Below are 50700 nucleotides of genomic sequence, written 5' to 3'. Positions count from 1 at the left end.
GTCGGTGGCCCGGAACAGCCATGCGTGCCACACCTGATTGCGGTGCAGCAGACCGACTACCGGCCCCGTCACGAGCGAGCCGCCCTTGCGCGCACGGCCACGGGCGGCTCAGCCCGGGACCACGCTCTCGAAGACGTGCAGATAGGCGTTGACGGGACGGATGTCGCCGATGACCAGGCCGGCGTCCGTCATCCGGCTGGTCATGCTCTCCTGCGTGTGCTTGGCCCCACCGACGTTGAGCAGCAGCATCAGGTCCATCGAGGTGGTGAACTTCATCGACGGCGTGTCGTCGACGATGTTCTCGATGACGGCCACCCGGGCTCCCGGGCGGGCCGCCGCGACGACGTTGCCCAGGGTGCGGCGGGTGCTCTCGTCGTCCCACTCCAGGATGTTCTTGATGATGTACAGGTCCGCCTCGACCGGCATGGTCTGCCGGCAGTCGCCGGGGACGATGCTGACCCGGTCGGCGAGCGTGCCGCCCTCGAGCAGCCGGGGATCGGCGGCGGCGACGACGCGGGGCAGGTCGAGCAGCGTCCCGGTGACTCCGGGGTGCTTCTCCAGCAGGCTCGCCAGCACATGCCCCTGACCGCCGCCGATGTCCGCGACGGTCTTGACCCCTTCCAGGTCGAGCAGTTCGGCGACGTCCCGCGCCGACTGCATGCTGGAGGTGGTCATGGCCCGGTTGAAGACATGGGCCGACTCGTGGGCGTCCTCGTGCAGGTAGTCGAAGAACTCCTTGCCGTACAGGCCGCCGAAGACACTGCGGCCGGTCCTGACCGCGTCGTCGAGGAGCGGCCAGGCGTCCCAGGTCCAGGGCTCGGTGCACCACAGGGCGATGTACTTGAGGCTGTGCGGGTCGTCCTCTCGCAGCATCCGGGACATGTCGGTGTGGACGAACCTGCCGTCCTCCTCGGCGAAGATCCCGTAGCAGGTCAGCGCGCGCAGCATCCGCCGCAACGCCCTCGGGTTGGCCTTCAGTTGTGCCGCGAGCTCCTCCGCGGTCGCCGGTGCGTCGCCGAGGGCGTCCGCGACGCCCAGCCGGGCCGCCGCGCGTACGGCCGCGGCACAGGCGGCACCGAAGACGAGCTCCCTCAGCCGCATGGCGGTCTGAGGTGTTGCGCTTGCAGTGGTCATGCGGTCTCAGTCTTTCGTGAGTGGGCAGGGCCGGTGGCCTCCGTCCGGTCGGTCAGCACAGGCCCGCGGGCTCGGAGGCCCGGCACATGTTCTCGGCGAAGATGTTTCCGGTGCCCTTGGTGTCCCTGTTGGCCAGGTCCGCCTTGCTGTTGCCCGTCACCAGGTTGTGCCGGATGACGTTGTCGGTGCCGGCGGCGCCCACGATGCTCTTGAACAGGACGATGCCGCCGGACATCGGTGCCGAGCCCACGTGGTCACGGACCAGGTTCGCTTCGACCAGGGTGTCCTCCGTGCCGGTGAGGACGATTCCCGTGCCCTGGATCTCGGGCAGCCGTGCGGTGGCGTCGCAGTGCTTGTTGTTCTTGTAGATGTGGTTGAAACGGACCGTCAGCGCGCCCGCGCGGGGCACCGTCTCGTCGCCGACGAGGAATGCGCCGGCGCAGTTCCGGGTGATCTCGTTGCCCTGCAGCGTCAGGTTCCGCACGCGGCGGACGGTCGCGCCGATCCGGTTGCCGCTCATGATGTTGCCGCTGACGACCGTTCCCTTGGTGTCGGTGGCACCTGCCTCCTCGCTGACGGTGTTCGCCACGAAGATGCCTGCGTCTCCGTTGCGGCGGACGACGTTCTGCTGCAGCTCCGAACGGGTGGACCGCTCCTGCGCGATGCCCCAGGTCCCGTTGTCCTCCGAGGTGACGTGGCGCACCGTCAGCCGGTCGGTCCAGGCGGCCCAGATGCCGTTCTTGGCGAAGCCGCTGAGCCGCAGCGAGCGGATCCTGACCTTTTCGAGCGGCTGCACCTTGGTGCCGAGGACGCAGATCCCGTTGCCGGCCGCAGCGCAGGAGTCGGTCTTGGCGGGCTTGGCCGCCGGCTTGATCACCGTCCGTGCGCCCGCCCCCTGGAGGGTCAGACGGGGCTTGGTAATGCGGACGCTTTCCTTGTAGGTGCCGGCGGCGATGTTGATCGTGTCGCCGGGCTGTGCGGCGTTCACGGCAGCCTGGATCGACTGGCCGGGCCGTACCTGGTGTGTGACGGAGGCATGGGCGGGGGCGGAGGCGCCGAGGCCGGACACGACGAGCAGAGCCGTGCAGCCGAGGACGGTCGTTTGTCGCTTTGTCATAACCCGAAGCTATGCGGCAGAACGCCCAAAATGGCGCAAACCACGCCTGGGCGAGCTTGTGTCGCCCCGCCCAGACGTGGTCCGCCGGCGGTCAGGACTCTTCGAAGTAGGCGTCGAGGACCGCGTCGAGCTCCGCCGTCCACTCACTCAGACGGCTCCTGGCGGGCGCTTCGACGTCGGCGTTGAACCAGCGGTTGGCCGCGACATGGACGGTGACCGTGAACCGGCGTCCGAAGCGGGCCGGCTTCACCTCGACGGCGCCGATCTCGTCCCAGTGGAAGTCCGCCTCCTGGTCGTCCAGGGTGAAGCGGATGCCGCTGCGGTCGGCGGTGATCGACCCGCGGCGGTCGCGGACCTCGAAGACGGGCCCGTCGGCGGCGTCGTCACCGGCGGGCTCGGCGTCCGACTCCTCGGCGGGCGTCCCGCCGACCGCCGCCAGGGGCTCGTCACCCTCGGCGTCGGTCCCGGTCTCGGCCTCGGCCTCGGACGCGGTCTCGTCTTCGGGCGCGGTCTCCTCGGCCCTCTTCTTCCCCTCCTCCCCGCCCTTGGCGGCAGGCGCGGGCGCCGTGAGTCCCGGGATGTACGCCGGATCCGTCCCCACGCCGATTTCGATCTTCGTCTTCGGATCTATCTGCTGCTCCACGGCGGGCAGTATGGACGACGAACCTGTACGAGACCAATGCGGTCGACCGATCGACCTCCGCGCCCGCGCCACCCTCTGGCGATAACTGGATCACCGAGTGCGCCACGCCCCTGGAGTGTGACCTCGCGGCCGGGCGCGGACCGCGGTGCCGGCCGCGCGGCAGCGTTCGACCAGTGGCGGGGTGCCGGCGGATCCGGGCGTGTACTCAGACCGTCCGGTCCTCATACTCATCCCGTGCTCGCAGCCGGTCGGCCAACTGCCGGTCACACGGCGGACGATCGCTGTAGCCTCCGGCCATGACCACCGACACGGAGTGCCTGGTACTCACTCAGCAGCTGCGCCGCCGGGGGGCCGTGGTTCTCGCGGTGTTCGCCCTGGTGTGGGCCTGCGCGGCCGGTTCCGGGCTCGCATCGACGACTGTTTCCGTCGCCGTCGGCGGTGTGGGCGCCGCGCTGACCGTCGCGGCCGTTGTTGTTGCGTTCCGGGGCGCCGCGGGACCCGCGCGCCGCACGGTGCGGCTGCCGGAGAAGTGGAACCGCGGGGTCGGCCTCGTGAACGCCGTCGAGGTCGTCGCGATCTTCGCGGTGATCGCCGCTTCGAACGCGACGGGCCACGCCGAGCTGATCCCGCCGGGGATCTGCCTCGTGGTGGGTCTGCACTTCTTTCCGCTGGCGCGTCTCTTCGATCAGTGGCAGTACACGTGGACGGCCGTTCTGCTGACGGTCGTCGCGGTCGTCGGCACCGCGGTCGCCCTGGCCGGGTCGACGGATGAGAGCGTGCGTGTTGTGGTGGGGGCAGGGGCGGCCGTGGTGTTGTGGCTGTCCTCGTTCCATGTGGCCGTGCGGGGCTGAGCGCCGGGCACGGCCAAGGGCCGGAGACCGGGGCGCCGCCGGACGCCCCGGGCTCCGGCCCGGCGATGAGATGCTGCGGCCTGTCGGCCGTCGCAACGGTCCCGTCAGTAGGGGCCGTTCACGTTGTCGATGGAACCGTAGCGGTCGGCGGCGTAGTTGCACGCGGCCGTGATGTTGGCGACCGGGTCGTACAGGTCGTTGGCCGTGCCGGGGACGTGGTAGGCGTCGAAGGTCGGCTGGATGACCTGCAGCAGGCCCTTCGAGGGCGTGCCGTTGATGGCGTTGATGTCCCAGTTGTTGATGGCCTGCGGGTTGCCGGAGGACTCACGCATGATGTTGCGGTGAATTCCCTCGTAGCTTCCCGGAATGCCGTGCTGGGCCATGATGGCGAGCGATTCCTTGATCCAGCCGTCGAGGTTGTTCGCGTAGGTGGCGGGCTTGGCAGCCGGCGCGCTCTTCCGCTCCGAGCGGTCCGCGCGGTCGGTCGCGGCGGTCCGGTCGGCCTTCTTGGGCGCGGCCTTTTCCTTGGCCGGGGACTTTGCGCCGATCGTGAGCTCGAGACCGGGGTGAATCAGCGCCGGATCGTGGCCGATGGCCCTCCGGTTGTCGTTGAAGAGCTCCTTCCAGCCACCGCTCAGAGAATACTTGGCGGCGATCTTGGAAAGGGAGTCACCCGCGACCACGGAATAGGTGGTGACCTTGGACTTCTGGGCGGCGGCGGCCACGGTGGCCGGCGCGACGGTCTTCTCCGCGGCCGCGGGCAGCGCGGCCGGTGCCGCCTGAGCAGCGGTGGTGCCCATGAGCGGGAGGGCGAGTGCGGCGCCGCCCGTGCCCGCTGCGACGAATCCGCGGGTGAGTGAACGGGACTTGGGACGACGGTGCTTACCCTTTGCGGGCATGGCGGATTCCTCTCCGTCGCCTGCGAGGTGAGCTGTCGGGTTCGGGCTGGAGATGCCCGGTCGCATCTGTGGCGACTTCACCCCGAGCCGTTCCGGTATTCCGGATCGGCGGCTTACCTGGTTCCCCCGCTCCTGCCGTACGTGAGTGGGTGCGGTGTACCGGACGGCGGCAGGATTCGGCGGTCCATCCGGATTGACGGTGACGTTAAGCGAGAGGATCCCGGCGGAACAAGTCCCGAATTTCACATCACAAAGCGGACGTCTCTCCCTGATGGGTAATTCACGTTGTCAGTGCCGCGTCAAATGGCTCAAATTCCTTCTCGCGGAAGGGAACTGACCCGTACGGCGTTATCCGCACAGAGCGGACCAGGTGACCGACATCACGGGGGATCGGGGCAACCCCCGAGGTTCCCCCAAAACCCACAAACAGCTTCAACTAGCGAGAATGCATGGCAATTCGACTTACAGCGCAGCGCAGGAGAAAGTCTCCATACCAGACATAAATGCACATTGCCGGGCGGATCACTCCGCCCCCATACGGGCGAGCAAGGAGCACTCAGTCCACGGGCCAGGTGTGCGCCGGCGCGTTCAGATGCATGTAGTCGATGTACTGCTGCGTCATGAGCCGAAGCGCCTCATGGTGGTCGACGCGGCTCGTGGCGTCGATGTGGTGGTACATCTCCGCCTGCCAGACCGCGCCGTTGCGCCCGGTGACACAGCGCTGTTCGATGATCCCCAGCAGCGGCTCCCGCCACGCCGCGTCCATGCCGGAGAGCTCGAGACCGCGATGGGCCATGGGCAGCAGACGCCTCAGTACGAGCTCGGCCACCGGCACCTCGCCCATACCCGGCCAGTACAGGCCCGCGTCGATACCGTGCCGCGCCGCGGCGTGCAGATTGTCCTCGGCGGCCTGGAACGACATCCGGGACCAGATCGGCCGCTCCTCGTCGACCAGTGCGCGGGTCAGCCCGTAGTAGAAGGCGCCGTTCGCGAGGGTGTCGGCGACGGTCGGGCCGGCGGGGAGGACGCGGTTCTCGACCCGCAGGTGCGGTCTGCCATGGGAGACGGCATAGACGGGGCGGTTCCACCGGTAGATGGTGCCGTTGTGCAAAGTCAGCTCGGCCAGTTCCGGGGTGTCCCCGCCGTCGAGCTTCTCCCGCGGGTTCTCGTCGTCGCACAGGGGCAGCAGGGCGGGGAAGTAGCGGACGTTCTCCTCGAAGAGATCAAAGACGCTTGTGATCCACCGCTCGCCGAACCACACGCGCGGCCGCACCCCCTGCACCTTGATCTCCTCGGGACGGGTGTCGGTCGCCTGCTCGAACAGAGGGATCCGGGTCTCGCGCCACAGCTCCTTGCCGAAGAGGAACGGCGAATTCGCTGCCAGCGCGACCTGGATCCCGGCGATCGCCTGCGCGGCGTTCCAGTAGGCGGGGAACTCGCTCGGCGAGACCTGCAGGTGGAACTGCGTACTGGTGCAGGCGGCCTCGGGGGTGATCGTGTCGGCGTAGGTACGCAGCTTTTCCACCCCGTCCACGGCGATCCGCAGATCCTCGCCGCGGGCCGCGAAGACCTGCTCGTTGAGCAGCCGATAGCGCGGGTTCTCCGAAAGCGCGGCCTCGCCCACGTCCCGCTGCCGCAGGGTCGGCAGAATGCCGATCATGGCCAGATGGGCCCCGACGTCACGGGCCCGCTGCTCGGCGTGGTTCAGGGCGTCCCGGATCTCCTGCTCCCAGGCGTCGGGGCCGCCGGCGGTCAGTGTCCGCGGCGGGATGTTGATCTCCAGGTTGAACCGGCCCAGCTCGCTGTCCCACGCGGGGTCCGCGATGGCTTCGAGCACATCGGTGTTCTTCATCGCCGGCTCCCCGGCGGCGTCCACCAGGTTGATTTCGATCTCGAGACCCACCTGTGGCCGCTCCGACTCGAAACGCGCCTCGCTCAGCATCGTCGCGAACGTGTCGAGGCACGTCTGCATCTTGTCCCGGTACCGGCGGCGATCGTCACGGGTGAAGACGAGCGCCGGGACATCACGCCCCATCGGGTCCTCCCGCGTTCCGTCGGGCAGACACCTTCCCCCACAGCGTCCCACTCACCGGCCGCCCGGACCAGCGGTGACCGGGACGTCGGACGGCACGAGGCGCCGCCACGGAGCCTCGCCCGGGAGCGCGCTCGGTCCGCGGCGCCGGCCGGTCCCCGCTCACCTCTTGAGCCTTTCGACCGCGCGACTTAACCCAGGCCCTGAATTAAGCCGTGATGGCATTCGGCTGAAGCCGCCGCCCGTCGGCCCCTGCCTTCTGCAAACCCGCTCCTGAAGGAAAGAGCGCGACGGTCGGCGGTTCGGCAGCGGGGACGGCCCGGACGGGACACGCCGAGCCGGAGAGGCTGTGGGACCTCGGGAACGTGACGAGTCATCCTGCCCTTGATCAAGCTCGCGAGCGAGCCCACCGCGACCGCACCCCCTACGGCGAAGGGAACCGACCCATGCGCGGCATCCGAGAAACCGCCACGAGCCGCACCGGGAAGTACGGAAGACGGCGGTTGCCGGTCTGCGGGGTGTCGCTGCTGGTGTGCACCGCACTGGCACTGGGCTCGGGAGCCGCGTCCGCCGGTCCGGCTGGTTCGCCCCCACCCGCAGGTTCGCCCCCGCCCGCAGGTTCGTTCTTGTCCGCCGAGGACCGGCCGGGCGTGACGTGGGACGTGGACCTCGGCGGCGACACCGCCGACGACTCCAACGTCAGCCATCACCCGGACGGGACGCTACGCATCCGCGACAGCGACCTCGAACCCGCCTCCGCGGGCACCGGACGCGCCCAGGCGTCGGCCGTACTGGCAGTGCGCGAGCTGGACCACGGCGTCAACCGCGTCGCGGCGGACGTCGAGGCCGAGCTGCCCACGGGAACGTGGGTGGCCGTCGACGTCCGCGGCCGTACCGGCAGCGGCCCCTGGACCGAATGGCGGGAGGCCGGCTCCGGCGCACCGGCCGAACTCCCGCGCACGGTCACCTCCGTGCAGGCACGGCTCGTCCTCCAGGGCGGTCCGGGCGGCGCGAACCCCACTGTGCTGGGCCTGCGCCTCACCGCGTACTCCGAGGCGACGGCCACGCCCGACACGGCGGCCGCCGCACCGTACACGGCACGCGTCTACGCGACCCGCGAGGGACTGGTCGGCCACACCACCGCCAACGGGCATGTGATCCGGCCGGACGACCACTTCGTCGCCCTGCCCTCCCGCCGCGGGCTGTCCCCCAAGGGCAGCGACGAGTACTCGGTACGCGTCTGCGGCCCCGCGCGGTGCGAGACGGCGCCGGTGTGGGACGTGGGACCGTGGAACACCCACGACGACCATTGGAACCCGCCCTCCGTACGGGAGACCTTCAAGGACCTCCCCCGCGGCAGGCCGGAGGCGCAGGCCGCGTACGAGGACGGTTACAACGGCGGACACGACGAGTTCGGCCGCGAAGTCCGCAACCCGGCGGGCATCGATCTCGCCGACGGCACCTTCTACAACGTCGGCCTGGACGACAACGGCTGGGTGACCGTCACCTATCTGTGGACCGGCGACACCCTCGGCACCACCTCGTTCCGCCGGCCCCTGTGTGTACTCACCTGCTGATCGGCTCGGGCATCGAGTCGGGGCTGCAGCGACCGGCACGCGGCGGTGATCCTTCCCGGTGACATCGAAAGAAGCGGATCGGGCCCGCCCCGTATGGGCCGGCTCGGTGGTCGCGCCCAGCCGATCTCCGCCCACAGGCGCGGTGTTCGCCCGGAGCGGCGAGGGCGACAGAAATCCGTGATCCGTTGTTCCGCGACGTACGCGCCCGCGGCCTTACTCGTGTGTCCCGGCAAGCCGGATGGATTCCCGTCGGCTTAACCTGCAACTGTGATCTTCCGCCCGCTCGGCATTCCGCCGCGGTGCGCCACCGACTGCACCCCTCGTGAACGAAGGCGTCATGGAAACTGGCCGTTCGCACGAAGGACGTCCGCACGATCTCCGGGACCCCCGAGCCGAAGCCTCACCGTCGCGGGTGCGCCTCGAGCTGCTCGGCGGATTCTCCCTGCTGATCGGTGGCACACTGGTGGCCGTGCCACCGGCCTCGGAGCGTCTCCTGGCTTTCGTGGCAACGTACTGCCGGGGAGCGGTTCCCCGGGCTCTGGTCGCCGCGAGGCTCTGGCCCGACGCCCCTGAACGCTGTGCCTACGCGAATCTGCGCTCGACACTGTCCCGAATGTGCAGCATCGGCCGTACCGCCCTGGATGTCACTTCTTATACCGTCTGTCTGGCGCAGGATGCGAGCGTGGATCTCCGGCGGTCCCGAGCGCTGGCAGCTCTTGTCCTTGCCCCTGGCAGCTCGACCCGCGATCGTGGATTCGGCGTTGAAACCGTGACGGAGCTGTCCGCAGATCTGCTCCCGGGCTGGTACGAGGACTGGGCCGTGCAGGAGGCCGAGGCATGGCGGTACCTGAGGACGCACGCGCTCGGAACTCTGGCGGAAGACTTCATCGCGTCGCGACGGTACGCCGAGGCGGTCATCGCCGCCCATGCGGCCGTACGTGCCGATCCCCTCAGGGAGAGCAGCTGCGCGACACTGATCCGGGCGCACCTGGCGGAAGGCAACGCCGCGCAGGCTCTTCGTGAATTCGATCGCTATGTGCGGCGCCTGCGCGCCGAGATGGGCCTTGAACCTCCGCCTCGGCTGTGTCGGCTCATAGCCGGGGTGCGTCCTTCGGATGTTCGCTCTGACCCCCGGAACGTGCCTGGACGTGCGGACCGCAGCCGGCCGGGCGACGAGCGGTCGCCCTCGGTCACGGGCAACACGGGTCACGGATGCGGCGCCCCTCCCCGGGTGGTGTAAGACGTCCATGGCGGTCGGCCGTCGATAGACCCGGCGCGGTTGTCGCGTCGTCAGGCGCGCGCATGCATGAGGGTGCCGGGGCTTCTGCAGGCCACACAGTGGTTCCTGTCAGCGCGCGTTGAGGTAGACGAGGGGGGACCACGCGGTGCACCAGAGGGGTGCAGCATTCCGCCCCGCACCCCAGGGGAACAACTGCCCCAGGCTCTCCCCACCGCATGCCTTCACCATGAAATTCCAGTCGCCGCGGAAGGCATCGAAAGTCGCCACCCGTGCGGCACCTACGGTGAGCCGCGCTTCATGCCAGTTGAAGTCGTTCGGTGTGCTGTACCTCAGGATGTAGTGGCTGTAGGCGGCGATGTTGCCGAAAAGACCGCCGCGCGCCGGGTAGCCGCCGTAGTAGACCTTCACGGTGCCGGCACACCGGTTGTAGCGCGCCCCGAGGTAGGGACTGTTACCCCACTTGAATCGCACTGGCGAGCGCCCGGTTGGGGTCCCGCCGCCCCTGGGCGGAAAGCCGTCCGTGAAGCACGGCGCAGTCGGAGCGGACGGGACGGGGTGCGCCTGACCGACGTCGGGCGTCATCAGCAGGGCAGCCAGTAGTGCTGCCGTGCACGTTGCCGTCACCGGAAGGCGACCGTGAAGAAGGGTCATGAGCCGCTCCACTCCCCTGGTCAGGAATCGGTGGACGAGGCAAGCGTCGCGCGGTCGGCGTGACGACGACGTGACGACGGTGTGACACATCCGCGCAGCACGGGCCGTCGGTTCGCCGCTACCTCGTTCAGGGCTGCACCCAACTCACTACTTGGATTCCGGAACGACTGAAATTGCGCTACGCCCAATCACCGGTTCACCACAGAGAGTTGACTCAGCCGGATTTGGCCGGGTGCAGCCGGAAATCTTGAAAGAGGAAACGTTTTTTCATCAACTGCTCTATTTTCAAATATTTTTGTTGCATCGTCAACTATTTGCTGTTGCGGTCAATGGGGGGCGAATATAGCGTCGAAGTGCCCTAAAAAGGGATGAAATGACGTGCCCTGTATCGGCTCAGTGGCACAGAGAGAGGACGGAAACCATGACGACTCCCAACGGTGGCCAGGCCACCGCCGCCAGGGCCTTCGGCGATGCGCTGGGGCAGGGGATGCCCTTCACCACCCAGAGCGCGGGACAGACCTCGCCCCCACCCTCGTCGCCCCAACCGCAGCAGATCGACCCGCAGTTCATTCCTGTGCTCGCTGCTCTTGCGCCGGTGATAGCCAGCGCCGCTCAAAGCATCATCAGTAGCCTGGGTGCGCAGCAGGGTCAGCCGCAGGGCATGGGGGCGGCGCAGCCGCAGAGTGTGAGCCCGCAGTTCTTCCCCGGATTCCCGGGTATGGCACTGCCGTTCGTGCCGAAGCCGGAGAACGTGATCAGCGGCATCGGCAAGATCTTCGGGCTGAGCGCACCCGAGGGACAGCCGCAGGCGGCCCCCACCGCCGGCCAGCAGCAGATCGACCCGCAGTTCATTCCTGTGCTCGCTGCTCTTGCGCCGGTGATAGCCAGCGCCGCTCAAAGCATCATCAGTAGCCTGGGTGCGCAGCAGGGTCAGCCGCAGGGCATGGGGGCGGCGCAGCCGCAGAGTGTGAGCCCGCAGTTCTTCCCCGGATTCCCGGGTATGGCACTGCCGTTCGTGCCGAAGCCGGAGAACGTGATCAGCGGCATCGGCAAGATCTTCGGGCTGAGCGCACCCGAGGGACAGCCGCAGGCGGCCCCCACCGCCGGCCAGCAGCAGATCGACCCGCAGTTCCTCGAGCTCGTCAAGTTTCTGCCGGGCCTGGTGGAGATCGTCGGCGACGCCGTCAAGAACCTGAGCGCGCCCCAAGGGCAGCCGTCCTACGCGCAGCCGCAGAGTGTCAGCCCGCAGTTCTACTCGGGCATGGCGCATGACGCGCTCGCCCTCCTCCGTCAGATGAACGCCGGGAGGTAGGTGTGAGCACCGCAAGCCTCACCGGGGCGGGCCCTGTGCTCTCGCCCGTATCCCGGGATGTGGTGCAAGGCATGTGTGCGGGAGTACTCCGCCGGATCCATCTCTGGCTGCAGCGCGCCGTCCTGGACGCACCGCAGCTCGCGGAGGTCGTACCCACGCTCAGGCAGGCAGCCACGCTGTACGGCGAGGGGAAGTACGAGGAGTGCCTCTCCCAGGTAATGGCTGTGGGGCGGAAGCTCGAGGAATCGCGTGCCGCCCACCCGACGCTGTCGCCGTTGTGAGCCCTCAGGTGGAGCTCGGGTCGGCCGGCGGCCGGCCCGAGCAGTCCCGCCTCCCCCACATCATCGGCTCCGGCGACCCTGCGGTACTGCACAGCCTCGCGGCCGAACTGGCCTGTGATCCGGAGGTGACCGTCCGCGGACACCACGGCTCCGCCGAGGAACCGACCCTTCTCCTCATCGACATGACAGCCGCTCACGCGGAGCTGCTACGCCGGGCCCATCCTGCGGTGACGATCGAGGTCGATGCGCCGCTGGAACCGTACTCATAACCCTTCCAACCGGGGGCCAGTGGTGGAGCGCCTCGACACGGCGACGCTGTGCCCCCGGCTCCCCCTCGACTTCGCACCAGGAAAGTGGAGACACCCATGAGCGAGTTCAGCCCCGACACATCGGAACAGGAAGTGCAGGAGCGCCCCCTGCGCTGGCTGGTGGCACCACTGCCGGGTGCAATACTGCCGCAGGGCGTGAGCCCCATACCTCCGGAATCGGTCTTCGACCGGCTTGCGGCCGAAACGGACGTCCAGTTGTGCGGACGCATCGTGCCCAGTGCGCGGCTCCAGACACTCTCGGAGGGCAACGCGTTCCCGGAAGTCGGGATCTTCACGATGACCGAGGAGCGGGCCCGCCAACTCAACCAGGACGTCGAGATCCATGTGGAGCGCGACCGCCGACTTATCTACGGAATCCCCGTGGGCTCCTCGGACGACGCCCAGGTGATGCAACCCGCGGCAGTGCCACCTCTGGCAAGCACGCTCAGCCTGGCCTTCTCGGTCCGGGGCAGTGACGGCACTCCGCTGCCGAAGGCGATGGTGTCGCTGAGAGGCTCTGCATGGCCCGCTCAGGGTGTCACGGGACCGGACGGGCGCGTTGTCATTTCCCTCAACGGGGAAACCCCGGGTTCGATCAACGCCGTCTACGTCAAGGCCGAGCAAGGTCACTGGGACCGCTGGCTGATGCGGCCCCAACTGGTCACCGACGGGGACAACGTGGTCGCCTTGGCGCGACTGGACCAGACCGTACCGGACTTTCCCGGCCGCCAGATGTTCGGCTGGGGGCAGCGGGCGATGCACCTCGATCGCATCCCGCCCTCCTACCGCGCCCATGGAATCAAGGTTGCGGTCATCGACTCAGGCATCGCGACATCCCACCCCGACCTCGCCGGCCGCGTGGTCGGCGGTGTGGACGCGGCAGAAGGCGGCGAGTGGAGCGTCGACGTCATTGGTCACGGAACGCACTGCGCGGGCACGATCGCAGGTGCAGACACCGGTACGGGAATCATCGGCTCCGCTACGGAAGCCGAAATTCATGCGTGCAGGATTTTCCCGGGCGGACGCATCAGCGCCTTGCTCGCCTCACTGGACTACTGCATCGAACACGACATCGATGTGGTCAACCTCAGCCTCGGCACCGGGGAGCACTCGCCGCTCGTCGCACAGAAGATCGCGGCGGGCCGTAGCATCGGCATGGCCTGCATCGCCGCCTCCGGGAACAACGGCACGGACCAGGTCCTCTTCCCGGGATCCCTCGACACCGTGCTGACCGTCGCCGCCATGGGCAAGGTGGGCGAATGTCCGGAGGACAGCTCCCACGCCTTCCAGGTGTTCGGCGAACCCACCTCCGAGGGCTACTTCTCAGGGAAGTTCAGCTCCCACGGACCGGCGGTTGATGTCTGCGCTCCAGGAGTGGCGGTCATCTCCTCGGTTCCGCCGGAAGGGTACGCCGCCCAGGACGGGACATCCATGGCCGCCCCCCATGTCGCGAGCCTTGCCGCCCTGACACTGGCGCATCACCCCGATTTCCAGGAACAGTTCGCCACCCGTAACGAGGCTCGGGTGGAGCGCCTGTTCCAGATCCTGCGGGACAGCTGCGACCGGCTCGACTTCGGTGACCCGCGCCGCTCCGGCGCCGGAATGCCCAACGCGGTACGTGCCCTCGGACTGGAGTCCGGCACGCTGCTCGGCGCGGCGGCCGCACCGGAGGGCGGGAGCTTCACCCGTTCCGCCGCCGCGGCGGCGGTGGAGGAACTCGGGCAGGACCTTGCGCGCATCGGCATCTCCTGATGACTTCCCGGCTCTGACGACCGGGCCGAGTGCACGGACACGAGGAGGACAGCATGGACGGGACGGGCGACCAGACGGAGAGCAGGATCCAGAAGATCCGGGCATGGGCCGGCCTGCTCGTCGTAGGAGTGGGAGACCTGGCCATTGCAGCGGCCGCGATCTGGGGCGTCACCCATGTGGCCGGTTCCGAAGCCGTTGCGGTCCTCACCAGCGCGTTCACGGCAATCAGTGCCATGACGACCGCATACTTCGGAATCCGTGCCGCGACGAACGCGGCCCAGGCCGGCGGGGTTCAGCCCTTGGCTCCGTTGGGCCCTTTGTCGGCGCCGCCAGCCGCCCCTCCGCCGCCCGGCCGTGCGACGACGACCGGTCCGTGACCCGCGAGAGGCCCGAAGCAGACCACACCGCTGTTACTCGAGGAAGGTGTTTCCCATGTCATGGAGAGTCGCGCGCAGCCTGGATGTGCTGCTGCGTCAGATTGACGGGAGATTCCCACACCGCGACAGAACGAGCGACGGGGCGATCGGGGACGCGGACCACCAGAAACGCGACAGCGACCACAACCCCTGGTACGGGCCGGGCATCGTCACCGCAAGGGACTTCACACACGACCTGGTTAACGGCGTCGACATCGGCCCCTTCACCCGTGAGCTGGCCGACACACGGGACCGGAGGATCAAGTACATCATCGCCAACGGACTGATCCTGGACTCGCGGTCCTGGCAGTGGAACCCGTACAACGGAAACAACCCGCACACCCGGCACTTCCACCTGTCCGTCATGGCTGATCCGGTCTGCGATGACATCAGCCCGTGGGCCGTACCGACGCTCGGTGAGGTGCCGAGCGAGGGGGACGACGACGCGAGCCGGGTGCTGTTCACGACCTGGGGCACGTCGGTGAACGTCCGTGCAGAACCACGTCTCGACGCTGCTGTCGTCACGATCCTTCCGGGGCCCACGCGGGTCCAGGTCCGTTGCCAGACGCATGGCGACCTCGTTCATGCGGCGGGCCTCACCAATGACGCCTGGTCCTTCGTCCCGGACCTGGGTGGTTACGTGTCCAACATCTTCGTGGACCATCCCGACGCCTGGCTGCCGGGCGTCGACGAATGCTGAGTCCAGCCGTTCCATGGGAGGGCGCTGAGAGGAGCCCGCGATGCACCAGAGTGTGAGAGATGCGTTCATGCCGTTCAGCAAGCCGCTCGAGGGCCGCCTCGATTTCATGTACCTGGACGTGAAGGGCCTCGTGTCCACCGGCGTCGGCAATCTTCTGGATGCCGACAACCCGTCAGCCCCCAGCAGCAACCCGACCCCACTGCCCGACATCTTCACCTTGGACTGGTTCGACAAGGACACCCGCGTACCGGCGGACCGCGCCGAGATCGAGGAGGAGTACAGAAAGGTCAAGTTCAGTGGCACGGCCCTGGCCACGACAGATCAAAAGGTGGCCGTGACACGGCTGCGGATCTCTCAACAGGCAATCGACGCGCTCGTGACGCGCAAGCTGGACTCATTCGAGAACTCCCTGCGGGGACGCGAGATGTTCGCCGGGTACGACGGATGGCCGGCCGACGGACAGCTCGGCCTCCTCAGCATGGCCTGGGCCATGGGCCCGCTCTTCCGCTTTCCGAAGTTCCAGGCCGCTGCCACGTCCGGGGACTGGCTGACCATGGCGCAGGAGTGCAGGATGACGGAGGCCGGGAACCCGGGGGTCATCCCCCGCAACGTGCGAAATGGTCTGCTCTTCACCCTCGCGGGCTGGGTGACGACCCTCTCGGACGGTGATTTCGGCAGGCTCGTGTTCGACCCCATGCGCCGGCTCGACGACGGCATGCGCTCAGGGGATCATCCCGTTCCGCTCAACCTGACGATCGGACTGCAGACGGCATTGGAGACACTCGGCTCCGATCCCAAAGGGCTCGACGGAATCGTGGGGAAGGGGACCCGCGCTGCCCTCACGCAGTTTCAGGCAGCACAGGGGCTCACGCAGACGGCTGGGGTGTCCGACATCACCGACGTCCCGCAGGAAACCGTGATCGCACTGCGAGCCGGACTCGAGGCCAGAGGAGTCGCCTGCTTCCCCTGAACCACGCGGGCGAGTCGCGCCTCGGACTGCTGGTCACGCTCCAGGGGCATCGCGAATCAGCGCTGCAGCACGGTGACCGGGGCGGCGCCGGAGCGCGTCCACCCCAGCGTCTCCCGCCCCGGCCCGAGGGCGGCTTCGCCGCAGAGAGCGGCGCGGCGATCACCGGCCTACGGGGGGCGGGACGGCCCCGTCCCCCGTAGGCGGGGCCGTCCCTGGTTCTACGCCGGCGTCCCGCCGGACACCGATGCCGGCGCGTAGCCGTCGGCGCGGGTCGTGAAGGTTCCACGGCCCTGGGTGCGGCTGCGCAGCCTGGAGGCGTAGCCGAACAGCTCGGCCAGCGGCACCGTCGCGGTGACAACCGCCGTGCCGGACCGCGCCGTCTGGTCCGACACCCGGCCGCGCCGCGCCGCCAGGTCGCCGAGCACCGCGCCAACGGCGTCGTCGGGCACGGTGACCGTGACCTCGACCACCGGTTCGAGCAGAGCCATCACGCTCGCGCGCAGTGCCTCGCGCAGCCCGAACCGGCCCGCCGTCCTGAACGCCATCTCCGACGAGTCCTTGGAGTGTGTGGCCCCGTCGGTCAGGGTCACTCGCAGCCCGGTCACCGGGTGGCCGCCGAGGGGGCCCTCTGCGAGGGCGTCCCGGCACCCGGCCTCCACCGCGCGGATGTACTCCTGCGGCACCCGCCCACCGGTGACGGTCGACCGGAACACGAAGCCCTCCGTGCCCGTCTCCAGTGGTTCGACGTCGAGCACGACATGGGCGAACTGGCCGGCGCCGCCGTCCTGCTTGACGTGCCGGTACACCAGCCCGGACACGCCGCGGACCACGGTCTCGCGGTACGCCACCTGCGGCCGGCCGACGCCGACGTCCAGCCCCTGGGCGCGGCGGATCTTCTCCACCGCGACCTCGAGGTGCAGCTCGCCCATGCCCGACAGCACCGTCTGCCCGGTCTCGGGATCGGTGCGGACCGTGAGGGACGGATCCTCCTCCACCAGCCGGGTCAGCGCGGAGGCCAGCCGATCGGTGTCGAGGCGCCGACGAGCCTCCACCGCGACGGAGACGACCGGATCCGCCGCCGTGGGTGGTTCGAGCAGCAGCGGCGCGGCCGGCGCGCACAGCGTCGCACCGGAACGGGCGGCCTTCAGCCCGATCACGGCGACGATGTCCCCGGCCACCGCCCGGTCCATCTCCGCATGCCGGTCGGCCTGGACGCGCAGGATGCGGCCGATCCGTTCCGAGCGGCGGGCGCCCACGTCCAGCACGGCGTCCCCTTTCTCGATCGTTCCCGCGTACACGCGCACGTACGTCAGCCGCCCGGTGCTGGTGGAGTTCACCTTGAACACCAGCCCCACGAACGCCGCGGCCTCGTCGGCCTCCCGCTCCTGCTCCGCGCCGCCGTGGGTGCCGCGTACCGGCGGCACCTCCAGGGGCGAGGGCAGGTAGGCCACCACGGCTTCCAGCAGCGGCTCGATCCCGCAGTTGCGGTACGCGGAGCCGCACAGCACCACGACGCCTTCGCCGCTGTGCGTCAGCTCGCGCAGCGCTCCGGTAAGCGTCCGTGCGGAGAGTGTCGAACGTTCACAGAACTCCTCCAGCGCGGTCGGGTGCAGCTCCGCCACCGTCTCCTCCAGCAGACGCCGGCGGCGCTCCGCCTCTTCGCGCAGGGCCTCCGGCACCGGACCTTCCTCGTACGTGTCACCGCCGGCACGCCAGGTCAGCGCACGCATACGCAGCAGATCCACCACTCCAATGAATTCGTCCTCCTGCCCGATCGGCAGCTGGACGACCAACGGGACCGTGTGCAGGCGTTCCCTGATCGACGAGACCGCCGCATCGAGGTCTGCTCCGGCACGGTCCAGCTTGTTGACGAACGCGATTCGGGGCACCGCGTGCCGGTCGGCCTGCCGCCAGACCGCCTCGCTCTGCGGTTCGACTCCCGCGACGGCGTCGAACACCGCGATCGCACCGTCGAGTACCCGCAGTGATCGCTCCACCTCGTCGGAGAAGTCCACGTGGCCGGGTGTGTCGATCAGGTTGATCCGGTGACCGTCCCAGACACAACTCACCGCCGCGGCGAAGATGGTGATGCCACGATCGCGCTCCTGGGAGTCGAAGTCGGTGACGGTCGTCCCGTCGTGGACTTCACCGCGTTTGTGGGTGGCGCCGGTGAGATAAAGGATCCGTTCGGTGACGGTGGTCTTGCCCGCGTCGACGTGGGCGAGGATGCCCAGGTTTCGGACGCGGGTCAGCTGACTGGCGGAACGGTGTCGGAGGTCGGTAGTACGCACGGCCCATGGCCTTTCGGGTGTTGGGGAGCAGGGCGGCGCAATTCCCGGACGAAACAGCTCGGTTGTGCGCCTGCGGTACCCGTGCCGTGGCCGTGGACGCAGCAGGGCGTTCGGGGTTCGGCGACGCGTCGGTCGCCGGCCCGGGCAGGCAGGCAGGCAGAAAGCAGGCGGAGCAGGTTCAGGCGTTCGTCACGGACGTCCGGTGGCGGCCGCGCAGCCGGCACCGGAAGGACGAAGACACCAGGATCACGTCGTAGCGTGACCGGGGAGCAACGGCGGCATGGCGACAACACATGGCCGGGCTCCCCTCTGTATTCGATGCGCGTTCATCGACACACAGGCGTCGATAGGCGTTGCGATGCCGTGTGCACCGCGCGAGCCGAGTCTAGGGAGACGGCACGGCTCAACGACACCGATTTTCGCAGGCCTTGCCGGCTTACAGGTCGAGTTCGGCTCGCACCGTTCACCCCACGGGCACGCGGCCGAGCACGCACCACCGGTCCGGCCGGCGCCTCGACGAGCAGCAGACCGCGTCCGGAGTCCTCCGCCGGGTCGGGTACGGCCAAGGCCCGGGGCGGGCGGTCGCCGCTCGCCCCGCGGGTCCGGACACCTCGATGCGAAGGATCATGCTCCAGATGCGGTATGCCGGGATGCCGCCTCGTGGAGGAGCTTCGTCGCGTGCGCCGCCCAGTCCCGACCTCGCAGGTGAGCGCCCCGGGCCGGTTCGGATCAGACTCCCGGAAACTCAGACAATTCACCCCTTTTCACTCGGGGCGCAAAGGACTATCCTGGTAGATGGCCTACGGGGCGAGCGAGGGAGTTCAACCGGAGTAGCCGACTTGGGCGGATGGGTTTTATACCGCCGAGGCCGACGTCGACGGTCGGGCTGAGAGGTCTGAAGGTCGAAAGACCGGAAGACGACCCCCATCACCTGATCCGGACAATACCGGCGCAGGGAGCCCGTCTCGTAGGTTTTTGCGCGTCCGATTCAGAGCCCGAGCCAGGCCCGGAGCGGCCGCCCGCCACGCGATCGCCGAAGGCGGATTCGGGCCGGCGCCGGCGCCACCCGGGGGCTTACTTGCTGTGCACGATCTGGATCAGATTGCCGCAGGTGTCGTCCAGAACGGCGGTGGTGACCGGACCCATCTCCAGCGGCTCCTGGGTGAAGCGCACGCCGCGTTCCCGCAGCCGATCGAACTCCGCCTGCACGTCGTCCACGGCGAAGGAGGTGGCCGGGATGCCGTCCTCCACGAGCGCCGTCTTGTACGGCGCCACCGCGGGATGCCCGGAGGGCTCAAGCAGCAGTTCGGTCCCCTCGGGATCTTCCGGCGAGACCACGGTCAGCCACCGGTCCGCGCCCATCGGGACATCGTGCTTCTTCACGAAGCCCAGCACATCGGTGTAGAAGCGCAGCGCCTTTTCCTGGTCGTCGACGAAGACGCTGGACAGGTGGATCTTCATGGGGTGTCCTCCGGCGTATCGGGCCTGAGCCATCGGGTCAGGACGCGCTCAAGGGGTTCGGTGTTGAGGTCGTGGAACTTGTAGCGGCCCTGGCGCCGCGAAACGACCAGACCCGCGGATTCCAGTACAGCCAGGTGCTGGCTGATCGCCTGGCGGGACAGCCCCAGACCGTGCTTGGTCACCAGCCGCGTGCATATCTCGAACAGGGTCTGACCGTCCCGTTCCACCAGCTCATCGAGGATCCGCCGTCGAGTGGGGTCGGCCAGTGCCTTGAAGACATCTTCCGCCATGACCCCCACCATAGGCAAGTGACGACTTGCCTATCAAGCCCGGACGGCTTGCCCGTCAGCCGCCCAGCCCGCCGAACGCGTCTTCGACGTTGACGCCAGAGGTGGCGGTCGGCGGCGCATTTCCCACCGAACAACGGCCCGCGCCGACCGCCCGGGCACCGCCTACCGGGCGGCGAGTTCGACGTTCGCCCTGGCGGTGACATGGGCGAGCGCGCGGGCGGCGATCTCGCGTTCGGCCGCCGGAAGGTCGCCGTACAGCCGCTCGGTCAACCCGGCCACGGCGTCCGTGAAGCCCCGGTGGACTCTCTCGCCTCTGTCGGTGAGGGTCGACCGGGCACCGTCGAGCAGCCCGGCATCGGTGAGTTCGTCGAGCAGGGTGCGCGCCTCCGGATCGCCGATCTTGAGCGTCGCGGTGATGCGGTCGACGACACCGGCGCGGTCGAGCCCGTCGGCGACGGCCTGGAGCACGACGGACTGATGGAAGGTCAGGCCCGAGGCGGCGAGGAGCCGATCCCGGACGGCGGCGATCGCGTGGTACGCGATGCCGATCATCCGGCCGTTGAGGAGCGGGGTGGAGGTGGCGGCAGTCATGGCGTGAATCTCCTTGCGAGTAGGTCCTGCTGGCGCTTTGACCATCAAACGGAGAGTTCTCCGCTTGGCATGACGCAACCCTAAGCGGAGGCATCTCCGATTTTCAAGAGGTAACCGGAGAAGTCTCCGGTACGTCCGCTACGCTGCTTCGCATGACCGCCCCCACCGAGCGCGCCGACGCCGCCCGCAACCGCCTCCGCATCCTCGACGCCGCTCGGCGCCTGCTCACGGCGGAGGGCTTCGCCGATCTGTCCCTGGACGCGGTGGCCAAGGAGGCCGGGGTCGGGGTCGGCACGGTCTACCGGCGCTTCCACAACCGGGCGGGGCTCGTCTACGCGCTGATCGAGGACAACGAGACCCGCTTCCAGGAGGCGTTCACCCGGCACTGCGAGGACGGCGCCCCGCCCGCACACGACCGGCTTCGCGTCTTTCTGCACGGCATGGCCGAACTCGTCGACGGCAACCGGGAGTTGCTGCTCCTGGCAGAGGCGAGCGCGCCGGCAGGGCGCTATCACAGCGCCCCGTTCCGCCGGCACCACGAGCAGATCGCCGGCATGGTCGCGGAGCTCGCCCCCTCCGTGGACGCCGCCTACGTGGCGGATCTGCTCCTCATGGCGTACACGCCGGGCCTGTTCGACTTCCAGCGCACCGAGCGCGGCTGGGACGTGGACCGCATCAAGCACGGCCTCGACACGCTGATCGCCGGCATCGGGGCCGTGGAAGAGGCTGATCGGCAGACGTCGTAACCGGCCGTCGGCATCGATCCCGACCCACCAGGGCCGGCCGGGGCCGACCTCGCCCGGCACTGTCTGTCACCGCGCCCGTTGGCCACGTGGTGGCGTGCGCCCGCCTCATCCACCATCGACGCCCGGCGTCGTGCTCCTCGCCGGACAGGACGAAACCCTCGCGGCGGTCGCGCCCCCGGGAGTGCCGTTCGGCGGCAGGCGAACGGTGAAGCAGGCGCCGCCCTCCGGGCCGTGGCCGGTCACCCGGATCGAGCCTCCCAGCCGGCCTGCCAACCGGTCGGCGATGGCCAGACCCAGGCCGCTGCCGACGGGGCGGGTCGGCCGGTAGCGGTCGTGCAGGGCACCCCGTTGGAAAGCCACCGCCTCGTCCTCCGGTTCAAGCCCGGGGCCACCGTCCCTCACCTCGATCTCCGGACCGTCCGGGCTACTGGCGCCACCCGCGTGCAGCGCCAGTACGACGGGGGCGCCGGCCGGCACGACGCGCAACGCGTTGCCGATCAGACCGTCGAGCAGCTGCCTGACCCGGAAGCCGTCGGTCATCACCTCGACGGGCCCATCGGGAACTTCGGTACGCAGGGCGACGCCGTACGCCTCGGCCTGGACCCGCCAGGCGGAGGCCGTTTCCCGGACGACCTCGGACAGATCAGTACGGGTACGGTCGAGGCGGAAGTCGTCTGCATCCAGCCGGGCCAGCGCCAGCAGGTCGCTGGTGAACGCCTCCAGGCGACGTGTCTCGGACAGCAGCGTCGCTCCGACCTCGGCCGTCCCCTCGGCGCCGACCACTCCGTCCGCGAGGGCCTCGGCATATCCGGTGACCACGGTCAGGGGTGTGCGGATCTCGTGCGAGACCGACAGCAGGAATTCCTGTCGCCGCCGCTCCCCGTCGGCCAGTGCGCCGTCCAGCGCGCACAACGACCGCTCCAGTTCGACCGCTTCCGCCGTGCGGCCCGACGGCTCCGGGGGCAGCCCGCGTGCACCGGCGGCGAGCCGTCGGGCCGCCGAGGCCGCCGTCGCCAGGGGCCGGGCGATCCGCCGGGCCGCGACAGCGCCGGCCAGGACGGCTCCGAGCAGGCCGACGAGCAGGGGCAGGGCGAGTGCCCGCCGTGTCCCGTCGACGGCCTCTTGGACGTCGGTGGCGGGGCGGGTGAGAACGGTGGCGCCCCCGTTCCGACCGGGGCGGCCCTCGACGAGGACCTGTTGCCCGTCGAGGGCTCCCCAGGCGGAGAGACTGTGCCCGGCCAGGAGGGTGTCCCGCTCGCCGTGATCGAGGACAGCGGCGGCCTGGCCGCTGACGGAGCCGTCCGCGGCGACAACCGCCACCCGTACTCCGGCGACGCCGGCATAGGGCCCTGCGCTCCGGGAGAGCGTGGCCGACACACCCGGCAGCTGGGACAACGCCTGTGCCTGACGGCCGAGTTGTTCGCGCTCGCGGTGCTCGGCCTGTCGGCCGGCCGCCTGCCAGGCGGTCACCCCTGTCAGTCCCACCGCGAGCAGCGCCACCGCACTGGTCAGTGCGACCAGCACCCGGCGCAGCGACGGTGTTCGCGTCCCGGCCCACGACAGGGCTCCGAGCGGGAACCCCGGCCAAGGGCGGCGCCGGATCGTCGCCGGGCAGCCCGGCCGGCCGGGCCCGTTCGGCGCTCCGCCGGTCATCCGGGCATCCGGTAGCTGTAGCCGACGCCGCGGACCGTCCGGATCGGAGTGGGATCGCCCAGCTTGGCGCGGAGTTGGGAGATGTAGACGTCCACCACCCGTCCGTCGCCGTAGTCCGCATGGCCCCACACGGCGGCGAGCAGCTGAGCCCGGCTGAAGACCTGGCCGGGGCGGCGCGCGAGGTGGTGCAGCAGGTTGAACTCGGTCGTGGTCAGTTCGACTTGGAAGCCGTCGGCCTCGACCGTACGGCGCAGCGGGTCCACGACCACGCGGCCCAGGGCCAGCGGCCCGGAAACGGGTGGCCCGGCCGTGCGCCGCAGGACCGCCTTGACCCGGGCGACGAGCTCGCGGGGGGAAAACGGCTTGGTGACGTAGTCGTCGGCACCCAGTTCCAGGCACAGCACGCGGTCGGCCTCCTCGTCCCGGGCGGTCACCAGCAGCACCGGAGTCCAGTCGTCGGCTGCCCGCATCCGGCGGCAGAACTCCACCCCGTCCACCGCACCCGGCAGGCCGATGTCCAGCAGCACCGCGACCGGCCGCAACCTGGCCAACTGCGCCAGGCCGGTTTCGCCGTCCGCCTCGACGTGCACACCGAACCCTTCGCGGGCCAGGTAGAGCCGCTCCAGCTCGGCGATCCGGCGTTCGTCCTCCACCACCAGCACCAGTCCGTGCCCGGTGCGAGGCCCGGCGCCGGCCGGGCCGGACGGCACCGCGCCGGGCCCCTCGGTCGGCACAGGCTGCTCTCCGTCTCTCGGCTCCGGTCAGGGGCCGATCCCCTGCGCGACGCGCGCCGGCCCGGTGCGGCCGTCCTCCTGACCGCTCTGCCGTCCCGCGATGCTAACGCGGCCGGCCGCTTCTCCCCCAGGCCCGGCGGGTTCTCCCCCAGGCCCGGCGGCCGGCCTCACACTCCCCGAACATTCGCCGAACACTGCGTTCGCACATCCGGGCCAGACTGCTGCCGCGGTGCTGCCGCACGCCCGTTCCCCCTCCTTGAGGAAGCGATGTCCCTCCCACACTCCTCCCCCGCGGCCTCTCCGCCGCCGTCCGGCTCCCCACCACCGGCTGCCGCACCGCCACCGTCCGGCCGGCGCCCGGGCGCGCTGTACCGCACCGGCCGCTGGTGCGCACTGCGTCCGCGCCGCGTCGTCGCCGCCTGGCTGCTCCTGCTCGCCGCCGCCCTCGGCCTGGCCCACGCCTTCGGCGGCGAGTACAGCGACGAGTTCCCCCTTCCCGGAACGCAGGTGCAGACCGGCAGCGACCTGCTGAAGGTGCACGCCTCCGGCCCCGGCAAAGGCACCCAGTCGCCGATCGTCCTGCACACGGCGAACGGCACCGTGGCCGATCACGGACCGCAGTTGGACGCCACCGTGTCGGCTCTCGGCAAACTGCCCCATGTCCTGGGCGCCGCCGACCCGTACAGCCCGTCAGCCTCCGCCGGGGCGCTCTCCGCCGACGGCCGCACGGCGCTGGTGCAGCTTTCCCTCGACGCCAACCCGGCCACCTACGGCGGCGACTGGCTGAACCAGGTGGACCGGGCCGTACAGAATCTGCGGGACGACGGCGTCCTGGTCGAGTACGGCGGACAGCTCGGGCAGGCTGTGAAGGGCACCGGCGCCGACCGGCTGCCGGAACTCATCGGCCTCGCCACAGCCGTCGTGGTACTGCTCGTCGGCTTCGGATCAGTCGCGGCGGCCGGTGTGCCTCTGGTGGCCGCGGTCGCCGGCCTCGGCGTCGGCCTGCTCGGCCTCGAAGTCGCCGCTGCTCACGTCGACTTCGCCACCACCGCACCCACCCTGGCCAGCATGATCGGCCTCGGTGTGGGCCTGGACTACGCTCTCTTCCTGACCACCCGACACCGTCGTCTGCTGCGCGACACCGGCGACGTCGGCGAGGCGGCCGGCCGCGCAGTGTCCACCAGCGGACGCGCCGTCCTTGTCGCGGCCGGCACGGTCGCGGTCGCCTTGGCCGGGCTCGCCGCCTCCGGCATCTCCTTCCTGGGCGCGCTCGGCGCCGCCGCGTGCGTCACCGTCGTCGCCGCCGCGCTCGCCTCGCTCACCCTCACCCCCGCGCTGCTCGGCTGGTTCGGCCCGCACATCGACCGCCGGCACATTCGCCGCCCCGTCGACGAACCGGACGGCGGACAGGACTTCTGGTATCGCTGGGCGGCCGGCATCCGCCGCCGCCCGGTGCTTGCACTCGCCGGCGGGCTGATGCTGCTCGGCGTTCTCGCGGTGCCCGCCCTCTCCATGCGCACGGCCCACATCGACGCCGGCGCTGCCGCCACCGACACCACCGCACGCCGGGCACACGATCTGGTCTCCGATGCCTTCGGACCAGGCGTGAACGGCCCGCTCACGCTCGTCGTCACCCTCGACAAGGACCACCCCGTCCCCGACGCCTCCCGGTCCCGCATCGCGGGCGACCTGCAAACAGCGATCGCGGCAGACCCGCGCGTCGCCTCCGTCGCCACACCGGCCGCCACCGCGGACAGAGCCCTGCTGACCACCGCGATCGTGCCGCGCACCGGCCCGCAGGAACAGGACACCGCCGACCTCGTCCACGACCTCACCGACAGCATCCTGCCCCGCACCCTCGACCCCGTCGGCGCGCGCGGCTACCTGACCGGCCCCACGGTCGGCCAGATCACCTTCCGCGACCTGCTGGCCGACCGGCTGCCCCTGGTCGTCGGCGTGGTCGCGGCGGCGGCCTTCGTCCTGCTGGTGCTGGTCTTCAGGACACCCGTTCTCGCTCTGAAGGCGGCAGTGCTCAACCTGCTGTCCATCGGCGCCGCCTGGGGTGTACTGGTCGCGGTTTTCCAGTGGGGCTGGGGCTCCTCCCTGTTCGGCGTCGACGAGCACGTCCCCATCGAGTCCTACGTCCCGGCACTGATGTTCGCGATCGTCTTCGGTCTCTCGATGGACTACGAGATCTTCCTGCTCTCCCGGGTGCGCGAGCTGTGGCGGGCCGGCGCGAGCACCCACGACAGCGTCGCCGGGGGGCTGGCCGCCACCGCCCGGGTGATCACCTGCGCCGCGCTCGTGATGACCAGTGTCTTCCTGGCGTTCCTCCTCAACGACAACATCGTCGTCAAGATGCTCGCCCTCGGCCTCGCGCTGAGCATCGTGCTCGATGCCACGGTCGTACGCCTGATCCTCGTACCGGCAGCCATGTACGTGCTGGGCAGGGTCAATTGGTGGCTGCCGAAGTGGCTGGACCGGCTGCTCCCGCACGTCGACGCCGAAGGCTCCGCACCGGTTGCGCACAGCACGGGCCACGGAACCGGCGCGGCCGAAGAACACGCCGGAGCGGGCATCCGCGGCCCCGAGAAGAACGGCGGCCGATGAACGGCCGGCTCGCGACCGCCCGGCGCACTCGCATGCGGCGCATCGCCGTGGGCACGGCGGCGGTGCTGGTGTCGGGCTGCGGGGCGGGCGAGACCGTCGCCCGGCACTCGGTGGCCGACCGGGTGACCACCGTCCTCGACGGCCGCTTGGGCGCCGGACCGGACGTGTCACTCGGCTCCCGTCCGGCGCTGCTCGCCGTCCTCAACGGCACGCTCCCCTCACTGTCGGTCTCGGGTCACGCGGACGTCGCCGGCTTCACCGGCGTTCCGGTCTCCGTGCGACTGTCCGACGTCACCGTCGACCGGGCTCGGGACACCGCCACGGTGTCGGGCTCCCGGGTCACCGCCGACGTGTCCACCGAGGCCGTGACCCGGCGGATCGTCTCCGGCGACGGCCAAGGTGCCGCCATGGTCTCCGGCGTCACCACGGACCCGGCGGCAGGGACCCTGGAGCTGGCCGTCCACGGGGGCATGGCAGCGATCCGCGTACGGCCCGTTGTGGCCGAAGACAGGGTCGCGCTGTCGGTGATCGACGGCGAGGTGCTCGGCTCCGCCGCCCCACCGGCCCTGCTCGATCGCGTGCAGTCGGCCGTCGACGCTCTCGCCCCGCCGGACGGGCCCGAGCACCAGAAGGACGCCGACGCGCTCGGCCTCCGACTGACGGAGGTCACGGTCACCGACGACGGCCTGCGGGTCGCTCTCACCGGCGGCAGGCGTGAACTCACGCGCACGCGCCACTGACAGACCGCTGAAGTGCCGCTCTCCAGCAAGGTACTGGCGGCCGCTCTCAGGCGTCCCGCCAGGCGTCCCGGTTCTTGCCCGAGACCCTGGCCGCCGTCCGACCGGAGCGGGACGCACGGCGGCTGGGGCTGGGCTGATCCAGCTCCGCCACGGCCGCCCCGGCGCCGGCCCCGTGCCGGTGCCGGTCACCACCGCGCGAGCCCGCCTGGATTCAGGCCGGCGTCTCGAAGCCGCCGGCCCAGTACCGGCCGTGCGGTGCCAGGCCGAGCAGCATCCGCACGACCTCCTCGGCGGGCAGGGACGGGGTGCCTGTTCCGCCCACCAGCGCAGCACGGCGACCTGCTCCCCCACCCACACACGGGCGAGCAGTAGCGCGCCTCCCCATGAGTCGCCCGCAGGACACATTCCCGCCAATCCCTGCCGCGCTCGTGCCGCACGCCTGCACGGCATGGGCTCTCAGGTCGTTTCCGTGTGCGCCGAACGGTTACCTGTTGTTCATGACCGCATCGCCGGATCTCGACAACGGTGTCCCTGCCTGCTGAATCCGTGCGGCGGGTTCCGTGAAGGGAGGAAGATGACGCAGCAGACACCGGACGACCACAGCCCTGCGTTGGTGTACGCAAACTTCGTTTCCGACCTCGCCCTCGGCCTCGAAGCATCAGAGGTGCTCGACGGATGGGCTGAGCAGGCACCGCGAAAGATGTGGCTGCTGGGGCCGGGTGACGTTTTGCTGACTCCTGTGCCCCTCAGTGCCGCCTTCCAGCGATACGCGGCGCAGTCGTTGGACGTGCACCCGGAACAGCTGGCTGTTGTCGTTGTGCCGCCCTGTCCGGGCGCGTCGATGGCAGACGCGGTGAGGGGGGCCGGCTTGACGGACGAGGTCCGGAAGCTGGTGCATGAGCGACCGGGCATCTCGCTGCTGCCGACGGCGCTGGACAGCTCCTGCGTCGGCTTTGCTCGGGAGGTGGGCGTACCCGTCACCCCGTACGGGCTGAACGGCCCCACTCCGCAGGCGTTGCGCATCGTCTCGTCGCTCAACACGAAGTCGGGCTTCCGCGACGTTGCTTCGGCGCTCGGCATGAGGATGCCGGAGGGCGTTGTCTGCCACCACCGGGACCTTCGCGCGCTCGTCGAGCGGATGGTGCGCAAGCACGGTCCGGTGGTGCTCAAGCCGGACCGGTCGGCCGGAGGGCACGGTATGACCTTCCTTTCGGCGTCACAGCCACAGCTGCCCGACGCCGGCCCCGGTCTTGACGGAATGTGGGTCATCGAAGAACGGCTGGACGTGGCGCACTCCGTCAGCATCCAGCTCAGCACTGGGCCCCAGGGCAGCACCGTGGCGTACAGCGGTGAAATGCGGACCAGGGAGGGCTCGTTCATCGGGTACGAGGCGCCGCTGCGAGGGCTCGCGGCGACGGCGGCGGACGAACTCGTACGGTGGGGTGTGAAGCTCGGCGACCACCTCGCGCACCACGGCTATGCCGGCCCGTTCAGTCTGGACGCGGTGATCACGCACGACGGCACCTTGTTCGCCAACGAGAGCAACGTACGGCGGACGGCCACCACGACACCGCACGCCATGGTCACCCGACTCGCCCGCACGGCCGGCCTGGTTCACCCCGCCTGGCTCCTGGGCCGCCGCCGGTCGGCGAAGACGTACACCTTCGCACAGGCGGTGCGGTTGCTCGAGCACAACGAACTGGCGTGGTGCCGCGAACGGCGTGACGGCGTTGTCTTCTACATGGATGCGCCGCTGGACGGCCACACCTGGCGGTACGCCGTCATCAGCGGGTCCGCGGGGCGGCTGGCCGCCCTGGAGCAACGGCTGGCGGAAACCATGGCCTTCGAGGCATGAGTGGGCGCGAAGGCCGGGGCGTGCTCTGCGACACCGCCGAACGGCGTGCCCCGCTCTTCCGTGGGTCCGCGCAACGTCGGGCCCTCACGCCATCGCCGCCGGCAGGGCGGACAGCCAGTGGGCCAAGGTCTCGGCGCCCTGAACAAGAGCCTGCACCTCGACGCGTTCGTCGGCGCTGTGCCAGCCGTCCTCCAGCAGACCGGTGCCGTAGAAGAGCACGGGTGCCTCGACGGCCCGGGCCAGCTGGGCGGCGGGAGCCGCGCCGCCGTTGCGCATGTGGACGGGGGGCGCCCCAAGGGCGCGGCTGATCGCCTGCTCCAGCGCCGTGAAGGCAGGGTGATCCGTGGGCGTCGTATAGGGGTCGGACCGGCTGGAGGGAAGATCGAGATCGAAGGTGAAGCCGGAGCCGACCCGCTGCTCGACCCACTGGCGCACACACTGTGCGATGTCATCCGCCTGCTGGCCTGGCACCAGACGGAACACGAGGCCTGCCGTGGCGGTGGCCGGGATGACACCCAGCCCGGGAAGCTCGGGACGGCCGCCCAGCAGGCTCGTCACCTCCGCGGCGGGCCGCAGCCATACCCGCTCCAGGATGCTGAAGCCGGTCTCCCCCCGTGCGCCGAAGGCGCCGGTCCGGGCAAGCCATTGCGGCTCGTTCGGTGCGATGGCGGCAAGCTGCGCCCGCTCGGACGCGGACGGGTCCTCCACCTGATCGTAGAACCCGGGGACGGCGACACGTCCGTTCTCCTCACGCAGCGAACCGAGCAGCCTGGACAGCTCGGTGAGCGGATTGCCGGCCGCTCCGGCCACGGCACCGTTGTGGATGTCGTGCCGTGCCGCGCTCACCGTGAGCGTCGCGCTGACCGCGCCGCGCACGCCGGTGCACACCGCCGGCTTGTCGGTGGACCACAACATCGTGTCGGAGACCATGACCACGTCGGCCCGCAGCTCGCGGCGATGCCGGGCCAACAGGCTGTCGAGATGTACGGAGCCGATCTCCTCCTCCCCCTCGATCAAGAACTTCACCGTGACCGCGGGCGCGCGGCGACCCGTTGCCGCGAGGTGCGCCCGCAGCGCCCACAAGTGGCAGAGCACCTGCCCTTTCGCGTCCGAGGCGCCCCGCCCGTGCAACCGCCCTTCGCGCAGCACACCGGCGAAGGGCTCGGTCTCGTGCCACTCCTCGTCGATGACCGCATTGACGTCATGGTGGCTGTAGACGAGCACGGTCGGGGCACCCGGGTCGTCGGCGGGCCAGCACGCGTAGACGGCGGGGAGGCCGGCCGTCCGCCATTCCTCGACCACGGGGAACCCCGAGTCCCGCAAGGACGCCGACAGCCAGCGCGCCGAACGGGTGACGTCCACCGCGTGGTCGGGGTCGCAGGACAGCGAAGGAATACGGACCCATTGCGCCAACCGCTCCATCATGACGTCCGTCTGCTGCCTCACGGCATCACGAATCGAAACCCTGCCGTTCAACCGTTGCTCCCTTCCGCCACGGACGCCGGCACACGGCCGGACGGCGTCACCCACCGGTTCGTGTACCCGATCCTGTGCACGGAACGAGGGGCGGTGTCGCCCTCGGTGTCGGACCGGCCGGGGACGACGGACTTCTGCCTGTGCACCAACGGGGCCGGCGAAGGGCATGACACATGCCGCCTGCAGGCGGTTCGACCCATCGCCTGCGCAACGCGTTGTCCCGGCGCCGCCGCCGTTGCGTCATCCGGGGGTCTCGTAGAGCTGACTGGGCACCTCGTCACCCGCCCCCAAGGACGTGACACGGCCGGCGGCGTCGTTGCGCGACGCAGTGGGCAAGCTCGGCGCCTGAGCGCCTGCCGAGACGCCGTATTCCTCAGCGAGCCGGAGCCGGGCCGGGGCGGAGCCGGTCGACGAGACCCGCTCGATGCAGACCGGCTATCGGCTCCAGCAGCTCCGGGTGACGCAGCAGGGCCGCAGCCGACAAGTCGTGATCGTCCGGCGCCGTCAGGCGCCGGAAAGCGACCGGCCCGACGGCGGTGTGCTCACAGTGCGCAACGACTTCCACCGCCTCCCTGGCCGTGGCGGGGGCAGCGAGCATGCAGCCTGCCCAGCTGGCGACGACCTCGTCCACCCAGCTCCGCCAGGCCCGGTCCTCGACGCCGGCTCCCTCGTGCACCTGCGCTCCTGCGATCCAGTCGAGCCGTGCGGATCCACCGGGGCCGGCCATCATCACCAAGGCCGCGTCCACGACTGTCGGGTAACGCAGCCACGCGGCAACCGTGACGGCCTGGCGCGCCTGGGCCTCGGACAGAACAGCCGCGAACGCGCCGCCGGCGGCCGGGAAAGCACGCGTCAGCCACCGCGTGGTGGCGGCTATGAGCGGGGACAGATCTGCGGGCATCCGGGACATCCGATCGAGCGTGGCGGGTGCACGTTACCGACCGATCGGGCGGGGACCGTATGACGCAGGGCACGCCCTGACCATGACGTTCGTCATGCGGCCCCTCCCCCGACGACCAGCGGCCGCCCGGTGCTCCACCGGGTGGCCGTTGACGTGTGGGCCCTCGATACAGCCACACTGAATTGACAATCATTTTCATTATCGGTGATGCTGTCCGGGTCCCCGCCGTCCGCCTGGTGGCGAAACAGGCGGCGGGGGACCACGTCGTCTCAGCCAGGGGAGCAGCATGTCAACCTTCCGTAACCGCAGAGAGTTTCTTGCTCTGGCCGGTGCCGCCGGTACGGCCGGGGCGCTGGCGCTCACCGGTTGCGGAGCCGGCGCGGGGAGAAGCAGCGCAGCTCACGACAGAGCCGAGCCCAGGCGCGGCGGGCAGTTCCGAGCACTGTTCACCGGCGGCGGTGAAGCCGAGACCATCGACCCGCACGCCGAGGCCCTCGCCATCGACATGGCGCGCACCAAGGCCATGTTCGACCGGCTCGTGGACCTGGACGCCACCATGGCGCCGGTGCCGCGGCTCGCCGAGAAGTGGGAGTCCAACGCCGAGGCGACCGTATGGCGGTTCTCGCTCCGTGAGGCGCTTTTCCACGACGGAAAGAAGCTCACGCCCGAGGACGTGCTGTTCAGCTTCGGCCGCATTCTCGACCCGAGGGCGACCGACCACTTCGCGCAGGGCCTGCTGTCGGTCATCGATCTGAAGAAGAGCCGAGGAGTCGGCAAGAACGTCGTGGAGCTCACGCTCAGCAGGCCCAGTGCCGAACTTCCCGCGCTGCTCGGCACGTTGGGCACTGCCATCGTCAGTACGCGCTACCGCGACCCTGCGAAGCCCGTCGGTACCGGAGCGTTCCGGCTGAAGTCCTTCCAGGCGGGCCGGTCGTTCGCCGCCGAGCGGTTCGACGGCCACTGGGACGGCGGGGCGTACGTCGATGAGCTGCGCATCCTGTCCGCCGACGCCGACGCCCGCGGCAACGCCCTGCGCGGCGGCGAGGCGGAGTACGGCTACGAGATGACGCCGACCTTCGCCCGTACCGCACAGGCCGACACGTCGGTCCGCATCATCGCCGCGAAGGGCAGCACGGCCCACGCGATCGTCATGAAGTGCGACCAGGAGCCCTTCGACAACCCCGATGTCACCCTGGCCTTCAAGCTGCTCGCCGACCGGGAGAAGCTGGTCGAGGTCGTCCTGGCGGGCCAGGGCGTGGTCGGCAACGACCTGTTCGGCAAGGGCTACCAGTACTACGCGCAGGACATCCCGCAGCGGACGCGCGATGTCGCCGAGGCCCGCGCGCTGTTGAAGAAGGCGGGAGTGCTGAACAAGCCCCTGTCCCTCTACACGTCGTCCGTGGCCGGCGGCTTCGTCGAGGCGGCGACCCTGTTCGCCGAGCAGGCCGCCGACGCCGGACTGCGGGTCAAGGTCACCACCGGCTCCTCGGAGACCTACTTCAAGGAGCAGCTGACCAAGGGCGCGATGGGCAGCCACCGATCGGGTGCCATGACGATCCCCACGTACATCAACGACCGTCTCCTCACCAAGTCCGCCTTCAACGCGTCCGGTTGGCGTCGCAAGGACTTCGACGCGGCATTCGACGAGGCGCGGTCCACGACCGACGAGGCCGAGCGCACTCGGCTGTACGGGGACCTCCAGCGGACCATCCACGAGGAGGGCGGCCTGCTGATCTGGGGCCACCCCGACTGGCTGAACGCCGTGTCCTCCCGCGTGCGCGGCGTCAAGGAGGCGCCGCCGAACACACTGGACTCGGCCCGCTTCGACAAGGTGTGGCTGGCCTGATCATGCGTGGGTACGCGGCGCAGCGGCTCGCCGTCGGAGCCGTACAACTGGTCCTGCTCGCGGTGCTGGTGTTCCTGCTGACCTCGCTGCTGCCCGGCGACGCGGCCGATGTCCGCAACAACGAGGACGCCACGCCCGAGCAGGTGGCGGCGCTGCGTGAGCAGCTCCAGCTGGACCGGCCGGCCCTGGAACGCTTCACGGACTGGGCACAGGGCGTGCTCACCGGTGACCTCGGCACGTCGCTGGTCAGCGGCGGCCCGGTGCTGGACGTCCTGACCGAGTCGGCCCGCATCACGCTGGTGCTGGCCGCGGTGACCTTCGCGGTGGTCGTGCCGCTCGCGGTGCTGCTCGGCATTGTCTCCGGGCTGCGGGAGGGCGGCCGCCTCGACCGGGTGGTCACGTCCGTGACGCTCGCGCTGAACGCCGTACCCGACTTCGTGCTCGCGTTGCTGCTCGTGGCCGGTCTGTCGCTGCGGCTTGGCCTGTTGCCGGCGACCTGGGTCGGTGTCGGTGCGGCGGACCTGATCGTCGAGCCGGCGCTGCTGGTGCTGCCGGTCACCGTGGTGGCGGCCCGCCTGATCTGTCTGCTCTCCCGTCAGGTACGGGCAGGAATGGTGACGGTCCTCGAGGCCGACTACGTCATCCAGGCACGGCGCCTGGGTGTGCCGCGCCGGACGCTGCTACTGCGGCACGTGCTGCCCAACGCCGCGGTCCCCGGCATCCAGGAGCTGGCCCGGGTGGGCGACAACCTGGTCGGCGGCGTGCTGATCGTCGAGGCGGTCTTCGCGATTCCCGGGGTGGCCACCGCGCTCGTCGGAGCCGTGGAGGCCCGGGACGTGCCCACCGTCCAGGGCCTGGCCCTCGTGGTGGCCGTGGCAGCCCTGCTGTTCAGTCTGGCGGCCGATCTGGTCTGTCATCGACTCGTACCACGGACGGAGGTCCTTCGGTGAAGGCAATTCCCATGCCGGTGGCGTCCGTCGGCGGGCTGCTGCTGGTGGTACCGGTCGGCATCGCCCTCATCGGACCGTTGCTCGCCCAGCCGGCGGCTCCCGGGGCGTTCATGCCGTACGCGGGCAGTGACGGCGAACACCCGCTCGGCACCGACGGACTGGGCCGCGACGTGCTGGCCCTGCTGCTGCACGGCGGACGAAGCGCGCTCGGCATGGCGCTCGGCGCGGTCGCGGTCGCCTACCTGGTGGGCGGGCTCGTCGGGCTGCCGGCCGCCTCCGCACGCCACCGGTGGGCCGACGAGCTTCTGATCCGCCCCTTGGACGTCCTGCTCCCCGTACCCACGCTGCTCGTGATCAGCGTGGTGGCGGTCGGCTGGCGCGGGTCACCCGTCGCCATCGCCCTCGCCGTGGCCGCTGTCAACGTGCCGCCCGTGGCACGGCTGGTGCGGGCCGCGGCCCTGGACGCGGCCGGCTCCCCCGTCGCCGAGGCGCTGCGGCTGCAGGGTGAGTCCCGTGCCCGCATCCAACTCGACTACGTGGCACGCTCCGTGCTGTCCCCGGTCGCCGCCGACATCGGCACCCGTGTCACCCTCGCCGTCTTCCTCGTCGGTTCGGCCAACTTCCTGGGCCTTGGACTGGACCCGACCGCGCCCGACTGGGCGGTGAGCATCGCCCGCGGCCGTGAGGGCCTGCTGCTCCAGCCGTGGGCCGTGCTGGCGCCGGCCTTGATGCTCGTCATGTTCACCGTGGGGCTCAACCTGCTGGCCGACCGTCTGCTGGCCCGCTCCCGCCGCACGCAGGAGGCTGTTCGATGACCCCCGTAGGACCCTTCGTCACCGTGCGCGGGCTCACCGCGCGGGCCGGGGATGCCGTCCTCCTCGACGCGGTCGACTTCGACCTGTACCAGGGACGGGTCACCGCGCTCGTCGGCCCTTCCGGCAGCGGCAAGACCACGGCCGCCCTGGCGCTGCTGGGCGAGGCGGGCCCCGGCGTGCGCCTCGGCGGCCGGGTGAGGGCCGGCTCCGTCACCGCCGTGGACGAGGACGGGATCACGGAGGAAGCGGCAGGGCTGCGCGGGCGGGTGGTCGCCTACATGCCCCAGCACCCGGGCAGCGCCCTCAACCCGGCCCGCCGCACCGGCGCCGTCCTCGCCGAACTCGCCGGACTGCATCGCGCCGCAGGACCCGCCCCGGTCGCCGAAGCCCTCCGGGCCGCACAACTGCCCACCGGAAGCGGCACCGAGCGGCGCTTCCCGCACCAGTTCTCCGGAGGGCAGCGCCAGCGCGTGGCGCTCGCCCAGACCCTGGTGTGCCGGCCCCGGGTGCTCGTGCTGGACGAGCCGAGCACCGGGCTCGACCCGGTGACCCGTATGCGGCTCGCCGCAGAACTGGCCGAACTCGCCCGCACGGGCCTGGCGATCCTGCTGCTCAGCCACGACCACGACCTGGTCCGAGCACTCGCCGATCATGTCGTCGTCCTGCACCGTGGACGGGTGACCGCGTCGGGTGACGCGGCCGACGCCCTGCCCGCCCGGCGCCCGGTGACCGCCTCACGGCACAGGCCCCGCAACCCCGACGAGCCTCCGGTGCTCGACGTACAGCAGCTCTCCGCGCACCTCCACACCCGTGGCCGCGGCCCGGTGCTGCGCGGGGTCGACGTCCGGCTGCCCGCCGGAGCATGTGTCGGCGTGGCCGGCCTGTCGGGCAGCGGCAAGACCACCCTGGCCCGCTGTGTCGCCGGACTCCACGAACGCCACCGCGGCCGGATACTCCTGAACGGCCGTCCGCTGCCCGTCGCACGCCACCGCACCACCGAGCAGAAACAACGGGTGCAGTACGTCTGGCAGGAGGTACGCAGTTCCTTCGACGAGCGGCGCCCGGTCGCCGAACAGGTCGCCCGCACCGCCGTACGGCTACGGGGCCGGAACGCCGGTGAGGCACGGCGCGAGGCCCTGGAACTGCTGGAGCGTCTGGAACTGGACCCCGGCACAGTGGAGCGCCGTCCCGGTGGCCTGTCCGGGGGTGAACTCCAGCGGGCGGCGCTCGCCCGCGCCGTGCTGGCCGCACCCGACGTCCTGATCTGCGACGAGATCACCACCGCCCTCGACGTCGACGCGACCCGAGCGGTTCTCGGCGAACTCTCCCGGCTCCGGGAGGAGCACGGCACCGCGCTGCTCTGGGTCAGCCACGACCTGGAACTCCTCGCCGCCGTCGCCCACCACATCGTCGTCATCGACGGCGGACACGTCGTCGAACACGGCACACCCGACCAGGTGCTGCACGCCCCCCGGGCCGCCCTGACACGGCAACTGGTCGGCGCCATGGACCTCAGTACGGCCCTGGCGGCCACTGATCCGACCGCCCCATCCGTGCCCGGCGCCCGACCCTCCCGACGTCCATCCACCGCATCCCCCATCACGACATCCCCCATCACGGAGGACACATGACCGACCGGACCGCATCAGGCGACACGGCCGCACAGACCGACGCCCGGGCACTGCTCGACGCGCTGCCCGAGACCCTCCCCCGGGACGAGATCCTCGCCATCAACGGCTCGAAGTCCGACATCCACACCCACCGCACGTACACGTACAACGGCTGGACGTTCGACCTGCCCCCGGGCGTCTTCAAGCCAGGCGACACCAGCCGCATCATCCACGACCGGCTGCTGGACGGCACCATCCCGCTCGAGGGCCGGTCATATGCGGCCATCGGCGCCGGACTCGGGGTCGAGGCCGTGATCGCCGGCCTCATGGGCGCCCGCGAGATCTACGCGGCCGACATCCACCCGGACAGCGTCGCCACAGCCACCGCCCACTACGAGCGAATCGTGGGCGACCGCGCCGGCACGGTCTTCCGGCCGCTGGTCTCCAACCTCTTCGAGGAGTTCCCCGTCTCCGCCCGGCTCGACGTCATCACCTTCAACCCACCCGCGGTGAGCGCGAAGACGAGTGACGACCCAACGGTCATGCGCAACGTCTGCATGGGCATCGGCATCGTGAAGCGCTTCTTCGACCGGATCACCGACGGAGACCTGCTCGCGCCCGACGGTGAGATCCACCTGATCGTGTCCAACACCTCGGAGCTCAAGAACATCGTCGCGTACGCCATCGAGGCCGGGTTCCGGCCGGAGATCACGCATCGCCAGACCTGGGAGGGCGACAACTGCCAGGCGTACCTCTTCAAGCTGCGCCACCATCACGCCGCCTGACCCGAAGGAGCAGGACATGCACGAGCACATAGCCGAAGCGGTCAAGGAACCCGCTGTGGTGGCCGTTCCGCCCGGAGCGGTCTGTCTGCGCTTCGAGACGATGAAGCTCTATTCGGCGCTCGGCGCCGTCCGTCACCTCCTGGAGACCGGCCAGGTCGAGCCGGGTGACACGCTCATCGACAGCTCCAGCGGCATCTACGCCCACGCGCTTGCCCTCGCCTGCCACCGGTACGGACTGAAATGCCACATCGTCGGCTCGACGACCGTCGACCGGACGCTTCGCGTCCAGCTGGAGGTCCTCGGCGCGACCCTGGAACAGGTCCGCCCCTCCAAGAACCTGCGCCTGGACCAGAACCTGCGGGTCGAGCGGATCGGCGAACTGCTCCAGGAGAACCCCGGCCATCACTGGATGCGGCAGTACCACGACTCCGTCCACTACCTCGGCTACCGCGACGTCGCCGACCTGATCGGCAAGGAAGTCCCCGAGGGGCCGCTGGCCCTGGTGGGCGCGGTCGGCACCGGGGCGTCCACCGGGGCCGTCGCCACCTATCTGCGCGAGGCAGGCCGCGAGGTGACGCTCGTCGGGATCCAGCCCTTCGGCAGCGTCACCTTCGGCGCGGAGCACGTCACCGACCCGGACATGATCATCGCCGGTATCGGCAGCTCCATCCCCTTCCAGAACGTCCGCCACGAGCTGTACGACCGCATCCACTGGGTCAACTTCGACTACGCCATGTCCGGCGCCGTCGAACTCCTGCGGACCAGCGGCATCTTCGCCGGACTGTCGGCCGGCGCGGCCTATCTGGCCACGCTCTGGGAGCGCGAACGCGACGACTCCAGGACGTACGTCTTCCTCGCCGCCGACACCGGACACCGCTACGTCGACAGCGCCTACGCCCACCATCCCCGGGCCATCGGCCTCGGCTCGATGCGCCCCCATGAGGTCACGACACAGGACGAGTTGCGCCACCCCTGGTCGGCGATGGACTGGCCGCCCCGCGACTGCGCACCGCTGCGCGGCGAACCTCTCCTCGTCCCCGGAACCGTCTAAGCCCTCTCGTTCGGATCATGCCGGGCTCGCGTACCCGCCGGCCGTCCGACACTCGCGCAGCTGCCGTACCGGCCGAGCGACTGGCAGAGCTGCCCTGATCCACCCCTGGCACCACCCCCTGTCACACAGGAAGAACCCGACATGTCTCTGTTTCAGCCGCACTCCGTACCGGAGCTCCAGCAGGCCGTCCTCGACGGCGCCTACGGGCCTCCTCCTCAGGAACTGAGCGTCACCAGCGCGTTCTGGCTTCACCACACCACCCGGCTCGCCGGAAGCCAGGTGACCTACCGCAACCACTACCTGATCCTGAGGTCCGGCGACGCCTTCGGCGCCTGCTCCTTCGAACCCGGCGATCTCGCCCCCGGCTTCTGCGCCGACGCCTCCGGCCACACTCTCGACCACCTCATAGGGCACGAGTCGCCCGCCGTGCGCATCGCCGCCCTCGACGCCTACCTGGCCCGCGCCCAGCCGCACCGCAGCGCCGCCACCGCGGAGACGGTCACGCTGCCGACCGGCACGCCCGAAACCCGGGCTCAGGCGAGGGACGCGGCCGTCGCCGGTCTGCTCGACATCCCCGCCGGTGCCAAGGTCGCCCTCATCGGCGTCGTCAATCCGCTGGTCGCGGCCATACGCGAGCAGGGCGGCGTCCCACTGCCCTGCGACCTCAATCTGCGCACCACCAACTGGGGCGATTACGTCACCGACGACATGACCCAGGTACTGACCGCCGCCGACGCGGTGGTCGCCACGGGCATGACCCTCGGCAACGGCACCTTCGACATCATCCTGGAGCACTGCCGCAAGCACGAGATACCGCTGGTGCTGTACGCGCAGACCGGCAGTGCGGTCGCCCGCGCCTTCCTGGGCACCGGCGTCACCGCGCTGTCCGCGGAGCCTTTCCCCTTCTCCCAGTTCAGCGCCGACGAGACCGCGCTGTACCGGTACCGGGCGGAGCAGGCGTGAGCAACGAGACGAAGCCACCGGCGACAGACGGCACCGCCGGTTCGGCGGAACAGCCCGCCGGAGCCGCGCCGGACCCGGCGGACGCCGTGACAAACGCCGGTGCCGTGCCGAGCGACTGGCGGATGGCCCGCGTCCTGTGGCCGTTCATGCTCGCCTCGGCCGTGGGCCTGGTGCCTTTCACCATCTACAGCACCTTCCTCGTGCCCATCGCGGACACGGCGGACGGAAGCGTCGCGGCCCTGGGCCAGCTACGCGGCCTCGGCGGTCTCGCCGCCCTGGCCGTGGGTACCGCACTGGCTCCGCTGATCGACCGCGTACGCAAGGACTGGGCCGCCGCGGGCGGACTCGGTGTGCTGGCCCTGTCCGCCGCCTTGGGCGCCACCGGCGAACTGCTGCTGCTGACTGTGTTCTGTCTGCTCGTCGGCGCCGGTACGGCCGTGCTCAATCCGGCGCTCACGGCCGCGGCGGCCGACCGCTTCGACAACGACGCCGCCGCGGGCCGTGCGGCGACCCTCGTCACCGCCACCCAGTCGCTCACGGCGCTCCTGGCCGCGCCCCTCGTGGCGTTGCCTGCCGTGCTGTGGGGCTGGCAGGGCGACCTGTGGGCGATCGCCACGGTCGCCTCCGCGCTGGCCCTCTACTTCCTCCTGCGAGGCCGCCGTCCTCGGCGCGCCGAGCAGGAGGCCGGAGAAGACGGGGACAAGGCGACGCGGCCGGGCTATCTCGCGTCGTTCACGTCGCTCGCCGCCCTGCCCGGAGTGGTCCCGCTCCTCTGCGTGGCCATGCTGCGCACGGCGGCGTTCATGGGTTACCTCGCGTACCTCGCCGCCTTCTACGGCGAGCGCTTCGGACTGGACCCCGGTCCCTTCGCCATCGTCTGGACCTTGAGCGGCACCTCGTTCTTCCTGGGCAACCTCGTCGCCGGCCGACTGCTGAGCTCCGAGCGGCCACGGATCCCCACCGAGCGGCTCATGACACTCGCCCTGCTGGTGGCGCTGTCGGCTCTCGTAGGCGTCTTCTTCACCGACTCCCTGTTCCTGGCGCTTCCCTTGACCGCGCTCATCGGCGCCGGTCACGCGACGGTGGCCGCCTGTGTCACCACGCTGCTGGTACGCCGCTGCGGCTCGCTACGGGGCGCAGCGCTGAGCCTCAACGCCGCCGGAATGAGCTTCGGCGTCTTCCTCGGCGCCGGCCTCGGGGGCGTCGGTCTTGCCGCCGGCGGATACCCAGGCACCGCCGCGGCACTGGGCGGACTGACCCTCGCGGCGCTCGTCTTCGCCCGCGCGGCGGCCCGCTCCGCGCCTGCTGGTGGCTGAAGACGCACTCAGCACACCGGGGCATCGCCGGGTCATGGGCTCGCACATCGAGGTGCAGGCGCGCCCCACGGGAAGCCGGGCCGAATGGGCATGCGTGGACGGACATTTGCAGCAGGCACAGGACCGCATCCGCACACGTCGCCCACCTCCGCGTCGGCGGTCGGCTCCGAAGCAGCCGCCGACGTACAGCATCCCTGGCCCTGCAAGGCGTCGCGCCCCTCCTTGACGGCGATAAGCCCTTCAGAGGGGCTCAAGGGAGACGGCTCCCCGTCGCGCCGTCTCGGCGGACGCTCAGTCGAGACAGAACTCGTTGCCCTCGATGTCCTGCATCACGAGGCACGACTCGTTGTCGTCATCGGCAGGCAGTAGTCGCACGCGTACCGCGCCGAGCGCGACCAGTCGTGCGCATTCGGCTTCAAGCGTGGCCAGACGCTCTTCACCCACAAGTCCGGTGCCGACCCGCACGTCGAGATGCAGCCGGTTCTTGACGACCTTGCCTTCGGGAACGCGCTGGAAGAACAGTCGCGGGCCCACACCTGAGGGGTCACTGCAGGCGAACCATGCACCCTGATCCTCCGGTGGCAGCGAGCGATCGAAAGCGTCCCACGTGGCAAACCCCTTCGGTGGCGGCGGTACGACGTACCCCAACACCTCGCACCAAAAACGAGCGACGCGCTCTGGTTCTGCGCAGTCGAAGGTGACTTGGAACTGCTTGATCGATGCCATCGATCCACCGTAGCAGCGGTGCTCTGCTGATCATTTCCCGGTCGGGAACCGCACGTTGAGGGGAGCATGGGCCTTGTGAGCCGCTGCTTTGTCGTTCATGTCGAGTCCGGCTCGCCGGGCCGGCCGCCGCCGAAGCGTCGGGCCGACTTGGCTTCCTGGGCCAGGCGGCGGAGGGCCAGCAGGGCGGGTTCGAGGAGGATCGAGACCAGAACGGCCCGTTCGGCCTGGGCCAGCAGGTCGCGCTCGCCACGCATCTGCTGCACGTCCACGTCGGCGATGCTGTCGGCGAGCCGGGCGTAGGGCAGCAGGCCGCGCCAGTCGATGTCGGCGCCCAGGTCGGCGAGTGCGGCCAGGACCTCTGCCAGGGTGTGCGCGGCCGGGTTGCCCTGGGAGACTTCCCACTCCATTTCGGCGATCAGCTTGCGTGCGTCGGCCAGGCCCGCCGGCTCCGGCTCCTTCGAGGGCCCTTCGGTGCCGGTGTCCTCCTCCTTCTTGGTAGGACGTACGCCCAGCGCTATCCCGAAGACCTGGTGCAGATCCTCTTGTTCGGCGGTGATCGCGTCCAGGATCTCCTTCGTCGCGCTGGTCGACAGGCCGCGCGTCCCGATCAGGGTGCGGATGAACCGGAGCCGGTGCACGTGGTCTTCGCCGTATTCGGCCTGGTTGGACGCGGTGGCCCGGCCCGGGGGCAGCAGCCCTTCGCGCAAGTAGTACTTGATCAGCGGCACTTGCACGCCGGTGCGTCGACTGAGCTCGGAGACCTTCATTCACTCACTTCCTCGGCAACGGATAGCAGATAACGCTATTATCCATTCTGTTGGGAGTCCATCCGCGCAACCTCCCGAAAGAGGCCCTTCGCCGTGCCCACATTAGGCTGGATCACCCCGAACTCCGCGCCGCCGCAAGCCCGGACACTCGTCATGGCGTCCCGTTTCGAACTGCGGTCACTCACGGACGTCCCCCGCTTTCTGATGCTCTCCAAGGTCTCCGGGTGGCCGGCACGGCCCCGCCCGTACGCCGCTCCCAGGCTGGACGTCACCCCGGGGCCCGCTCTTCAGACGGGGGCGTCGACGGCGCGCAACATCACCCCGGGTCACCGGTCCCGGCGCGCGGCAGGTCGCCGAGGACGGCGGCCCGGCCAACCCTGACGGCTTCTTCTTGTCCGCCCGCCGAGCGTACGGCGCGGGCCTGTTCTTCACCGCTGCCTGAACACGACCGACCTACCGAAAGGATTCTCCTCTCATGTTCGGCACACTCATGCTCATCGCTGTTCCCACCGTGCTGTTCCGGCTGCTCGGCGCGTTCGGCGTCCAACGGTTCGCGACCTGGCGGGTGTCCGTCCTGCATGGCCTCGCGGTCATGCTGGTGTTCACGGCGAGCGCGCACTTCGTCCCGTCCGCCCTCGGCCCCATGCCCGGCCACCACGACCTGGTCGCGATGGTCCCGCCGTTCGTGCCGTTCCCCCGCCTCGCGGTCTACGCGACGGGCATCCTGGAGCTCCTCGGCGCCGCCGGACTCGTCCGGGAGGCCACCCGGCCGACGGCCGGGCTCGGCCTCGCCGCGCTGTTCGTCGTCATGCTCCCGGCCAACATCCACGCGGCCGTCGAGCGGCTCCCGTTCAACGGGGAGCCGGCGACGCCCCTGTGGTTCAGGATTCCCGAACAGGTGATCTTCATCGGCGTCGCCCTGTGGGCCTACATCCCGGCGCGTGCCGCGGCAGCCCGCCGGGCCGACGGGGTGCCTGCCTAGAGTCGTAGCGGGTGGCCGGCCCGCCCCCTTCCTGGCAGCGGATCCGGGGCCGGCCGACCGGAGATGCCCTCCCAGCGGCAGATGCGGCTTGATCACCGCCCACTCCTCGTCCGCGGGATCACCCCGAGTCGTCCCGAGTCGTCCCGCCTGTCTACCGCCCCGGTGCAGTCGGGGCAGCAGAACTGCCGAACTCCTCATCCGAACGCGGCACACTCGCCACCTTCAGAGATGCGAGCGTGAAGTGCCGTACCTGAAGTGGTGCGACAAGGTACTCGTCCTCGCCCGGCAGAACCACGGGCTGGTCACGCCAGTGCTCGCCGGCGTAGCCGACCAGATCCTGCTCGCTGCGCCAGCGACTGACGTACAGGAGCGCATCAGGCGGCGCGAGCAGTACCTCATGGTCCACCAGCCCTGGGTAGCGGCTGGGAAACTCGCGTACCGCAGAGACGATCATGTCGCGGAATGCCTCGAAGCGGTCAGGACGTACGCGTGCCTCACTCACCCTGATGATCACGGTCACCAGGGTGTCACGCACTCGGACGCGACGCCACCGTCCTGCCGCATGCCCTGGGGCCCTCCGTCATCGCGACCAGCTGAGGGGTGCCCGACGGATCAGAACAGCGGTGCCGCAAACGGGGAGTTGGCATGTGTCATCGAACGCTGCTCTCCTCGATGGCGTCCTGGGCCAGTTGGCCCGGACAGGCGTCGTCGGTGTTGTCGGTGTTGGTGGAAACCCTCGGCAAGTGCCGCAGGGCGAAGACGCCGAGTACGGCGTGGAGGATGCCCGCGATGACGGCGGCGATGTGCAGACCGGTGACGAAGGCCGACTTCGCATCGCCGATGACCGCGGTCGTGATGCCGGGGACCTGCAATGTTTCGTTGAGGGTACCGGCGACGTCGGGTCCCTGGAGCCGGAAGATCAGGGCAGCCAGCGAGCCGAGGAGCGCGATGCCGAGAGCATTGCCGATCTCGTTACTGGTCTCGGCGATTGCTGCCGCGGACCCGGCACGTTCTGCGGGAACTGCGGCCACGGCGGTATCGGCGACAACGCTGAACGAAATGCCGTAGCCGAGGCCGGCGATGACGGTGGACGCCACGTACCAGCCGATACCGCTGGAGACGCTGGTGACCAGCAGCAGGAGCTGACCTGCGGCGATGAGGAAGTGGCAGGTGGCGAGTGCTGCCCGTGTGCCGGTACGCGCGACCAGTGCCGGTGTGACGATGCAGGTGACGGTGAGCACAGCCGCGCCCGGGAGTGCGACGAGAGCCGAGTCCAGGACCGTCAGTCCAAGGACGGACTGGAGGTAGATGCCGCCGAGGTAGGCCGTTGCCGACCATGCGGCCAGAGGCAGAAGCCCCGTGACGGCCGCGATCGTGAACACCCGGTCGCGGAAGAGGCCGAAGTCGATCAGCGGGTGCTCGAGGCGGAGTTGCCGCCGGGCGAACCACCCCAAGGTCACGATGCCGACGATCCCTGTGGCCACCCGAGTCGCGGTCAGCCCCTCCGCGGCAGCCTGCTTGATCGCGTAGACGGTCAGCAAGATCCCTGCGGCAGAGAGCAGGACGCTCAGGACGTCGATGCGGCCGGTCCGTGTGGCACGTACCTCGCGGAGCAGGACCGGGGCCAGGACCAAGAAGGCGACAACAACGGGGAGGTTGATCAGGAAGACCGACCCCCACCAGAAGCTGCTCAGCAGTTGTCCGCCGACGACCGGGCCGATCGCGAAGCCGGCGGCAAAGGTGGCTGCGAAGATCCCGATCGCTGTCGCCCGCCGGCGCGGGTCGGTGAACAGTTCGCTGAGTACCGCCAGCGCCGACGGCAGCAGCGTGGCACCGGCCACACCCATGAGCGCCCGGAAGGCGATCAGCAGTTCCGGCCCAGGGGCGAAGGCTGCTCCCGCCGAGGCCACGCCGAACAGTGCCGTGCCGGTCATCAGAAGCTTCAGCCGCCCGTACCGGTCGCCGATGTTCCCGAACGCGATGAGCAGGGACCCGACGGCGAATCCGTAGGCATCCAGAATCCACAACGCCTGATCGGCGGTCGGCGACAGCGCCTCGTGGATATGGGTCGTCGCCAGAAAGAGGACCGAGCCATCCATGGCGACCAGCAGCACCGGGCCGAGTACCACCAACAGGCCGAGCCACGCCCGCAGACCGGGTGAGTGAGAAACAGACTGTGCATTCATGCGTCCGACAGTGCGACGCCGTCCGCCCGGCAACCATCCCCGCGCCATGGGTACACCTCGCAGGGACACCCGGACACGGACCGCGGCACCTACGCTCGGAGTCATGGAACTGGAGAGCCTCGGGGCATATCTCAAGACCCGCCGCGACCGGGTCACGCCTGCCGACGTCGGACTGCGCACCTACGGCACCGCCCGCCGGGTACCGGGCCTGCGCCGCGAGGAGCTCGCCCAGCTCGCCGGCGTGAGCGCCGGCTACTACACGCGCCTGGAGCAAGGCCAAGCCGGTACTGCCTCCCAACAGGTCCTCGATGCGCTCGCAGGCGTGCTCCGACTCGATCCGTCCGAGACAGCACACCTGCACAACCTCGCCCGTCGGCCCACCACATCACGCCTGGTCCGTCCCCGTCCGGAAAGGCCGCATCAACGGGTGCTCTCGCTCCTGGCGTCCTTGGGAGACAGCACACCGGCCGTCGTGCTCGGCCGCCGCGGCGACGTGCTGGCCTGGAACCGCACCGGGCATGCCCTCGTTGCGGAGCACGTCGACTTCAAGGCGCCCCACGATCCCGCGCGACGACCGTCCGTCCCCCGGATGTTCTTCCTCGACTCCCTCACCCGAGACCTTCACCGGAACTGGGATGAACTCGCCCTGATCCACGTCGCCTACCTGCGGCTCACCGCGGGCCGGTATCCCACCGACGCCCGACTGGCCGAACTGATCGGCGAACTGGCCATGCACAGCCCCGACTTCGCCAAGCTGTGGGCCAAGGGCGACGTCGCGGACTGCACGGTTGGCACCATGCACCTGCGGCACCCGACCGTCGGCGAAGTCGACATCGACTATCAAGTGTGGCTCCAGCCGGAGAGCCCCGACCACCGGCTGGAGGTCTACACACCCAACGACACCGCCTCGGCCGACGCCCTGCGCCTGTTGTCCAACCAAGTCGCCGATCAGCAGAAACCCGAGGCCGCCCGTGCCGAGGAGAGCGCCCGAGGATCAATGACGCCGCTCTGAAACGGACGCTGTCCCGGCTGCGGCTCGAGCCGGTCACCCGGACCCTCGCCCAGCGCCCCGGTGGACACCGGCGTGGGCCGGACGCCACGCACCCCCTGCTGCCCGGTTTCACCCTGCTGCTCTACGCCGACGGCCTGCTCGAAATCCCCGGCAGCGACCTCGACACCGGCCTGGACCGGCTGCGTCGCCACGTCCTCGCGCTCCTGTACATTCTCCTCGCCTCCGACTGCCCTATCAGGCGGATCCAGAGTCCCAGGCGTGCGCCCCATGGACCGGGCGAGGTTCGGGCAGGGGCGCGGAGGCTGCGGGCAAGGCTGGCGCGAGAGCGGAGGTGCGGGGAAGTGGTCGCGCGACGTGGTGGTCAGGCGGGAGACGGGGAGCATGGTGCTGCATTGCCACTGGGGCTCGGCAGCTGGTTGGCAGGACTCAAGGCCGGCGCGTACGCGGTGGACGCCGACGGTGCCGTCGTCGCGGTGAACAGCGAGGCCGAGGCGTTGCTGGCTCGCAGCGCCGAGGACCTGCTGGGCCGGGATGCGCATGATTTCCTCCACCGGGACGGCAATGGGATGACCATTCCCAGGAGCCAGTGCGCGATGATGGACGCCTTCGTCGCCCGACGCACCCGGCAGGAGGATCTGGGCTACTTCGAGCGCGGTGACGGTACGTTGCTGGCGATGTCCTGGCTGGCGGCCCCCTTGCGCATCAATGCCGACGAAGTGGGCGCCCTGGTGGTCTTCCACGAGCTCGATTCCGCCGAGTCGTCGCTGCCGGGCCCGGCGCTCAGCATGGAGCTGCTGTCGGAGCTGGAACGGCTGGCTCTGCTGGCCGAGACCACCACCCAGCTCACCTCCACTCTGGATGTCGACGAGGCGCTGGACCGTCTGGTGCGGCTGGTCGTTCCTCTGCTGGCGGACTGGGCGGTCGTCGACCTGATCAGCGACAGCGACGAGGTCTGGCGCACCGTGGTCGCACACGAGGAGGGCGGCCGCCTGGTGCGCCGCAAGGACTTGGAGGGGGCCATGCCGCCGGTTCCTCAGGCCTCTCCCCAGCCGCTGTCCCGGGCGCTGCGGGGAGCGGGGTCCACCCTGGCGACCCCCGAGACGTACCAGGGTCCGCCCGACTCCGGCATTGCCGTCGAACAGCGCAGGCTGTTTGACGGCACTCACATCCACTCTGCGGTCATCGCGCCCATCCGCGGCCTTCGAGAGGTCCTCGGGGCTCTGACCCTCGGCAGATCAGACCGCCCGCAACCCTTCACGGGGACTGACATCCCGCTGCTGGAGGACATCGCCCGCCGCGCCGGCCTGGCCCTCGACAACGCACGTCTCTACCAGCGCCAGCGCAAGGTCGCTGAGACCATGCAGCGTCACCTGCTGCCTCAGATGCCCCGTGTGCCGGGCCTCGAGATGGCTGCCCGCTACCTGCCGGCACCCCACGCGTCCCAGGTGGGCGGCGACTGGTACGACGCCTTCTACCTTCCTGACCAGGCCCTCGCCCTGGTCATCGGCGACGTCGTCGGGCACGACCTGGACGCAGCAGCCGATATGGCCCAGCTCCGCAACATCCTGCGGGCCTACGCCTGGTCGCAACAGGAACCGCCCAGCGTCGTAGTCAGCCATGTCGACGAAGCCGTTCCCCGCATCTCCGAGGTCGAGATGGCCACCATGATCCTCGGCCGGCTGGAGACGGACGCCGCGGGGCAGTGGATGCTGCGCTGGACGAATGCCGGCCACCCGCCGCCTCTGCTGGTCACGTACGACGGTCAGAGCCGCTACCTCACGGACGGGCACGGCCTCCTTCTTGGCACCCACGTCAGCATTCCCCGCGAGGATGCAACGGTCGTTCTGCCGCCGCTGTCCACTCTGGTGCTCTACACCGACGGCCTGATCGAATCGCCCGGCCGTTCTCTCGACGACGGCCTGGAGAGGCTGCGCCGGAATGCCGCCTCTTTGGCCCACCGGCCCCTGGAGGGCTTCACCGATCTCCTCATGGAAAGAGCGCGTCCCGAAGACAACGACGACGACGTCGCCCTCCTGGTCGTGCGCGTTCCCTCGGGAGACGGGCCGCCCACCTGACCTTCGGTGGGGATACCTCGCAGGTCCGGTCGCCTGTGAGCACTTGTTTTGGGACCGGAGTTCTGAGAGGGCGGTTCGTGAGCTGATGCCCCTTTCTGAATGGGGCTGGGGCAGGGCGGCTGGGCTACTTCGTCGGTGTCGGCGCCCAGACCCCGGTCGACGCCGGCCCAGAAGCGGCTGCCTGGCCGAGTCACGGAAAAGACCAGGTCATGGCCGGTCTATTGGCTCACTGTTCCGTGCGCCGACGCCAGAGCGTCAAACGTCATCCAGGCGCCCCCCGCACGGGGCGATCAACCCCGTCTCGTAGGCGAAGACGACGGCCTGGACGCGGTCGCGCAGGTCCAGCTTCGACAGGATGCGGCCGACGTGGCTCTTGACCGTGGTCGGGCTGAGGAACAGCCGGGAGGCGAGTTCGGCATTGCTGAGGCCCGTCGCGAGCAGGCGGAGCACCTCGAGCTCGCGCGGGGTCAGGGAGGACAGATCGCGGTGCGGGGCGATGGTCTGCGGTTCGTCGTGATGGGCGAAGCGCTCGATCAGCCGACGAGTGATCGTGGGTGCGAGGAGAGCGTCGCCGGTCTGCACCAGGCGTAAGGCGGAGACCAGATGTTCGGGGGTGACGTCCTTGAGCAGGAAGCCGCTGGCGCCGGCCGTGAGCGCGGCGTAGACGTAGTGGTCGAGGTCGTACGTGGTGAGGATGATGACCCGCGTTCCGTCCGGGCCGGCGTCGCCGATGATGTGCCTGGTGGCCTCGATGCCGTCCATCTCCGGCATCCGGATGTCCATGAGGACGACGTCGGGCCGCGTACGGCGGACCGCTGCGACAGCCTCGGCCCCGTCGGCTGCCTCGGCCGTCACTTCGATGCCGTCCGCGGCCAGGATCATCTTGAAACCGGTGCGTACGAGGGCTTGATCGTCGGCGATGACGGCGCGCAGCGGTGGCCGGTCCGCGGTCATACCGCGCTCCGTGGGATGCGGGCCGTCACCCGGTAGCCGCCGGTCGGCGTGGGTCCGGCCGTCAGCTCGCCCCCGTAGACGGCCAACCGCTCGCGCAACCCCATGTGGCCACGGCCGTTGCTCTCCACCGGCGGGGAATCCTTGGCGCCGCCGGTGTCCGTGACCTCGATCTCCAGACAGGCGTCGGTGTAACCGATGGCGACGGACGCCTGCGCGCCGCGCGCATGTTTGATCGTGTTGGTCAGCGCCTCCTGTACGACCCGATACGCCGCGAGGTCCAACCCCGGTGGCAGCGGATCCGGCGGCAGCGACACCCCGACGCTCACGGGCGTCCCGGCGGCACGTACCCGGGCGACGAGCGCGTCGAGCTGCGCGAGCCCCGGCTGGGGCTCCAGGCCGTCGGGCCTCTCGTGGTCCGGGGCGGCCAGCAGGCCCATCACATGGCGGAGTTCGGTCATGGCGGCCCGACCACCCGCCTCGACGGCCAGCAGGGCTTCCTTCGACTGCTCGGGCGCCCTGTCCATCACTTTGCGGGCCGCGCCGGCCTGAATCACCATCACGCTCACATTGTGGGTCACGACGTCGTGCAGTTCGGCGGCGATGCGGGCACGCTCCTCCTCGACTGCTCGGCGCGTGGCCTGCTCCTGAGCGGCCTGCAGTTCTGTGACCCGGTCCCGGCTGGACACCAGCCGCAGTTGCAGGAAGCGGACGAGGCTGGCCAGCATTCCGGCCACCAGCAGCACGAAGCCCGGGCTGGACCATCCGGGGAGCACGGGATCCGCGTTGCGGAAAGCGAAACCGGACAGCGCAGCGGCAATCACCAGCGCGGCAATCGCCGTTATCCGGTAACGGCTGTATACGACGGCGCTGTAGGCGCCGATGACACAGGCCAGGACGGTGATCCAGGAGGCGGAGCTGCCGATGGCCAGCGCTGCGCCCAGCACCACCACGAACAGGGTCAGCGGATACCGGCGCCTGGCTGCCAGCGGCAGCGTCGACAGGACGACCAGGGCCCAGGGCACGGAGGAGGGTTCTTCCTCCACGGGCACCTGACCAGGGTCGGGCGGCGAGGGCGGGGCCGGGACCCCGGTCCCGGCGTCCACCGTAGGGGGGTTGATGTTCACCGGCCCGTCGCCGGGATAGCGCACCGCCACGAACAGGGCAACGACGGTCAGTACGACCGCCAGCACCACATCAGCGCGCACCGCTCGCCGGGACAATGGGGCGTCCTTCGCCTCCGGGCGCAGCGCGTCAATGAGTTGCTGATGCCGGCTGCGCCGGTCCTCCGTCTCCATCCGTGCATTGTGCTGCGCTCTCCGCCCGGCCCGCGTCCGCCTGTCCGGCCAGGGCATTGCCCCAGAGGCCTACTTCTCAGGTATGACTCCGCGGCCGAATCCTCCTCGGGAAGGGCCCGATGTCGGTTCCGCGGCC

General features: G+C 70.0%; 45 protein-coding genes and 2 riboswitches. Of the genes, 25 read left to right on the top strand and 20 right to left on the bottom strand.

The window, feature by feature from the left end; translation table 11 throughout:
* Nucleotides 1-108: 108 nt before the first annotated feature.
* From ABZ070_RS01670 to ABZ070_RS01660, 3 genes are all read right to left on the bottom strand, one after another.
* On the bottom strand, nt 109-1134 hold the full coding sequence (locus ABZ070_RS01670; RefSeq protein WP_356628747.1) for a methyltransferase: 1026 nt from the start codon (nt 1132-1134) through the stop codon (nt 109-111).
* A 52-nt stretch (nt 1135-1186) separates the two neighbouring features.
* The gene (locus ABZ070_RS01665; protein ID WP_356628745.1) at nt 1187-2251 is read right to left on the bottom strand and encodes a right-handed parallel beta-helix repeat-containing protein; all 1065 of its coding nucleotides are present in this window, start codon (nt 2249-2251) and stop codon (nt 1187-1189) included.
* 91 nt (nt 2252-2342) lie between these two features.
* Nucleotides 2343-2894, bottom strand: coding sequence for a hypothetical protein (locus tag ABZ070_RS01660; RefSeq protein ID WP_356628743.1), 552 nt, complete (start codon nt 2892-2894; stop codon nt 2343-2345).
* Between the two features lie 296 nt (nt 2895-3190).
* Here ABZ070_RS01660 and ABZ070_RS01655 point away from each other — a divergent pair, with 296 nt between their 5' ends.
* Nucleotides 3191-3745 carry a hypothetical protein gene (locus tag ABZ070_RS01655; protein WP_356628741.1) on the top strand — a complete coding sequence of 185 codons (555 nt, stop codon included), beginning with the start codon at nt 3191-3193 and terminating at the stop codon, nt 3743-3745.
* A gap of 104 nt (nt 3746-3849) precedes the next feature.
* On the opposite strand, the gene ABZ070_RS01650 is transcribed toward ABZ070_RS01655, so the two are convergent.
* Nucleotides 3850-4644, bottom strand: a complete 795-nt coding sequence (locus tag ABZ070_RS01650; RefSeq protein ID WP_356628739.1) for a LysM peptidoglycan-binding domain-containing protein — start codon at nt 4642-4644, stop codon at nt 3850-3852.
* A gap of 4 nt (nt 4645-4648) precedes the next feature.
* A riboswitch (cyclic di-AMP (ydaO/yuaA leader) is annotated at nt 4649-4836 on the bottom strand.
* Nucleotides 4837-5200: 364 nt separating this feature from the next.
* Nucleotides 5201-6679, bottom strand: a complete 1479-nt coding sequence (locus ABZ070_RS01645) for a glutamate--cysteine ligase (RefSeq protein ID WP_356628737.1) — start codon at nt 6677-6679, stop codon at nt 5201-5203.
* 647 nt (nt 6680-7326) lie between these two features.
* Here ABZ070_RS01645 and ABZ070_RS01640 point away from each other — a divergent pair.
* Together ABZ070_RS01640 and ABZ070_RS01635 are read left to right on the top strand one after the other, a co-directional pair.
* Nucleotides 7327-8253: a hypothetical protein gene (locus tag ABZ070_RS01640; protein WP_356628735.1), complete on the top strand. Its 927-nt coding sequence runs from the start codon at nt 7327-7329 to the stop codon at nt 8251-8253.
* 322 nt (nt 8254-8575) lie between these two features.
* Nucleotides 8576-9493, top strand: coding sequence for a BTAD domain-containing putative transcriptional regulator (locus tag ABZ070_RS01635; protein ID WP_356628733.1), 918 nt, complete (start codon nt 8576-8578; stop codon nt 9491-9493).
* A gap of 108 nt (nt 9494-9601) precedes the next feature.
* Here the strand turns inward: ABZ070_RS01635 and ABZ070_RS01630 are convergent, their stop codons facing one another.
* Nucleotides 9602-10144 (bottom strand): hypothetical protein, encoded by a 543-nt coding sequence (locus ABZ070_RS01630; protein ID WP_356628731.1) that lies wholly within the window; start codon nt 10142-10144, stop codon nt 9602-9604.
* A gap of 421 nt (nt 10145-10565) precedes the next feature.
* On the opposite strand from ABZ070_RS01630, the gene ABZ070_RS01625 reads away from it, so the two are divergent.
* From ABZ070_RS01625 to ABZ070_RS01595, 7 genes are all read left to right on the top strand, one after another.
* Nucleotides 10566-11456 (top strand): hypothetical protein, encoded by an 891-nt coding sequence (locus tag ABZ070_RS01625; RefSeq protein WP_356628729.1) that lies wholly within the window; start codon nt 10566-10568, stop codon nt 11454-11456.
* A gap of 71 nt (nt 11457-11527) precedes the next feature.
* Nucleotides 11528-11737: a hypothetical protein gene (locus tag ABZ070_RS01620; protein WP_356628727.1), complete on the top strand. Its 210-nt coding sequence runs from the start codon at nt 11528-11530 to the stop codon at nt 11735-11737.
* Nucleotides 11734-12006: a hypothetical protein gene (locus ABZ070_RS01615; protein ID WP_356628725.1), complete on the top strand. Its 273-nt coding sequence runs from the start codon at nt 11734-11736 to the stop codon at nt 12004-12006. Before ABZ070_RS01620 ends, ABZ070_RS01615 begins: the two co-directional genes overlap by 4 nt.
* Nucleotides 12007-12102: 96 nt before the next feature.
* Nucleotides 12103-13797 (top strand): S8 family serine peptidase, encoded by a 1695-nt coding sequence (locus ABZ070_RS01610; protein ID WP_356628723.1) that lies wholly within the window; start codon nt 12103-12105, stop codon nt 13795-13797.
* Nucleotides 13798-13850: 53 nt separating this feature from the next.
* Nucleotides 13851-14174 carry a hypothetical protein gene (locus ABZ070_RS01605; RefSeq protein ID WP_356628721.1) on the top strand — a complete coding sequence of 108 codons (324 nt, stop codon included), beginning with the start codon at nt 13851-13853 and terminating at the stop codon, nt 14172-14174.
* A 55-nt stretch (nt 14175-14229) separates the two neighbouring features.
* Nucleotides 14230-14913 carry a hypothetical protein gene (locus tag ABZ070_RS01600; protein WP_356628719.1) on the top strand — a complete coding sequence of 228 codons (684 nt, stop codon included), beginning with the start codon at nt 14230-14232 and terminating at the stop codon, nt 14911-14913.
* 40 nt (nt 14914-14953) lie between these two features.
* Nucleotides 14954-15883, top strand: a complete 930-nt coding sequence (locus ABZ070_RS01595) for a peptidoglycan-binding domain-containing protein (RefSeq protein WP_356628717.1) — start codon at nt 14954-14956, stop codon at nt 15881-15883.
* Between the two features lie 218 nt (nt 15884-16101).
* On the opposite strand, the gene fusA is transcribed toward ABZ070_RS01595, so the two are convergent.
* The 4 genes from fusA to ABZ070_RS01575 all read right to left on the bottom strand — a co-directional run bounded on the left by fusA (nt 16102) and on the right by ABZ070_RS01575 (nt 20516).
* On the bottom strand, nt 16102-18174 hold the full coding sequence (gene fusA / locus ABZ070_RS01590; protein WP_356628715.1) for an elongation factor G: 2073 nt from the start codon (nt 18172-18174) through the stop codon (nt 16102-16104).
* Between the two features lie 803 nt (nt 18175-18977).
* Nucleotides 18978-19149: riboswitch (TPP riboswitch) on the top strand.
* Nucleotides 19150-19248: 99 nt separating this feature from the next.
* Entirely contained in the window at nt 19249-19635 is a 387-nt protein-coding gene (locus ABZ070_RS01585; protein ID WP_356628713.1) for a VOC family protein, read from the bottom strand.
* Nucleotides 19632-19925 (bottom strand): metalloregulator ArsR/SmtB family transcription factor, encoded by a 294-nt coding sequence (locus ABZ070_RS01580; RefSeq protein ID WP_356628711.1) that lies wholly within the window; start codon nt 19923-19925, stop codon nt 19632-19634. The genes ABZ070_RS01585 and ABZ070_RS01580 overlap by 4 nt, the downstream gene beginning before the upstream one ends.
* Before the next feature lie 162 nt (nt 19926-20087).
* Nucleotides 20088-20516, bottom strand: coding sequence for a hypothetical protein (locus ABZ070_RS01575; RefSeq protein WP_356628709.1), 429 nt, complete (start codon nt 20514-20516; stop codon nt 20088-20090).
* 152 nt (nt 20517-20668) lie between these two features.
* On the opposite strand from ABZ070_RS01575, the gene ABZ070_RS01570 reads away from it, so the two are divergent.
* Nucleotides 20669-21262 (top strand): TetR/AcrR family transcriptional regulator, encoded by a 594-nt coding sequence (locus ABZ070_RS01570; protein WP_356628707.1) that lies wholly within the window; start codon nt 20669-20671, stop codon nt 21260-21262.
* A gap of 105 nt (nt 21263-21367) precedes the next feature.
* Here the strand turns inward: ABZ070_RS01570 and ABZ070_RS01565 are convergent, their stop codons facing one another.
* Nucleotides 21368-22786 carry a HAMP domain-containing sensor histidine kinase gene (locus ABZ070_RS01565; RefSeq protein WP_356628705.1) on the bottom strand — a complete coding sequence of 473 codons (1419 nt, stop codon included), beginning with the start codon at nt 22784-22786 and terminating at the stop codon, nt 21368-21370.
* 125 nt (nt 22787-22911) lie between these two features.
* Entirely contained in the window at nt 22912-23649 is a 738-nt protein-coding gene (locus tag ABZ070_RS01560; RefSeq protein ID WP_356628703.1) for a response regulator transcription factor, read from the bottom strand.
* Between the two features lie 267 nt (nt 23650-23916).
* On the opposite strand from ABZ070_RS01560, the gene ABZ070_RS01555 reads away from it, so the two are divergent.
* The 3 genes from ABZ070_RS01555 to ABZ070_RS01545 all read left to right on the top strand — a co-directional run bounded on the left by ABZ070_RS01555 (nt 23917) and on the right by ABZ070_RS01545 (nt 28854).
* Complete coding sequence (locus ABZ070_RS01555) at nt 23917-26259, top strand: MMPL family transporter (RefSeq protein ID WP_356628701.1); 2343 nt, start codon at nt 23917-23919, stop codon at nt 26257-26259.
* Nucleotides 26256-26999 carry a DUF2993 domain-containing protein gene (locus ABZ070_RS01550; protein ID WP_356628699.1) on the top strand — a complete coding sequence of 248 codons (744 nt, stop codon included), beginning with the start codon at nt 26256-26258 and terminating at the stop codon, nt 26997-26999. The genes ABZ070_RS01555 and ABZ070_RS01550 overlap by 4 nt, the downstream gene beginning before the upstream one ends.
* A gap of 574 nt (nt 27000-27573) precedes the next feature.
* Nucleotides 27574-28854, top strand: coding sequence for a peptide ligase PGM1-related protein (locus tag ABZ070_RS01545; RefSeq protein ID WP_356628697.1), 1281 nt, complete (start codon nt 27574-27576; stop codon nt 28852-28854).
* Nucleotides 28855-28938: 84 nt separating this feature from the next.
* Here the strand turns inward: ABZ070_RS01545 and ABZ070_RS01540 are convergent, their stop codons facing one another.
* Together ABZ070_RS01540 and ABZ070_RS01535 are read right to left on the bottom strand one after the other, a co-directional pair.
* Nucleotides 28939-30300 carry a M20/M25/M40 family metallo-hydrolase gene (locus ABZ070_RS01540; protein WP_356628695.1) on the bottom strand — a complete coding sequence of 454 codons (1362 nt, stop codon included), beginning with the start codon at nt 30298-30300 and terminating at the stop codon, nt 28939-28941.
* A gap of 403 nt (nt 30301-30703) precedes the next feature.
* Nucleotides 30704-31231: a hypothetical protein gene (locus ABZ070_RS01535; RefSeq protein ID WP_356628693.1), complete on the bottom strand. Its 528-nt coding sequence runs from the start codon at nt 31229-31231 to the stop codon at nt 30704-30706.
* Between the two features lie 286 nt (nt 31232-31517).
* On the opposite strand from ABZ070_RS01535, the gene ABZ070_RS01530 reads away from it, so the two are divergent.
* The 8 genes from ABZ070_RS01530 to ABZ070_RS01495 all read left to right on the top strand — a co-directional run bounded on the left by ABZ070_RS01530 (nt 31518) and on the right by ABZ070_RS01495 (nt 40567).
* Entirely contained in the window at nt 31518-33077 is a 1560-nt protein-coding gene (locus ABZ070_RS01530; RefSeq protein WP_356628691.1) for an ABC transporter substrate-binding protein, read from the top strand.
* A 2-nt stretch (nt 33078-33079) separates the two neighbouring features.
* On the top strand, nt 33080-34027 hold the full coding sequence (locus tag ABZ070_RS01525; RefSeq protein WP_356628689.1) for an ABC transporter permease: 948 nt from the start codon (nt 33080-33082) through the stop codon (nt 34025-34027).
* On the top strand, nt 34024-34842 hold the full coding sequence (locus ABZ070_RS01520) for an ABC transporter permease (RefSeq protein WP_356628687.1): 819 nt from the start codon (nt 34024-34026) through the stop codon (nt 34840-34842). Before ABZ070_RS01525 ends, ABZ070_RS01520 begins: the two co-directional genes overlap by 4 nt.
* Entirely contained in the window at nt 34839-36473 is a 1635-nt protein-coding gene (locus ABZ070_RS01515) for an ATP-binding cassette domain-containing protein (RefSeq protein ID WP_356628685.1), read from the top strand. Before ABZ070_RS01520 ends, ABZ070_RS01515 begins: the two co-directional genes overlap by 4 nt.
* The gene (locus ABZ070_RS01510) at nt 36470-37237 is read left to right on the top strand and encodes a methyltransferase (protein ID WP_356628683.1); all 768 of its coding nucleotides are present in this window, start codon (nt 36470-36472) and stop codon (nt 37235-37237) included. The genes ABZ070_RS01515 and ABZ070_RS01510 overlap by 4 nt, the downstream gene beginning before the upstream one ends.
* Nucleotides 37238-37253: 16 nt before the next feature.
* A complete protein-coding gene (locus ABZ070_RS01505; RefSeq protein WP_356628681.1) occupies nt 37254-38288 on the top strand; it encodes a pyridoxal-phosphate dependent enzyme in 1035 nt (344 codons plus the stop codon).
* Nucleotides 38289-38429: 141 nt separating this feature from the next.
* Complete coding sequence (locus ABZ070_RS01500; RefSeq protein WP_356628679.1) at nt 38430-39251, top strand: DUF364 domain-containing protein; 822 nt, start codon at nt 38430-38432, stop codon at nt 39249-39251.
* A complete protein-coding gene (locus tag ABZ070_RS01495) occupies nt 39248-40567 on the top strand; it encodes an MFS transporter (protein WP_356628677.1) in 1320 nt (439 codons plus the stop codon). Before ABZ070_RS01500 ends, ABZ070_RS01495 begins: the two co-directional genes overlap by 4 nt.
* Before the next feature lie 291 nt (nt 40568-40858).
* On the opposite strand, the gene ABZ070_RS01490 is transcribed toward ABZ070_RS01495, so the two are convergent.
* Together ABZ070_RS01490 and ABZ070_RS01485 are read right to left on the bottom strand one after the other, a co-directional pair.
* Nucleotides 40859-41293 carry a VOC family protein gene (locus ABZ070_RS01490; RefSeq protein ID WP_356628675.1) on the bottom strand — a complete coding sequence of 145 codons (435 nt, stop codon included), beginning with the start codon at nt 41291-41293 and terminating at the stop codon, nt 40859-40861.
* 95 nt (nt 41294-41388) lie between these two features.
* Nucleotides 41389-42060, bottom strand: a complete 672-nt coding sequence (locus tag ABZ070_RS01485; protein WP_356628673.1) for a MerR family transcriptional regulator — start codon at nt 42058-42060, stop codon at nt 41389-41391.
* Between the two features lie 475 nt (nt 42061-42535).
* On the opposite strand from ABZ070_RS01485, the gene ABZ070_RS01480 reads away from it, so the two are divergent.
* Entirely contained in the window at nt 42536-43042 is a 507-nt protein-coding gene (locus ABZ070_RS01480; RefSeq protein WP_356628671.1) for a hypothetical protein, read from the top strand.
* A 151-nt stretch (nt 43043-43193) separates the two neighbouring features.
* On the opposite strand, the gene ABZ070_RS01475 is transcribed toward ABZ070_RS01480, so the two are convergent.
* Nucleotides 43194-43556: an antibiotic biosynthesis monooxygenase gene (locus ABZ070_RS01475; protein ID WP_356628669.1), complete on the bottom strand. Its 363-nt coding sequence runs from the start codon at nt 43554-43556 to the stop codon at nt 43194-43196.
* A gap of 136 nt (nt 43557-43692) precedes the next feature.
* A complete protein-coding gene (locus ABZ070_RS01470) occupies nt 43693-45228 on the bottom strand; it encodes an MFS transporter (RefSeq protein WP_356628667.1) in 1536 nt (511 codons plus the stop codon).
* 103 nt (nt 45229-45331) lie between these two features.
* Between ABZ070_RS01470 and ABZ070_RS01465 the strand changes: the two genes are divergently transcribed.
* Together ABZ070_RS01465 and ABZ070_RS01460 are read left to right on the top strand one after the other, a co-directional pair.
* A complete protein-coding gene (locus tag ABZ070_RS01465) occupies nt 45332-46240 on the top strand; it encodes a helix-turn-helix transcriptional regulator (protein WP_356628665.1) in 909 nt (302 codons plus the stop codon).
* 392 nt (nt 46241-46632) lie between these two features.
* On the top strand, nt 46633-48315 hold the full coding sequence (locus tag ABZ070_RS01460; protein WP_356628663.1) for a SpoIIE family protein phosphatase: 1683 nt from the start codon (nt 46633-46635) through the stop codon (nt 48313-48315).
* Nucleotides 48316-48570: 255 nt separating this feature from the next.
* Here the strand turns inward: ABZ070_RS01460 and ABZ070_RS01455 are convergent, their stop codons facing one another.
* A complete protein-coding gene (locus ABZ070_RS01455) occupies nt 48571-49269 on the bottom strand; it encodes a response regulator transcription factor (RefSeq protein ID WP_356628661.1) in 699 nt (232 codons plus the stop codon).
* Nucleotides 49266-50564 carry a histidine kinase gene (locus ABZ070_RS01450; RefSeq protein WP_356628659.1) on the bottom strand — a complete coding sequence of 433 codons (1299 nt, stop codon included), beginning with the start codon at nt 50562-50564 and terminating at the stop codon, nt 49266-49268. Before ABZ070_RS01450 ends, ABZ070_RS01455 begins: the two co-directional genes overlap by 4 nt.
* Nucleotides 50565-50700: the final 136 nt, after the last annotated feature.

The sequence above is a fragment of the Streptomyces sp. NPDC006283 genome, assembly GCF_040613325.1.
GTDB lineage: Bacteria > Actinomycetota > Actinomycetes > Streptomycetales > Streptomycetaceae > Streptomyces.
This window is presented reverse-complemented; position numbering and strand designations above follow the sequence as displayed.

Coding starts and splice junctions, on each gene's coding strand:
- ABZ070_RS01670 (WP_356628747.1), bottom strand. CDS start 1,134: ATGACCACTGCAAGCGCAACACCTCAGACCGCCATGCGGCTGAGGGAG.
- ABZ070_RS01665 (WP_356628745.1), bottom strand. CDS start 2,251: ATGACAAAGCGACAAACGACCGTCCTCGGCTGCACGGCTCTGCTCGTC.
- ABZ070_RS01655 (WP_356628741.1), top strand. CDS start 3,191: ATGACCACCGACACGGAGTGCCTGGTACTCACTCAGCAGCTGCGCCGC.
- ABZ070_RS01650 (WP_356628739.1), bottom strand. CDS start 4,644: ATGCCCGCAAAGGGTAAGCACCGTCGTCCCAAGTCCCGTTCACTCACC.
- ABZ070_RS01645 (WP_356628737.1), bottom strand. CDS start 6,679: ATGGGGCGTGATGTCCCGGCGCTCGTCTTCACCCGTGACGATCGCCGC.
- ABZ070_RS01630 (WP_356628731.1), bottom strand. CDS start 10,144: ATGACCCTTCTTCACGGTCGCCTTCCGGTGACGGCAACGTGCACGGCA.
- ABZ070_RS01625 (WP_356628729.1), top strand. CDS start 10,566: ATGACGACTCCCAACGGTGGCCAGGCCACCGCCGCCAGGGCCTTCGGC.
- ABZ070_RS01620 (WP_356628727.1), top strand. CDS start 11,528: ATGTGTGCGGGAGTACTCCGCCGGATCCATCTCTGGCTGCAGCGCGCC.
- ABZ070_RS01610 (WP_356628723.1), top strand. CDS start 12,103: ATGAGCGAGTTCAGCCCCGACACATCGGAACAGGAAGTGCAGGAGCGC.
- ABZ070_RS01605 (WP_356628721.1), top strand. CDS start 13,851: ATGGACGGGACGGGCGACCAGACGGAGAGCAGGATCCAGAAGATCCGG.
- ABZ070_RS01600 (WP_356628719.1), top strand. CDS start 14,230: ATGTCATGGAGAGTCGCGCGCAGCCTGGATGTGCTGCTGCGTCAGATT.
- ABZ070_RS01595 (WP_356628717.1), top strand. CDS start 14,954: ATGCACCAGAGTGTGAGAGATGCGTTCATGCCGTTCAGCAAGCCGCTC.
- ABZ070_RS01585 (WP_356628713.1), bottom strand. CDS start 19,635: ATGAAGATCCACCTGTCCAGCGTCTTCGTCGACGACCAGGAAAAGGCG.
- ABZ070_RS01580 (WP_356628711.1), bottom strand. CDS start 19,925: ATGGCGGAAGATGTCTTCAAGGCACTGGCCGACCCCACTCGACGGCGG.
- ABZ070_RS01575 (WP_356628709.1), bottom strand. CDS start 20,516: ATGACTGCCGCCACCTCCACCCCGCTCCTCAACGGCCGGATGATCGGC.
- ABZ070_RS01570 (WP_356628707.1), top strand. CDS start 20,669: ATGACCGCCCCCACCGAGCGCGCCGACGCCGCCCGCAACCGCCTCCGC.
- ABZ070_RS01555 (WP_356628701.1), top strand. CDS start 23,917: ATGTCCCTCCCACACTCCTCCCCCGCGGCCTCTCCGCCGCCGTCCGGC.
- ABZ070_RS01550 (WP_356628699.1), top strand. CDS start 26,256: ATGAACGGCCGGCTCGCGACCGCCCGGCGCACTCGCATGCGGCGCATC.
- ABZ070_RS01545 (WP_356628697.1), top strand. CDS start 27,574: ATGACGCAGCAGACACCGGACGACCACAGCCCTGCGTTGGTGTACGCA.
- ABZ070_RS01535 (WP_356628693.1), bottom strand. CDS start 31,231: ATGCCCGCAGATCTGTCCCCGCTCATAGCCGCCACCACGCGGTGGCTG.
- ABZ070_RS01530 (WP_356628691.1), top strand. CDS start 31,518: ATGTCAACCTTCCGTAACCGCAGAGAGTTTCTTGCTCTGGCCGGTGCC.
- ABZ070_RS01525 (WP_356628689.1), top strand. CDS start 33,080: ATGCGTGGGTACGCGGCGCAGCGGCTCGCCGTCGGAGCCGTACAACTG.
- ABZ070_RS01515 (WP_356628685.1), top strand. CDS start 34,839: ATGACCCCCGTAGGACCCTTCGTCACCGTGCGCGGGCTCACCGCGCGG.
- ABZ070_RS01510 (WP_356628683.1), top strand. CDS start 36,470: ATGACCGACCGGACCGCATCAGGCGACACGGCCGCACAGACCGACGCC.
- ABZ070_RS01505 (WP_356628681.1), top strand. CDS start 37,254: ATGCACGAGCACATAGCCGAAGCGGTCAAGGAACCCGCTGTGGTGGCC.
- ABZ070_RS01500 (WP_356628679.1), top strand. CDS start 38,430: ATGTCTCTGTTTCAGCCGCACTCCGTACCGGAGCTCCAGCAGGCCGTC.
- ABZ070_RS01490 (WP_356628675.1), bottom strand. CDS start 41,293: ATGGCATCGATCAAGCAGTTCCAAGTCACCTTCGACTGCGCAGAACCA.
- ABZ070_RS01485 (WP_356628673.1), bottom strand. CDS start 42,060: ATGAAGGTCTCCGAGCTCAGTCGACGCACCGGCGTGCAAGTGCCGCTG.
- ABZ070_RS01480 (WP_356628671.1), top strand. CDS start 42,536: ATGTTCGGCACACTCATGCTCATCGCTGTTCCCACCGTGCTGTTCCGG.
- ABZ070_RS01470 (WP_356628667.1), bottom strand. CDS start 45,228: ATGAATGCACAGTCTGTTTCTCACTCACCCGGTCTGCGGGCGTGGCTC.
- ABZ070_RS01465 (WP_356628665.1), top strand. CDS start 45,332: ATGGAACTGGAGAGCCTCGGGGCATATCTCAAGACCCGCCGCGACCGG.
- ABZ070_RS01455 (WP_356628661.1), bottom strand. CDS start 49,269: ATGACCGCGGACCGGCCACCGCTGCGCGCCGTCATCGCCGACGATCAA.
- ABZ070_RS01450 (WP_356628659.1), bottom strand. CDS start 50,564: ATGGAGACGGAGGACCGGCGCAGCCGGCATCAGCAACTCATTGACGCG.